Raw genomic sequence first — 55,898 nt, forward strand, 5'->3', positions numbered from 1 at the left:
CAGTTGGCCGCACAACCACAGATATCTAAGGCAAAGTGCGACAGCATACGCATACCTTGACGGGTATGGGTTACTTCAGGGTGGAACTGCACGCCGTAGAAACGTTTTTCCTCACAAGACATGGCCGCGAATGGGCAAGTATCGGTTTTAGCTACGGCCACAAAGCCTTCTGGAATCGCCGACACTTTATCGCCATGGCTCATCCATACATCCAGCAGAGACTTGCCATCGCTGCTAACGGCATCTTCAATACCTTTAAACAGGGCAGATTCGGCAAGCATTTCAATTTGGGCATAACCAAATTCGCCTTCACCCACGCCTTGGATCACTTTACCGCCAAGCTGTTCAGACATGGTTTGCATGCCATAGCAAATACCAAGAACTGGTACGCCAGCATTGAACACATATTCAGGTGCGCGGGGAGAGTTATCCGCAGTCACGCTTTCTGGGCCGCCTGCGAGGATAATCCCGTTCGGGGCAAACTCACGAATTTGGGCTTCTGTCACATCCCATGCCCATAACTCACAGTAAACACCAATTTCACGGATACGACGGGCAATCAGTTGGGTGTACTGAGATCCAAAATCGAGGATCAGTATCTTATGCTCATGAATATCGCTCATGGATAACCTTTATTTCATCTATTGTTTTAACTTAGCTCAAGACGAGAGGTGCAATCTTGAGGGCATACGGATCTTAATACCGGGGCGGCTAACTGCCGCCCCGGTATTACAAACGCTTAAGAACCTGAACGATAGTTCGGCGCTTCTTTAGTGATAGTCACATCGTGCACGTGGGACTCGCCCATGCCCGCTGAAGTTACTTTCACAAACTGGGCTTTTTCATTCAGCTCTTGGATAGTGGCACAGCCTGTTAAGCCCATGCATGAACGTAAACCACCCATATGCTGATGGATGATTTCCTTCAGCTTACCTTTGTAAGGTACACGGCCTTCAATGCCTTCTGGCACAAGCTTGTCGGCAGCATTGTCAGATTGGAAATAACGATCGGAAGAACCTTGAGACATAGCACCGAGTGAGCCCATACCGCGGTATGACTTATAGGCACGGCCTTGATAAAGCTCGGTTTCGCCCGGCGCTTCATCAGTACCTGCGAACATTGAGCCCGCCATAATGCATGATGCACCCGCCGCTAACGCTTTGGCTAAGTCGCCAGAGAAACGTACACCGCCGTCGGCGATAACAGGGATACCTAATCCTTTTACGGCTTCGGCCGCATCTGAAACCGCGGTAATTTGTGGCACGCCCACCCCCGTCACGATACGTGTGGTGCAGATAGAACCTGGGCCAATACCGACTTTAACTGCGTTAACGCCGGCTTCAACTAGGGCCAATGCGCCTTCAGCTGTCGCCACGTTACCACCAATAATTTGTAAATCTGGGTATTTAGCGCGGGTCTCACGGATACGTTGCAACACACCTTCAGAGTGGCCGTGGGAAGAGTCAATCAGCAGCACGTCAACGCCGGCTTTCACCAGCGCATCGACACGCTCTTCGTTACCCGCACCCGCACCCACAGCGGCGCCAACACGTAAACGACCTAACTCATCTTTACAGGCATTAGGCTTACGCTCGGCTTTTTCGAAGTCTTTAACTGTGATTAAGCCTTTCAGCTTGAAGTTATCATCGACAACTAACACTTTTTCGATACGGTTTGAGTGCATTAATTTTTGCACTTCATCTAACTTAGTGCCTTCGGCAACCGTGACTAAACGCGCTTTAGGCGTCATCACTTCTTCTACGGTTTTGCTCCAGTCAGTCACGAAACGTACGTCACGGCCAGTGATAATGCCCACCAATTCATTGGCTTCGTTGACCACAGGGTAACCCGCAAAACCATTCTTAGCGGTCAGCACTTTAAGATCAGCCAGTGTGGTTGAAGGCGTTACCGTCACAGGTTGTTGAACTACGCCTGCCTCGTAAATTTTTACTTTACGAACTTCTTCGGCCTGCTTTTCTATGCTCATGTTTTTATGAATAAAACCTAAGCCACCTTCCTGTGCCATGGCGATCGCAAGGCGCGCTTCGGTCACAGTGTCCATAGCGGCAGACACAAGCGGAATATTCAGTTCAATGGTATTGGTCAGGCGAGTTTTAAGAATGGCGGTGTTTGGGAGTACAGTAGAATGCGCAGGAACAAGTAACACATCGTCAAAAGTTAGCGCTTCTTTAATTAAACGTAGCATAGGCAACATCTCCCCAGTTGAGTAGGATTTTAGAGGTGAAATATTGCGGCGGGATTATACCTTGCATCTAGGGAGCGGTAAATGGAAAATAGTGAAAAAATCCCATTTGCGCGAGAAAACACATGCAAGTCCCTAAAAATAATATTTATACCGTCTCACGCCTCAATGGTGAAGTCAGGCAAATTCTTGAGGGACAACTGGGTAAGATCTGGCTAAATGGGGAAATTTCCAACTTTTCAGCCCCCAGTTCAGGCCATTGGTATTTAACCCTTAAGGATCATTATTCACAAATTCGCTGCGCCATGTTTAAGGGACGCAACCAAAGCGTGAGCTTTAAACCTGTGAATGGCCAGCAGGTGATCGTAAAAGGTGCGATTAGCGTTTACGAGCCGCGGGGCGACTATCAATTATTGATTGAGTCAATGCTCCCCGCAGGAGACGGCTTACTGGCACAACAATTTGAAGCGCTCAAAATGAAGCTCGCCGCGCAGGGATTATTTGCCGCCGACACTAAACGTCAGTTACCGAAAAATATTCAACGCATCGGGGTCATCACCTCCCCCACGGGCGCGGCGATCCGTGATGTCTTGCATGTGCTTGCACGTCGTGACCCATCGATTGAAGTCATAATTTACCCGACACAAGTACAGGGCGAAAATGCGGATGTTAATATCTGCCAAGCAATCAATATCGCCAATCAACGACTTGAGGTAGATGTATTGCTGCTCACCCGCGGCGGTGGCTCATTAGAAGATTTATGGTGTTTTAATAGCGAAGCCCTCGCCCATACCATTTATAACAGCGCACTGCCCATAGTGAGTGCCGTGGGCCATGAAGTCGATACCACAATAAGCGACTATGTCGCCGATGTGCGTGCCCCCACGCCCTCAGCAGGCGCAGAGCTGCTCTCACAGGACAGTGACAATAAAAGCCAACGTTTAGCCACAGTACTTGCCCGCCTTAAACAAAGCGCAAGCCACTATCAACTCAAGCAAGAGAGACGCTTAAGTTTGCTCGAGCACAGACTGCAACGCTTAGACCCTAAACGCACCTTACAGCAATTTGAGCAGCGTTTCGATGAGATGCAATTACGGCTCGAAGCGGCGTTTACCAATAAGCTGCATGGCTTAAGTCGCCGTCAGCAGCAACTGGCAAATCGCCTCGAGCAACAATCACCAAAACATAAACTCGCACTTGAGGTCAATCGTTTGAGCTATTTAGCAACGCGTTTGCAGGACGCAATGCAAGATACCCTCAATCAAAGCGAGCAGCGAATTAAATATGCAGCCCATCAACTGGAAACAGTCAGTCCATTAGCCACCTTAAGTCGCGGCTACAGCATCACAACAGATGCAAATCATCAAGTTATAGAGAATGCAGCCCTGCTAAACGTTGGTGATAGTATGCATACCCGCCTATTGCACGGACAAGTCGTTTCTACCGTCACCGAGGTTATTTCAGGGGAATAATGCGGAACTTATACCAATCGTATTAAATATCTGTTCATTCAGCGGGAGTTAAACGCGCTTTAGACAAGGCGAAGGCTTGAAGGCATAGTGGTGCTCTGTCGAAAGCCTTAAACGCAGTATAAAGCACGTTCAACCCCGCCCTTCGGGANCGTGTTACATTGACTAAAAAGGGGATAACCATTTCTTCGTCAATGCGCCTTGGATTGAGATGCCTGTGAGGCTCTGAACTGATTAGATATTTAATGTGATTGGTATTAATACCCAGTCAGGCGCCCCCAATAATTCCACTCAATTGAACAAACAAAAAAGGAACCCTAGGGTTCCTTTTCTATTGATTCACTTAAATAAATGACTCAGTTTTTCGCTTGAGTCTTATTTTGCCTTGCGGTCTTTAATATGACTCAAGGCGCGTTTACGGCGACGCTCTTGGCTCATGGTCAGCTTTTCCACTTTGTTTTCAAACGGGTTATCACCCTCTTGGAAACGCAGTTGGATTGGCGTACCGACCACTTTTAATGAACGGCGGAAGTAGTTCATCATGTAGCGCTTGTACGAATCCGGCAACTTGCTCACTTGGTTACCGTGAATAACCACGATTGGCGGGTTATAACCACCGGCGTGGGCGTATTTCAGTTTCACGCGGCGACCGTTCACCAATGGTGGCTGATGGTCATCCTGCGACATTTGCATAATGCGGGTCAGCATTGAGGTGCTCACGCGGCGAGTCGCACTGTCGTAAGCTTCTTCAATCGACTCAAACAGATGGCCAACACCCGTGCCATGCAGCGCCGAAATAAAGTGAATACGGGCAAAGTCGATAAAGCCTAAACGACGGTCGAGCTCACTCTTAACACGGTCTTTAATGCCTTGGTCGATGCCATCCCACTTGTTAACGGCAATCACTAACGCGCGGCCTGCGTTTAGGGCAAACCCTAATAGGCCAAGATCTTGCTCGGCAACGCCTTCACGGGCGTCGATGATAAGTAACACCACGTTAGCATCTTCAACCGCTTTGAGGGTTTTAATCACCGAGAACTTTTCAATCACTTCATGGACTTTACTGCGGCGACGTACACCAGCAGTATCGATAATCACGTATTCGCGACCATCGCGTTCCATCGGAATGTAAATACTGTCACGAGTGGTGCCTGGTTCGTCATAAACCACCACACGCTCTTCACCTAAGATACGGTTGGTTAGAGTCGATTTACCCACGTTAGGTTTACCGATGATGGCGAGTTTGATCGGTAAGTCCTGTAGACGCTTTTGCTCAGCCTCAGCTTCTTCTTCAGTGTACTGACGCTCGTCAACTTCTTCCTCTTCGCCTTGGCGCTCAATGCCCATGGCTTCAGCGTAAGGAGTTAAGGCGTACTCAATCATATTGGTCACACCGCGGCCTTGGGCGGCAGCCATTTGATAGACTTCACCTAAACCCAAAGACCAAAATTCGGCGCAGGCCGAGTCGGCATCAATACCGTCAATCTTGTTAGCCACCACAAAGGTGGTTTTTTGGCGGCTACGTAAATGCTGAGCGATAGACAAATCCGCAGCGGTTAACCCAGCACGCGCATCGGTCATAAATAAGACAACATCGGCTTCTTCGATAGCGGCAAGGGACTGCTCGGCCATCTTAGTTTCGATCCCCTCTTCAGTGCCGTCGATACCGCCGGTATCCACCACGATAAACTCATAGCCGGATAAGAATGCTCGACCATATTTACGGTCACGTGTTAGGCCAGGAAAGTCAGCAACCAGCGCATCACGCGTACGCGTAAGGCGGTTAAATAAGGTGGATTTACCGACATTCGGCCGACCAACAAGGGCCACTACAGGGATCATGATTTTGCCTCTAAAAAACTTTTCAATAAAAAGCCCCCGGAACACACTTCCAGGGGCTCGGCAAGGATAACACTTTTAACTAAGGAAGTGTTACAACAGCTAACTTTCCGCTGCGACCTTGCACGTAGATTTTGTCATCCACCACTAATGGCTGGCTGAATAACCCAGAGCTGTCTACTTGTATACGACCAACAATACTGCCTGTGCTGCGATCAATAAAGTGCAGGTAACCTTCAAAATCGCCGACAACTAAATAATCTTTATACACCGCAGGTGATGTGAGCATACGATTTGCCAGCTCAGAGTTACTCCATAATTCTAGGCCATTACGTCTATCAACCGAGTAGATACGGCTGTGATCGTCAACCAAGAACAAACTTAAACCCGCCGTAGCTAACTCATTGAAGCTTGAGTACTTACGAGTCCAAATAATCCGTCCGGTGCGCAGTTCCATCGACACCAAGTTACCGTTGTAGCTCACCGCATATAAGTTATCGCCGAGGATCAACGGTGTCATATCCACATCGGCCATACGGGTAAACTCATTGCCACCTGTAGGATTATATATGGCTTGCTCCCACGCAGCTTGACCGTTGTTTTTGACGACAACAGCCACTTTGCCATCGGCGGTACCAATAAAGAAACCACCCGCTTCATAAGCTGCTGAACCCGTTCCCCGGAGCGTCAGGTTAGGCAACTGCATGTTATAAACCCACAGTTTTGCGCCAGTATCAACGTTATAGGCTTCAAATGAACCTGAACTGGTGCTCACCACCACGACGTCGTCAGCCACGGTTGGCTTAGATAACAATTCGCCACCAGCAATCACATGCCATAATACTTGGCCGTCTTCTGCATTCAGCGCAGCCAAAAGGCCACTCTCACCGCCGATAAAGAGTTTATTGCGTGCCGCTGTTACACCAGCGGCCAAACGTGCACCTTTGTTTTTGGCTAAAGCGTTATCACGGAACTCTTCACTAAAATCTTTTTTCCAAACCTGTTCACCCGTTGCTTCATCAAAAGCAACAACTTCACCATAACGGTCGGCCGCAAAAATTTTACCGTAACGAACTGCAGGGGTAAGGCGAGAGTAATAATCACCAACACCATCACCTACAGAGGCGCTCCAACTTACTTCAGGAAATACTGTCGCCTGAATCGCAGTTAACTCACTTACCGGTTCTTCTTCCACATCACTAGAAGAACAGGCGGATAACATGGCTAGGCTTAACCCAGCGGCTAGCAGGTTCTTGCACCAAGACTTCATCAAGGGATCCCTTATGCTTGATTTAAGTTATCAAGTTTGATTTTAAGTGCAGGGCTGGTCACAACACCGCCGTTATCCATTGCTGCCTGATAAGCAGTTTTCGCTTTATCGGCTTGGCCTTGACGAACAAAGAAGTCACCTTTCAGTTCTTCACGTTGTGCTAAAAAAGCCTTATCAGTCACTTGATCTAGCGTGGTTAACGCAGTGTCAACTTGACCTTGTTCAGCCTGAATACGCGCTAAACGCAATGTTGCAATAGTGTCTAATCCGGCACCTGGCTTAGCAGCAATCACTTTCTTCAGAGCTTCTTCGGCCTTAGGAAAATCTTTTGCTTCCACCGCTGTTTTCGCAACGATCAGGTCTAGCAGTGATTGATAGCCCTTTTGGTCGTAATTTTTCGAAAACTCAGCCACGCCAGCAATCATAGCCGCTTCATCGCTTGATTTGGTGGTTAAGGTTTGGAACGCCTGTGATGCTTCTTCGGCCTTCACGATTTTCATGTCGGAATAAGAGTTCCAACCGTACAGGCCGCCTAAACCAACGACCGCCCCGATAACAATCGAGGTTCCATAGTCTTTCCAGAACTGTTTGATAGCATCAACTTGTTGTTCTTCTGTGCTATAAATTTCCACGCGCACGTCCCCTTATTTGCTAAGTTCAGCTAAAAATGCGTTTAATGCATTTCGAGCGACCCGTTGTTGTTCGTTGTCATTGCGTAAGTATTTTACGGTAACCACACCTTCGGCGAGTTCTTCTTCGCCAATCAGTAAGGCTACTTGAGCGCCGCTTTTATCGGCACGCTTCATTTGTTTCTTCAGATTGCCACCACCACAGTGACTCATGACTCGCAGAGTGGGCAATGCTGAGCGTAACTCCTGCGCCACTTTAATGGCTTCAACCAAACAGCTATCCCCCATCGCCGCGACATACACATCAACAGCCGCTGGGATATCTTGGGTCAGCTCTAAGGTTTCAAGCAGTAAAACGATGCGCTCTAATCCCATCGCAAAACCGACGGCTGGCGTATCTTTACCGCCCAATTGAGCAACTAAACCATCGTAGCGACCGCCCGCAAGTACTGTGCCTTGAGAGCCTAAGCTATTGGTAACCCATTCAAAAACCGTGCGATTGTAGTAATCCAGACCACGGACTAAGCGCGGGTTAACTCGGTATTGGATGCCAACCGCGTCGAGGAGTTCACGCAATTGTGCAAAATGTTGTGAGGATTCTTCGCCTAAGTAATCCATCAGCGCAGGCGCATCACCTAAAATGCTTTGCACTTGGGGATCTTTTGAGTCCAATACGCGCAGCGGATTGCTGTACATACGGCGCTGGCTATCTTCGTCTAGTTTGTCCTTATGTTGCTCTAAAAAGGCTATCAAGGCTTCACGGTAGGCGGCGCGCTCGGCAGGATCGCCTAAAGTGTTCAGCTCAAGCGTCACATGCTCGCTAATGCCGAGTTTTTCCCATAGACGGGCAGATAACATCAACACTTCGGCGTCGATATCAGCGCTACCAATACCGTAGACTTCAACACCAAATTGATGGAATTGGCGGTAACGACCTTTTTGTGGACGTTCATGACGAAACATGGGGCCCATGTACCACAAACGTTGTTCTTGGTTATAGAGCAGACCATGCTCGTTACCCGCACGCACGGTTGATGCCGTACCTTCGGGGCGCAATGTCAGACTATCGCCATTACGGTCTTCGAAGGTATACATTTCTTTTTCAACAATATCAGTCACTTCACCGATAGAGCGTTTAAAAAGATCGGTATTTTCCACTATTGGAGTGCGGATCTCACTGTAACCATAAGCAGCAACGCTTGAACGTAGTACCGCTTCCACTTTTTGCCATAGAGGACTTTGAGTTGGCAGAATGTCATTCATTCCGCGAATCGCTTGGATCTGTTTTGCCACTGTATCGACTCGTCCGATTTCGCTAAATTAATAAAAAATGTCAGGCATTATAGGCTGTTCAACACTAAACGTAAAATGACCCCGTCAGTTTCGAGGTCTAGCTCAAGCCTTGAATGTTTTTATAACGCTTAACCTATGAGGTTATTCGGCTGCGGTTGTTACTCAGTCGTGTCTTTCACTTGGATGCGGTTAGCCATTTGGCTCGCCTTGGCGCGAATTTTAGCTTCGAGGGAATCGACTAGGTTGTCATTGTCGAAACGCTCTTTTTGACGCTCGCCTTCATCGTAGTAACCACTCTTACGATGTCCACCCGTTAAGCCAATGTGCGACACTAAGGCTTCACCTGGGCCATTGACCACACAGCCGATGATCGACACATCCATCGCGGTCGTCACATCTTCGAGGCGGCGTTCTAACTCGTTTACTGTGCTGATCACATCGAACTCTTGACGTGAGCAAGAAGGACACGCAATAAAGTTAATGCCACGGCTACGGATACGCAGTGACTTTAGAATATCAAAGCCGACTTTGATTTCTTCGACCGGATCGGCCGCCAAGGAAATACGCAGCGTATCACCAATGCCCTCGGCAAGCAGCATACCTAAACCGACGGCAGATTTGACCGCCCCCGCACGCGCACCACCCGCTTCAGTAATACCTAAATGCAATGGCTGACGAATTTGCTTGGCTAATAAACGATAGGATTCCACCGCTAAGAACACATCGGAGGCTTTTACGCTGACCTTAAATTGGTCGAAGTTCAAACGGTCGAGAATGTCCACATGGCGCATAGCCGATTCGAGCAAGGCTTCTGGCGTGGGCTCTTTGTATTTGTCCATCAGATCTTTCTCTAATGAACCGCCATTAACACCGATACGAATTGGAATGTTTTTATCACGAGCGCATTCAACAACACTGCGGATACGTTCTTCGTTGCCAATGTTTCCAGGGTTAATCCGCAAACAATCCACACCGTACTCAGCCACTTTTAAGGCGATACGGTAATCGAAGTGGATATCGGCAACCAAGGGCACTGACACCGATTGCTTAATCACTTTAAAAGCCTCGGCCGCGTCCATGGTCGGCACAGAGACACGCACAATGTCGGCACCCACTTTTTCTAAGGCGCGAATTTGGGCAATGGTCGCCTCAACATCAGTCGTTTTAGTGTTGGTCATTGACTGCACTGCAATCGGTGCACCATCACCAATGGGTACATTGCCCACATAAATGCGGGTTGAAGGACGTCTCTTAATGGGTGTTTCGTTATACATACTCAATACGCTCTTTTCGGTACTCTGCGTTAAGCGTGAGACTTAAGCCTGTGGGATAGTCAAACGCGCAACACGACCCTTAGGAAATTCAGCAAGACTGATGGCTTTACCATCAACCGTAAAACTAGACACAACAGTCGGCGCGCCTAAGATCACTTTAAACGGAGGCACACCACTGGCTTGAATAGTTGCGCCAGCACCTCGGACCCCATCAACAATCGCTTTGCCCTTGGCATCGACGATGTTGATCCAGCAATCACCCGTGAGTTGAATATTGATATTGGATTGTCCAGCAACCACAGGCATGGTTTGTTCACTCGAAGCCACTGGCGTAGCACTGTTCACCGGCGCGCTGGCTGTTGGTACATTTTGAGCCGCTGCGTTTGTTGCAGAAGAATTTTGTGTAGAAAGCGTGTTTTGCGCAGTCACCCCTGTCGTTTGCACCGCACCTGATGCACTTTGGGGATTATTAGGCTCACTCGCATTGACTGTCGAATTGGCAGACACCTGCCCTGCTTCCATTGCCGCCATATCACTGATATTCGGGTCAATAGTGCTAGCATCAGTATCTTTTACTGGACCATCGGTCGCCATTGAACCGTTGACCGCGATCTCACTCAAACGTGCACTCGCATCCGTTTCGGTGAGTAAAACATCACCCGGCAAGGTTTGATTCGCCGCGGCTAACTCTTCAGCGGTTGGTTTTGAAATATCGACATGAGTCACTAGCGTCGTTCGTTGCATCCACCAAAGCACAAACAGACCGAGCAACACGATGACAATAAAAAAGCTCAGCCACTTTAATTTAGTGTCACGAGCTTGATAAGTGGTCTTACGGGAAAAACTTTGCATCGCAGGCTGTGTTACATAGGGCACCTGCCTTGCGAGACAGGCTTCGATGAGCGTGTTGTCGACCCCAAGCATACGCGCATAATTTTTAACGTATCCGCGTACGTAGGTTGATGAGGCAATATTTGAAAAATCATCGGCTTCGAGATTTTCAACAATACCAGGCCGCAAATGCAGCTTCACAGCTGTCTCCGCAATGCTCAAGCCCATCTGCTCACGAGCTGTTTTGAGTACGCTTCCGAGCGTTACATTAGGCGTCGACTCAGCTTCTTCTGTTGTCACTGGTTCTACTGACGCGTTCATTTCGTTATCTTTCATTGATGCAAATTAACTCTATATTGCTTGGCTTGAGGCGATGCTGGGAATTTGGCAAGCAATAAAATGCCAAATCGTTTCATGGCAGCATCATCATTCAACGCCTGCTCAATTTTTATTCCGAGCGTTAAACTCTCTGGAGTCTGGGCCGCAACTTGGTGGTAACGCGCTAACTGGTTACGCGCATCAACATAATCACCTTTATCTATCCCAAGCTCAACCAGCTCCAGTAAAGACACCGAGCGTCTCGGGTCATACTTTAACGCCATCTGAAAATACTGTCGTGCCTTTTCTGCTCGTCCCGCGTCTCTGCTGCAAAGACCTAAGTTTTCATAACTGGATGCGGTACGCGTATATTTGGGCATTTCTATTGCAGCCAAAAACATTTTTTCAGCTTTTTCGTATTGCTTTTGTTGGCACAAAAACACCCCAAAGTTATTCATGGAATCGCCAGAGGCGTCCTTAGTATTGATAGCGTCCTGATACGCCTGTTCGGTACGTACTAAATCGCCTACGGTTTGATAGTAATAAGCCATTGCCACATGCACATCTTCGAGCTCTGGCGCATATTCGATTGCTTTATCAAGATTATACTTGGCTTGTTCCGAGTTACCTCGATTAAGGTAGGTTAAACCGAGCTGCATACGCTCCCGCGCAGCGGCAACTTTATCCAGTTTTCGCTCCGACACCGGAATATCAGTCCCTGAATAGGTACGCTCAGTTACGCATCCTGTCACTAATAATGACAGGGCTATTGCTAATGAAAACCCTGACAATCCATGCTTCATGGGCAAGCCTATAAATCTGTGCAAACAAAGAGTTAATTCATTGTGACCGAAATCTGATTTTCTTGCATGCGTTTTTTTGCTAAACGCTTGGTTCGATCGCGAATATCCCCAGCCAGCTGTCCACAGGCGGCATCAATATCGTCACCACGGGTCTTACGCACAATCACGGTTAAGCCATATTCCATTAACACTTTCGAAAAACGGTCGATGCGCGAGTTTGACGAACGGCCATAGGGTGAACCTGGGTATGGGTTAAACGGAATAAGGTTTACCTTACAGGGGGTATCCTTCATTAATTGTGCTAATTCATGGGCTTGTTCGGTACTGTCGTTGATGTGATCGAGCATCACATATTCCACGGTGACACGGCCACGGTTAGCGTTAGATTTGGCGATGTAACGGCGGATCCCCGCAAGGAACTCCTGCAGTGGATACTTTTTATTCACCGGAACCAGAATATCGCGCAGCTCATCGTTTGGCGCGTGGATACTGACGGCTAATGCGACATCGAGGGCATCACCTAATTTGTCTAATGCTGGAACAACGCCTGAAGTCGATAGCGTTACGCGACGTTTTGACAGACTAAAGCCAAAATCGTCTAGCATGATGTCCATTGCAGGGATCACGTTAGCAAGGTTAAGTAGAGGCTCACCCATCCCCATCATCACCACGTTGGTAATGGGGCGCTCGCCAGTATCTTTCGCGAATCCTAAGAAATGCGAAACACGCCAAATTTGGCCAACAATTTCAGAGACAGTTAGGTTGCGGTTAAAGCCTTGCTGCGCCGTAGAGCAGAAAGTACATTCGAGGGCACAGCCCACTTGGGACGACACACACAAGGTAGCGCGGTCATCTTCAGGAATATAAACAGTTTCGACCTCTTGGCCTTCACCGACATGGATGGCGAACTTAATGGTGCCATCGGCGGATTTTTGATAGCTGGAAATCTCGGGCGCCACAATCTCACAGCGCGCCGCCAGTTTTTGGCGTAACACTTTGTTGATGTTAGTCATCTCTTCGAAGTCACTGACACCGAAATGATAGATCCACTTCATCAGCTGATCGGCACGGAAAGGCTTCTCACCCAGATCGGCAAATAATGCCCGCATCGCTTTACGATCAAGGTCTAATAAATTGATCTTTTTTTCACTCATAGGACTAACCTCAACACCAAAACCTGCAACAGGGCGGCGAATTATACAGACGCAGAAAAATTTTAGCCAGCAACTCCATTCTCCTATGCTAGAATCGCCGAGGGTCAATGTTGGCCTAAATTATGGAGTTGTAATACCACCAATATGTTAACCCTCATCATTATAGTGCTTGTCGCTGTTGCAGTTTCTTTTCTGTGCAGTGTATTCGAAGCAGTGTTGCTCTCGGTTACCCCTAGTTATATCGCTACGCTCGAACAAACTGACAGTGCTGCGGCGACAAGGTTGCGTAAACTGAAAGAGAACATCGAAGCGCCATTGGTGTCTATTTTGACCCTCAATACTGTTGCCCATACCGTAGGTGCCGCCGTTGCTGGTGCGCAAGCCGCTAAGGTCTTTGGGGATGATATGCTCGGCGTTTTCTCCGGAGTGTTAACCTTTATTATTCTGTTCTTCTCAGAGATTATTCCTAAATCTGTCGGAGCCAACCACTGGCGCCGTTTAGCCCCAAGCGTATCGATTGCCATTACGTGGATGAAGCGTGCTACCCAGCCATTAATTTGGATGTCGCAGCAAGTGACTCGCCTGCTAGGTAAAGGTGAAGAAGGCCAATATATTCGCCAAGAAATGAGCGCGATGGCAAAAATCGGTCAAGAATCCGGTGAGTTAGACGAACAAGAATCCAAGATTTTGACCCAAATGCTTAAGGTGCGTGATGTGCCCGTTACCGCGATTATGACGCCGCGCACCGTGATGTTCTCTTTGCCTATTTCACTGACGCAAAATGAGTTTGTGCAAGAATATCGTGACAAACCTTTTACGCGTATTCCGGTATACGATCAGGACCACGACGATATTATCGGCTATATCACCCGCACCGATGTGCTGCTGGCTGAGCGTTATACTCCTGACGCGCCAATTGGCGAACTCAAGCGTAGCCTGTTTGTCGTACCCGAAACGGCCAAAATCCTGCCGTTATTTGAGCGGATGATTAAGCGCAACACCCAAATTGCCATGGTGGTTGACGAATACGGCAGTAGCCAAGGTATTGTGACCCAAGAAGATATTATCGAGTCGCTACTGGGATTAGAGATTGTCGATGTGAATGACCCTGCGACCGACATGCAGCAATTGGCGCGTAAACTCTGGACCAAACGCATGAAGCAAAAAGGCATTCGCCTCTCCGATGATGGCGACTTCGAAGCCGCAGCCGACGATGATGAAGCACGCTCGGGTTAATCTTGATTTAGTCATTGTTAAAGTAAAGGGAGCTTAGCTCCCTTTCTTGTTTTTGATGAGAAGGTTATAATCTCCCGCCGTAAAAGAGGTAAGTTATGACACAGAGATACACTCTCTCACTCGCGCACATCAACGATACCCATTCGAATTTTGAGCCTAGCCGCGTACATTTTTCCCTTAATCTTGGGCTTAAGTCCTTAGATATTACTAGCCACAGTGGTGGTTACGCTCGTTTGGGATATCAAATTAGCCAGGCGCGCGATCAAGCCACCCGAAGCAATACACCGTTTTTATTTTTGCATGGGGGCGATAGTTTCCAAGGCACACTGTATTTCAGCCATTTTAAGGGTAAAGCCAACGCCCATCTGCTGAATTTACTTGCCCCCGATGCCATGGTGATTGGTAATCACGATATTGACGAAGGTAATGCGCGGCTCGCCGAATTTGCCAAGCAAGTCGATTTCCCGCTGCTAGCGGGGAATATGGACTTGAGCCAAGAGGATATCCGCAAGCCGGGTAACCTGCGTACTGTGGCGAATATTCTGGCCTATGATGAAAAAACACAGCTTTCCAGCTACCTCGAAAAGCCCTTCTATGACAAAAAGCTCGCCGTCATCGGCATTACTCTGGATCAGATGAAGGACATTGCCAGACCCGATCCCGATACCCACTTTGTGGATGCGATTGCGACCACGACGCGAACCGTCTCGCATCTGCATGCCAAAGGCATTAAGCACATTATTGTGCTGAGTCATTTAGGTTTAGATCAGGATAAACGGCTCGCAGAACAAGTCGATGGTATCAGCCTTATCGTTGGCGGCCATACCCATACTCTACAGGGCGACTTTAGCGCCTTGGGGTTAAGCAATATTCCCTATGGCGAAACCATCAATGGCACGCCAATTGTCCATGCAGGGAAATACGCCGAAACCTTAGGTTTGGCCGAAGTTGAGTTTGATGAAGCTGGCCGCGCGATAAGTTTAAGCGGTGGCAACTACTTTATGCTCGATAAGCAGTTTATGTTGAGTTCGAGTGAGCAAGTGGATGACACCGACTATCAAGCCGTGCGCCAACGCTTTGATGAACATCCCTATATATTGTGGGATGAAGCCGATGAAGATATTCATGGCGTGATCCACGATATCTATCGCCCTGCGATTGCCGAGATGGAAAACAAAGTCTTAGCTCTAGTGCCTAAGAATCTGGTACACACCAGACTACCTTCTAAGGCGCTGCCCCATGGCAGTGAAATCGCGCCTTGGGTAAGTCGCAGTATGTTCCAAGAGGCTAAACTTGAAGACCCTCGCATCCACTTTGCCCTGCATAACGCGGGTGGTGTCAGGCAATCGGTCGCCCAAGGCAGACTGACCCTCGCCGATGTGTTGGGCCAATTGCTGCCCTTCGAACTGCCATTAGTCAAATACGAAATCCAAGGCCAATTTCTATATCAGGCGCTGGAGTCGGCGATTAACGCCGCTACCAATAACAGTGTACGCGGCACAGGCGCTGGCAGCTTCCCCTATACCTATGGATTGCGTTATTACTACGATGGCAGACGCCCCTTAGGGGAACGTTTATTCAAGCTAGAAATGATGCAGCAGGATGGATTATCACTCTGGTATCCAGTGCAGCCAGATGCGCTCTATGTGGGGGTATCAACCTCCTATACCGCCGCGGGGAAAGAAGGTTATCACCCACTGTTACAGGCACGCTGGCAAGAGCCGATTGAGACGCTCACCCTACCCCAGGCTTTTATTCGCTTCCTCAATCGGGCACCAAACCCCAATTTAGCGGACTTGCTCTCACCCCATGTGCATTACACCAGCCATGTAAAGCGTTCGGTGTAAGCGCCCGGTGTCAGGGATGTGTATCAGCGCGCTGCCGCAAAGCTATGTCCTCTTAATTCATCACAGTACTTAGGGCGTGTTGACGTTCCAGGGTTATTTTTGCAGCAGTTTGGCTGGCGTTTATGCAAGGTAAAGTCCGTGCAGTGTAGTTATTCTACATAAACGGACGATAACGCAGCAGAAACGCCAGCCAAATGCTGCCCGAAGGGGTCGTCTAGCAAGCTCGTTCTCTTTGTCACTCGTCATTTGAGTAGAATAACTACACATCATTCCTCGTTTCGCGAGCACGAGCTTGCCAGAACGAACAAAATTTAATCTCGAAACGTCAACACGCCCTAGCAATGGTTAAGTACTGTGATTCACTTAATCCTGTACCCAAACGCACTATCGACATCCCACTAAAACAACCAGTCGCAATGGGGCAAACGCTCGGCAAACCACGCCTGCGCCTTGCCTTGGTTGCCCTTGCGCCACGCCAGAAATACCGGCTGCGCCGGTCTTGGGATCTCAACCTTGCACGCGACTAATGCGCCTGAAGCGAGTTCTTCGCGAATCAAATGCTTGGGAAGATAACCTACACCTAGCCCAAGTTGCTGCGCTTTAATCTTGGTCTGCATGTTCGGCACGCGGATGACTTGTCGACTATCAAATAACCCACTGGAGCGCTGCGCGAGCGCCGTTGAGCTGTCGGCCACCACCACGGAGGGAAATTGCAACAAGGCTTCGGTCGGGATTGGATAGTCAAACTGCGCTAAGGGGTGGTGAGGCGCAAGGGCAAAGATGAATTCAAGCATACCGATCTCAACTAAGTGATATTGCCCCTTAGGTAACTCCCCCGTGACCCCAATGGCAATATCGGCGCGGCCCGAATACAGAGCATCCCAACCGCCACCCAATGACTCCTCAGTGATATTGATGGTCACCTGTTTACCTAACTCGGTAAATTCAGCAATTAGTTTAAGCAGTGGTAAATCGGGCACTACAGTGTCTATGGCTAAGGTTAACGCCGACTCCCAGCCCGTTTCGAGTTGCCGAACCGCCTCTTCAAGCCTTGCAGTGGCGGCTAAGATCTCCCGCCCTTGGCGTAATACCAGTTGGCCAACTAAGGTCAGCTCGGCGCGCTGCCCCTTACGTTCAAATAATTTTACCCCTAAATCGCTCTCTAATTTCTGCACTGTATAGGTCAGCGCCGATGGCACTCGGAATAAGGATTCAGCCGCAGCCGAAAAACTGCCTTTCTTATCAATAGCATCTAGCACTATCAATCCATCGAGACTCATCACTGGCAACATAAGTGCTCCATATTCAAATTTTTTGAAATATACTTTGAAAATGTTCCGATTTTCTTCCTTAAAGGTCAAGTCTAGACTGTAAACCAATGGAGAGATTGACGCTAAATCTCGACCGACTACCCCATTAACGACACAGTTAAAAAATTTGAATTAAGGAACATCCCATGAAAGCACTTATCACAAAATTACTGACCTCTACCCCAAGTTTCGCCCCATTGGCCCTACGTATTCCTATCGGGATCATCCTCATGGCCCACGGCTCACAAAAACTCTTCGGCTGGTTTGGCGGCTACGGTTTAGAAGGCACAGGACAATGGATGGCCTCCATCGGCCTAACACCAGGTTACTTAATGGCGCTGATGGCAGGTTCAAGCGAATTCTTTGGTGGCTTGCTGATCATTATCGGTTTACTGACTCGGCCAACGGCACTGGTATTGTCCTTTACTATGGTGGCCGCGATTTTCTCGGTTCACATTGGTAACGGTCTGTTCCTTAGCAATAACGGTTATGAATTTGGTTTAGCCCTGTTAGCCGCTACGGTATCTCTGGCCGTGTCAGGTGCAGGTAAACTGAGTGCCGACAACCTGTTAGCCGCACGCTTAAAATAAGGAGTTAACGATGATCCGTATACGTAAAGCGCAGGACCGTGGGCAGGCAGACTTAGGCTGGTTAAAGAGTCAACATACCTTCTCGTTCGCAAGTTACTACGATCCGCGGCATATGGGTGTGTCTTCCCTACGAGTCATTAATGATGACAGAGTCGCGCCGAGTGCGGGGTTTGAAACTCATGGCCATAAAGACATGGAAATCATCAGTTATGTGATTTCAGGCACCATAGCCCATAAGGACAGCTTCGGTAATGTTAAGACCTTACCAGCGGGTGAGTTTCAGTTAATGTCTGCTGGTAAAGGGATTTATCACAGCGAGTTTAATGCATCAAACACAGAGTCTCTGCACTTTTTGCAGATCTGGATCCAACCAGACACCTTAGGCATTGATGCGGGTTATCAGCAAAAAGCCTTCGAGCAAACCTCGGCGCTCACAGCCGTGGTCACGCCAACGGGTGAAAATGGCACCTTAAAAGTGCAGCAGGATGCGACCTTATATCGCCTAATGCTGGCACCGCAAGAGCAAGTGCATATGCCGCAGCTTAAGCCGGAGCGTCAGCTCTATGTGCAACTGGTGGAAGGTACGCTTAAGGTCAATGAACAAGTGCTCACCCCTGGGGATGGCGCGCATATCACCGCCGAAGAAGTGGTTAGATTTAGCGCCACTGACAGCCCAGTCACAGCATTGGTGTTTGACTTAGCCTGATGATGCTTACTGACCAATAAAAAACCGCCAAGGAAACGAGGCGGTTTTTTATTACTCTGTGTATGGTGTATGGCTAAAACAGAATTGTCTCTTCAAGCGCAAACCTATGATAAGGACATGATCAAACTAAAGTTCACTAACACCTGCGCCCTGTCGTTTTGTTTGTCTTCAGCGGTGAGATAGCGGCGTAGTTCATTACGGCGAATGCAATTAAAGCCCTGTTTCTCAAAGAAAGGCCGCGCCTGATAGGAGGCTTCAACTGTGAGTCTTTTAAGATTTAGCCTTTTCGCCTCTTCGAGTAGTGCCAAGTATAAATGTGTCGCTACACCAGCACGACCATATTCAGGATGAACAAACAGACAATCAACTTCGCCGACTAAGCAATCAAGCTCTTTATCGGGGCACAACCTTAAACTGATAAAACCAACCAGCTTATCGTCTTCAAGTGCAACCCACGTGGTTGTATCTTCTAACTTGGCCAGCCAGTAGGCATCGCTGCGTGCCTCACCTTGATTTTGCGCCCACGCTAAACGTTCTGTCAGCGAGTAATATTCCTGTGCGCCCTCCATAACACTGGCGTTAAATACCGCCGCCACCTGCGCCACATCCGCAGGAGAAAATAAGCGTATCTGCATTGGAGTCCACTCCTATGGGTTAATCATGACCAATGGGCACACAGGCTGTGCATTCCCATTCAGTTACAGTTTTTTAGTCATATAAAAACTCGGCAACACTTGGCCCAGTTTTTGTTGATAGCTGCGTTGCTGTTGGACGAATCCGAGTTTAATAAACAGCCCACGGGAAAGATAAGACGCATCGGCACTTAATTGGCTGTAACCTTGCTTCCTCGCCCATTGCTCTAACTGTCTGATAGCCAGTTCACCGAGTCCACAGCGCTGCCAATTAGGATGAATATACAAACTATCGATATATCCCCTATGGCGAAAATCCGTTTCAACATTGATAAAACCTGCACAAATCTTAGTTAAGCTCAGCGCATCTGTCACCAAAATAATCCAAGCTTGGGAACGACTTAAACGTAAATGCCAATGTTTACTGGAACGGGGCGAGGGTGACCAGGCATTTAACTGCGCAGTAGTATAACGCTCATGCTGTATTTGATGAACACAGTGATGAAAAAGCTGACTGACCGCACTTGCATAGCAACGCTGATAAGCGACGACTTCAATTTTCTCGTTAGTTTGGTTAGACGTTGGCACGGTATGCTCAAATATCATTGCGAGTATTTGCCGTATTTTGCAGTTATTTATTGAGAAGTGATAGCGTTGACGTTTATTTAAGCCGAACACCGCTGAAAACAAAACCGCCTCGAACAAGGCGAGGCGGTTTAGGAACTAATCGCAACATGAATGTTGCTAAGACATCGATTATTTCTTCTCGATTTGACCAACAAACAACAGCTTGTCGAAGGTGCGGTTTAAGGTTTTGCTGGTGAACTGGTTCATCCACATTTGCTCAACCACAGCTACTTTGTCACCTTTCTTGACTTCAGCTTCTGGGCCAGCTGCCCAAAACGTGTTGTCAGCTTCTTTAATTTGAACATAGGTGTAGCCGCCACCATTCATAGTATCAACCACAGTACCTTCATGAACTACGCCCTGTGCCCAAGCACTTGACATACCTAACGCTAATGTTGCTACAGCAGCTAATTTTACCAATTTTGCCATCATGCCTTTTGTTCCTTGTGTTTTACTAATATGCAGCATTAAAACATGCCATAGGTAATAAATCGCCAATCTCTATCACGAAATACAACACTTATCGCAAAAGTAGGATTTTTATCGCTTAGTAGGGAACTCATTTCAATAGCGGTTTTAACATGCCCTCAAGGCCATTGAGTTTTACCTCATAAATCAGCGCTAACTGCTCCCCTAATTTTCCCTTTGGAAAACCTTGTTGATGAAACCACACAAGATAGGGTTCAGGCAATTCGAGTAAGCGGCGGCCAGCATATTTGCCAAAGGGCATGACCTGATTTACGGCATCGATAAGCTGTTGTTGATCCATGACAGTATTAGCTTGAACTCAGACAGAAAACTAGATTGAGGATGCTACCCTAATACCCGATGAATGCCTATGGCTAATACAAGCTGAGAACGACTAAGTGGGGATAAACTCAGAGCAAACCACAGGCTTACCCTGAGTTGATACGGCATCAAGCGTAGATTTTACGCAGATTCGGTCCAAGATTCGCACAATGTGAATACTCAAAACCGTACTCAATACAGAGTCGTTCTTCTTCTCCGTGGGCGTTAATGCTCACACAAGTTCCTTGACTCGCATGCTCATCAACAAAAGTCATGACTCGCTCTAACATTATTTTTGCCAGCCCCACATGCCGATACTCAGGTAAAACAATAAAATCCTCAATCGCCAGATGGTTAGCCTTATCACCATATACGCAGGCTGTTGCCACTATCGCGCAGGTATTTTTTGACTGTTCACTCGTTAAGCGAATAGATACCCAATATAAAGGCTGTAACGGATGCCCATCAGCCATCTCAACGCCGATAGAAGGATACCCAGCCGCATCGCGTAGATTCAGCAACTCATGAAATAAAGGAGCAGTTTCAACCAGCTCAAATTCAATAGGCATTGACATTTTAATATCCATTTGGGCATCCCTTCACGAATGGTAGAAAAATCAAGGTGATTAGACGGCATTAATGGGAAAGACTAACTCAACAAGGTGGCAATTTGATGACACTCAAGCTTTATGCAAGACAACTTTCGTTTGAAAAGTAGTAGTGAGAGGCCAATATTTTAATAATATTTTTGCATAAAAAATTAAAATAAACGTTCAAAGTAAACTATACCAAGCCTTAATTTCAATATCATTGTCGCAATGGAGAGCAAACATTCATAATCAATTGATGTTAAAAATTCACTAAAAACCTTAATAATCAGATAACTAAAATTCAAAATCGCCTAAGTAATCCCGCTAGCAGAAAGAGTCAAATTAACGGCATATTACATGGTAGCGTCAAATATTAATCACGCGACATTTTATAAAAAAACGTCAAAAATCAGATAATTGACCAACGTTAACACAGGGTTTACATTCGTTTATGACAACAAGGTGCGGTAAAAAAACCATAAGCAACATATTACCGCCCAAGTGATAGCCTAAGCATTGAGGAACTCGTCATGATAGTGTTAGTCGGCGGCGAAAAAGGCGGCAGCGGTAAGAGTTGCCTCGCACAAAATATCGCAGTATTTCTCACCACCGAATGTGGTGCCTCTGTCATCATGGTGGATTGCGATCCACAGCGAACCACATCGGATTGGATCCAAGCCAGAAACAATAATCCGAAACTGGCAAGCATCAACTGCGTACAACTTTATGGCAAGATCCGTAACGATCTTCTGAGCTTAGAACAACACTATGACTTTGTACTCGTTGACTGTGGTGGGCAGGATAATCTTGCATTAAGGGCAACCATGTCAGTTGCATCGCATATATTAATGCCGCTCAGACCCAAACGCCGAGATTTAAAAACCGTGAGTCATATGGATGATATCGTCGCGACTTGTAAGATGATTAACCCTAAATTACACGCGTCTTTCGTTATCACGCAATGCCCCAACCTTCCCAATCAAGCGAATCGTATTTTAGAGGCTAAAGAGGTCTGTAAAACCTACGATATCAATGTATTAGATGCAATTACCTATAGTCGTAATATCTATGATGACAGTGAAGAGTCTGGATTGTCGGTGATGGAGATAGAACCAAAGGGTAAAGCCGCAGCTGAAATCCGTGCTATCGCCTGTGAAATGTTTCAAGTGGACTGCGCAGCCTCGTTAACGGCCTTACTCAAACCAAGCACACCAATAGCCGCGCATCGTGCCGCTATCAATCAACCTCAGCCGAATCATCTGAGAGGACAATATGGGACTCAGCGACCTCAAGAAAAACGCTATGCCATCTAGGGGAGGCGTCCAGCCCCTCTCCCTCGATGAGTTTATTGATGCCGCAACCCTTTATGCTATGGGAGAAAGTCATATTCCAAGCACGGGCAACTCAGTGGCGGCGATGGAGCGAGTGAAAGAATCACCACTTGAAGTCACCTTGGAAACTTCCAATGTGGTGACTTTGCATCGACCACAAACGGCATCAAGACCCCTTGATGCCACGATTGACGACGAACGGCCACATTACCGCAAAGCCACATTTTCACTGAGTGAGGCGGCAATAGCCCATTTAGCAACGCTCTCAGAGGAAAGTGATATTTCTAAATCTAAATTGATCCGTTTTTTAATTGAACAACATTATGCTTTGCCAACCGCATTGAGGCAGATGCGCGAACAGCAAATAAAACAAGCTTAATTGCGCACCATCTCCCACCCTTTACCGATGATCTGAATTAATTAGGTCATCGGACTTTTTTTGTCTAAAAAACCGATAAAAAAATTGAGTCAATTTTTTTTACAAATCTATCCTTAATGTACAGCTGAGCTGATTAATGCTATTGATTAGCATCAATAGCCCGAGTATTTAAGGAGTTATTCTTGTTAACACGTTTGTCAATCCTATTATTCGGACTGGGATTAACGCTAGCACCTCCCGCCTTAGCGGAGTTTTCTTTGGATCAAATTCCCCCCTTGCCGAATAAAACGCCAATCACTTTAGTTGCCGAAAAAGGCTTTTGGACTGACTATCTCACCCAGCAAATGCTACCCAAATTCACCGAAAAAACTGGTGTTAAAGTCAATGTGATTAGCACCGAACTTGAAAGCATGTTCGAACTTCAGACCCACGCATTATTAATGGGGGAAGGAAAATACGATCTGCTCACTATGGAGGCTGGCTGGGCAAAAGAATGGGCGGCAAACGGCTATACAGTCCCCCTGTTGGAATTAGCAAAACTCTATGATCCCGACGGTGAAAAAGCGATGGAAAGCTACCTCGAACCCTACTATCCATCATTACTGAATATTTTATCCTACCACGGAGAATTGCACGCAATTCCCTATAATAACTACGTAATGGGAAGTCATTACCGCGCCGATTTATTTGAAAATAAAACCGAACAGTCTCACTTTCAACAACGGTTTGGCTACCCACTCAAACCCGCGACCAACTTTCAAGAATTAGAAGATCAAGCCGTCTTCTTTACGCGAAAAGCGGGTGAACTCCTTGCAGACAAACCATTGACCCATAACTTTTATGGCCTAGCGTTGATGTCGGGTAATAAACCCCATATTAACGATGAGTTTTCCAGCATTATTTGGAGTTTAGGCGGCGTTTGGATGTGGCCTATTTATGATCAACAAAAAAAACTGACTCACTTTGAAGTTCCGAGTGTCAATCAACAGGCAATTACCGCTGGAATAATCTATCGCAAACTAATGCCCTATGCCTATCCTGCTGATGATAAGTTTGCCTTTAATGAAGCCGCGAATGCTATGGCGACGGGACAGGTAGCCATATGGCCCTTTGCCTATAACAACCTTTGGCCAGCCTCTTTTAAAGTTGAAGCCAATATACCTGGTGCTCGACTTGGGGTATCTCAAGTCCCCGGAGGAACTCCTTACAATGGTGCCTATGCCTTTGCGGTGAGCTACGACAGTAAAAATCCACAAGCCGCCTATTGGTTACTCAAATATATGGGCACTTTTGAAGCCCAATATGCCTATGCACTTGGCGGCGGAAATCCATGCCGAATGGATGTCGTTACGGCTCCCGAATTTAAACAAGCTTCAAAAAGGTCTGTTGCTGGTGCATTTGAGGCAAGCCATATTGCTAACTTGTTCTGGTCGACTAAAGTATTGGAAGTAGGACACTTTACCACTACAGCAATGGGGCAGATTTATCCAGAATTAAGCCATGCTTGTTATGCCGCAAGCCAGCATGAAGCCAATAGTACAGATATTTTTATTGAGTTAAGCACCAAAATTAAACATTTGCAGAACACCTACGGGGAAGTCCCTGCAATCGACAAGAAAAACAAATGAACTCAAAACGACTGACCAGTCTTAAACAGAAAATTACGCTAGCCTTCTATATTATTCTCGGCATGGCGTTACTCAATGGCATTATCGCTATCCTATTGTCACAACAATTGAGAACTGAAATTGAGCAACTGGTAAATAGTGATGTCGTGAAAGTCACCACTGCGCTGCAACTAGCGAAAAACAGTGAAAGGTTGCAAATTATCACCACAGAATTAAACCACTATGATACTGAGCAACAACGACTGTCCCTACTTTCAGAGTTAACTAATCAATGGGAGCATTTGTTAAAAGATACAAAGGTATTACTAAGTCTTGAAACCACTCCCGAGATGTATCAAGCCCTAAACACAACGATTGATACTCAGCTTTATTATCAACAACAACTCCCATTGCTCAATACGCTTACGGACAGTGCTTTACAGGCAAAGTTACAGGCACAAAATATTCAAACAAATTTGGCCGGTATGTCATCAGCATTTTCTGATGAAATGCAGACTCAACTGAATCAGACCCATGAACGTTTCGCTCTATTAGTTGACCATAAAGATCTCAGTGGAATTACCGACAATCAGATAGAACATCAAGCTATTTCGGAATACCTGCACCAAGGTGAGCACCTGTTTGTGTTATTAGATGAAGTAAAAAATACCCCAAATATAGCGACGTTAAATCACCTTCAACGGGAAGCGATGCGACGACTTATTCAAATGGAAAATATCGTCGCGTCTATGCATTCGAGTAATACAATTTATCTCAACTGGTTATCGCAAATAAAACAAAACATGGTTGGCAATGACAACTTATTTGAGCTATCCCGTAATGCCTTAAAAAGTACTCAAATAGCCAATGCTCATTTTGGCTATCAAGCCAGTGCAGCGAGGCAAATAGCAACCTTCACCCAAGAGTTAGTCAACCATGTTGAAGATGAAATTCAGATCGCAGGCACCGATCTCAAGAGTGATAGTACCTCGTTTGTCATCCTCATCTTTTGTGGAGGTATTCTTTATTGCTTTTTTATCTGGCTCACCAGTTGGCACTTTATTGCTAAAGGTATTATTAAACCCGTGATTGAGACTCGTGATGCAATGAATGCCATCGCCAATGAAAAACTCGATACCCAAATGCCGATTACCGATAACCTTGAACTGCAACAAATGGTGAGTTCACTTGAAACCCTAAAAACTTACGCAGCTCAAGTTAAAGCGATGGCGGAAACCGATGGACTCACTGGATGCTATAATCGCCGCTATTTAGATAGCCAAATACTAAAAGAATTGAGTTACGCCAACGATCATAATATGCCATTGAGTATTGTGATGTTCGATTTAGATCACTTTAAGGAATTTAATGATCAATATGGCCATGTTGTCGGTGATCAATGCTTAAAACAGATCGTCGAGGCCACCAAAGCAATTCTACAACGTCCCACAGATATTCTAGCTCGCTATGGTGGTGAAGAATTTATGTTACTCTTGCCCTCAAGCCATATTGAAGATGCTTACAAAATTGCCGAACATCTGCGCGAAACCATTATAGACTTGCATATTCCCCATCAAGGCTCATCAAACATGGGGATTGTCACCATTAGCTTAGGAATTGCCTGCTGGCAACCTCCGCAATTACTCGATGCAAACAAGCTGATAAGCCATGTTGATGAGGCGCTCTATCGTGCCAAACTAGCAGGGCGAAATCGCACAGAAGTCTTCATTGGCGCTCACTAACACCACTCATCCCGCATTAAGCCGCTCACTGAAAGCGTTTTATTTTTAACCAAAGGATTGAGTTCAGTACGCTCAATCCCCATTAGCTAATATAACTGACACCAATACCACACTGAGGGACTATGCTCGCCAGTTTAACGATTCTAATATTTGGCCTCAGTGCGATTGCTTGGTTGGCCTCCAGTCGTTGGCGCAAAAACCTCCGTCGTAAACAAGTGATGGCAAGCCCCTTTCCAAAGACTTGGCGAGCAATACTAAAAAGAAGACTTCCATTTTTTCATGCATTACCTGCAGATCTTCAATTGCAACTTAAACGTCATATTCAGGTATTTTTAGATGAAAAGCATTTTGTTGGCTGCGATGGTTTACTCATAACCGATGAAATTCGAGTCACTATTGCTGCCCAAGCATGCCTACTGCTACTTAATCGCAAGACCGATTTCTACCCTAAACTAAGACAAATTTTGGTCTACCCCGATGCATTTATAGTCGACAGCCAACGACAAGATCCATCAGGCTTAATCAGGGAGCAACGTAACGTACTCGCTGGAGAATCATGGGAGCAGGGACAAGTAATACTTTCATGGAAAAATACGCTTGAGGGCGCTGCCAATCCACACGATGGCAACAATGTTGTCATCCATGAGTTTGCCCATCAATTAGATCAAGAGGATGGCCACGCCAATGGCGCCCCAATTTTAGCTCGTGGCCAAGATTATCTGTCTTGGTCAAGCGTATTTAATCAAGCATTTAATGAACTAGTTGAAGATACTGCCATCGGTAAACCAGCCCTATTTAATGGCTACGGGGCTACCAACCCAGCAGAATTTTTTGCCGTAGCGACCGAAGTTTTTTTTGAAAAACCAGCAGAACTCAACCAAGAACATCCAGCACTTTATCGAGAGTTAAGTCATTTCTATCAAGTTGATCCGCTCAATTGGCACTGATGTGATTACAAAGTAATAAACACAAGGAATATCCTATGACAATAATAGCTAAATACAAACATCTTTCAGCCACTTCGCATAATGCCACTCGGCAAAATTCAAGTCGATTCTGTACCACTATGTTCATTCTTGTTGTGGTCGCGTTACTCTTCAGCTCGAATAACCATGCTAATGATAATAATGCCATCACACCAGCAACAAGCGGCATATCAGCCGATGAACAAGCCGCAGCTCAAGTACTTGATCAATTGAATCAATATTCCAGTAGTGCCGATTGGGATAAATATTTTTCACTGTATCGTCAGGATGGGATTTTTATCGGAACGGATGCGAATGAACGTTGGGGAATGGCAGAATTTGAACACTATTCCCGTCCCACAAAAGGCTGGCGCTACGATTTAACTTCGCGCCATTTAGTGCAGCATGGTGATGTAATTCTGTTCGACGAACTGCTCAATAGTCCGAGTTATGGCGTGAGTCGTGGTACAGGAACATTAATCAAAACCAATGGAGAATGGAAAATAGCTCAATATCATTTAAGTTTTCCCATCCCCAATGGTATAGCGAAAAAAATCACTGCTGAAATTAAAAAAGCACAGTAAATCGTTATTTTAAGGACACGGTAAAACACACATTTGCCAGCTGTGAGAAGTGGATGAAAGCTTGAAAATCCACTTCTGTAAAACACCTCTCAGATGGTCCTCTGTCTGCATAATAAAAGCCGATCACTTTATTATCCACCAACAAGGGCGCCACTAAAAAACCCGACTCTGGCAATTGCACTTTTAACTCACGACATTGTTCTTGCCATTTTTTGGCACTCGGATTATCAACCCAAAGTGACTCCTTATGCTCCATCGCCATTGGAAATAACCCCTTCTTATCCCCAAGTTCGATAATAAATAATCGTTTCATTTCCTCTGCATCTCTGCCAAGCATAATTCTTGGCTGTAGCTGTTTACGGCTAGGAGACAACAGCAACACACCACAGCGATCAACTCCAACCCCCTCTAAAATACCCTCAAGTACGGTTTGCATGATTTGATTAAAATCGGCTTTATTGATTGCAAAAGCGGTAAGCTCACGCAGTTTAGCTAATTGGATATTTAAATTGGCGGCAAAAATCGGTAGTTCTACTTCTGGCAAACGAGACTCAAGCTTATCGAGCCTCTTGGGATCAGGTAGATAGTCAATCAACACTTTAGCGCCATAGGCTTCAGCTAATTTATGGGTCGCCTTGGTACAACGCTGCATTCTTAAGGTAAATTCACTCTCATCCAGCCCGGTAAAGTTGGCCGCTTGAGTTATAAATTTCTCAAGATCGATCTGATCTGGTATCGCCACAGAGAGCGTTTCGCAAAGTTTATCCGCTAAAAATATGCAGCGTATTTCAGGACGAGCGTCATCGGGATTATTTACCGCTTGGATCAATAATTCCCCCAATCCCCAATGGCGAGCAATACTCTGGGTTAGTTGTGAAAAAGAGGTACCTAATGATTCACGAATAAGAGTTCGCTCTTCTGCTGGAGTTTCACATTTCGTTAATTGGCTATCGAGGGTTTCGGTAAATTCTCCCCCTATACTCCAAAACGCACTCTCACCAATATGAAAAAGCAAACAAGCTATAAAGGCCTCCTCTTGAATATCATCATCATAATGACTGAGCATCATCCGAGTTAACATCGCAGCTTGAAATGCCTTAGCCATTAATTTGATTAATCTTTGATATACTGAAGGCGAGAGGTTTTTACTTTCTAACAAGCTAGATAATAATTGTGCAGTGATACAAATATTACGAACTGCATCAAAACCAAGCACAATAGCGGCTCGGCTTACAGTAGAAATTTGCGTACTGCCCTTATGGTAAATAGCGCTATTTGCGACCCGTAAAATACGTGATGTGAGGGCGTTATCATGCATCACGCTACGCCCTAATAAGGCAAGTGAAGAAACGTCATCCTTGGCAAGCTTTTCTAACGTTTGGACGGTGGAACAAAGCGCTGGCATTTCCAACTCACTTATCCGTTTTGTCCAGTAATCAACCCCTTTATTAGTATTATTAGGTTTCAACCTAGCTTTCCCTTGATGGTTTAATGTTATTGTTTTTAGTATAGATAGGCTTAAAAAATTCGCCTTGCATCTGGTTCACAATTCAACGATTGATTTTTAAATCCGCAATAGGCTGAACTGAAAACAAAGAAAAGCCCAAGGTTTAACTTGGACTTTAATCAATTACGCCTGCAGATGTAATTTAAAAACCCGCAGTACTTTATCAATATCCTGGCGCGAGACATCTTTATGGGTAACAAAACGTATGGTACGCCCAGGACTAATCAAAATGCCCTCATTACGACAGCGTTGCGCTAAGGACTGTTCATCGATATGAGAAGCTAAGGTTGCAAACACCATATTGGTTTGAACGGATGGCAAGTCAATTTCAAACTCGTCTAATAGGCTTAACTGTTGGGCCAGATATGTAGCGTTTTGATGATCATCTGCCAATCTTTCAACTTGCGCAGTTAGAGCTAACTCCCCCGCAGCTGCTAGAATCCCAGCTTGACGCATACCGCCACCAAGCATTTTTCGCCAACGCGTCGCTTTTTTAATGAGGCGTTCATCGCCTAAGAGTAACGATCCGACTGGCGCGCATAATCCCTTTGATAAACAGATCGAAACAGAATCAAAGTGTACGGCGATATCAGCAATAGCGATCCCTTGTGCCACTGCGGCATTAGCCACTCTTGCACCATCTAAATGAATTTTTAAACCGCGCTGAAAAGCCAGTGCCTGCGCATTGGCAAGATAAGTTTGGGGCAACACTTTCCCCCCGATAGTATTTTCCAAACTCAGCAAGCGCGTTCGGGCAAAATGAATATCATCAGGCTTGATTGCCGCTTCAATTTCGCTAAGAGCAATAGTCCCATCTAATTGATTTGTTAGCGGTTGTGGTTGAATACTACCTAACACCGCCGCACCACCACCTTCAAATTTATAGTTATGAGCTTGCTGACCGCATAGATATTCATCCCCGCGCTCACAATGCGACATCAAAGCCAGTAGATTGGCTTGGGTGCCAGATGCCGTAAAAAGTGCTCCCTCAAAACCAAACATCTCGGCGGCCATGTCCTGTAAACGGTTAACGCTCGGATCATCACCATAAACATCATCACCCACTTCAGCCCTCGCCATGGCTAAACGCATTGCCTCAGTAGGCTGGGTTACAGTATCACTGCGTAAATCTATCATTTTGTCCTCAACTTCTTCTGCCTATCCCCTATGCGCATATCAAACACGCCTCGCGACTCTAGCCTTAAAGAAAAAAATTGTATAGCTTGCTGATATAGCTGCCGATAAAACATACAACCTAATGCAAAATTTAATCTGATATAATTGATTTATATCGAATAAATGGCAAAACTTGGCGTTATAACGTTTAAAAGCTACAATAGCCAACTAGGATGCTCCTGCTAAAGCAATGCCAATCTCCTAGTGATTTTGACTGCTAGATATTAAACATAAGGTGATTTGTGGTGAATATATCCGTAATGCAATGGATTAAACTAGCCTCTTTAGCATTGAGTTTAACCCTAATGCTACCAGCTTATGCGTGGCAGGATACAGATCAAGATGGCGTGCCCGATATTAAAGATGCCTGCCCCAACACAACCGCTAACACTAGGGTGATGGCAAATGGCTGTGTTTATGAAGTCGAAGCCACGGCCACTAATATTCAATGTAATCTCAATGACCCCAGCACCTATTCAGCTCCTGATTGTCATCATATTGAGACAGCCATTGTGTATTTTGAGTTTGCGATAGCAGAGGTAGATTTATCGCAGTGGAAAGCATTAGCCTTAGTCAAAGCATTTTTAGAGTCAAATACTGATGTTCATTTAATCTTGGTTGGGCACACAGATATTGTCGGCACACCTGAGTTTAATTATCAGTTATCACTTCAACGTGCGCAAAATGTGAAACAAATTTTGGTTGAAGACTATGGATTCAACCCAAATCGCTTTACCGTTGTCGGTAAAGGTATATCTGAACCAGTAGCAGATAATCGTTCCAGCGAAGGTCGCAGATTAAATCGACGAGTACAATTTTTCGTCAATAATAAGTAGTTTTGTTAGCGTATTTTTAGGGAGTAATTTAATGGAAAACCTTGAAGGCTTATTAAAGCAGGCTCCAGATCTGATCATGACCTATGGAGTGAAGATCTTATTTGCCCTTGTTATCTTTTTTGTCGGTAAATATTTTTCCGGCGTTGCGCAAAAGGTAGTGCGAAAGCTACTCAACAGCCGCAAAGTTGATCCAACGGTGGTCTCTTTTGTAGCCAACTTATCGTGGGCTGTTGTGTTTGTCTTCACCATTATCGCCACCTTAGGCCAAATTGGTGTGCAAACCGCATCTTTAGTCGCGGTTATCGGTGCCGCCGGTTTAGCGATTGGTTTAGCGCTGCAAGGATCATTATCTAACTTTGCTTCAGGCGTGTTAATGGTGTTATTCCGCCCATGTCGCGTGGGTGACTATATTGAAGCTGCTGGTATTGCAGGCACTGTTGATGAAATCACCATTTTCTCAACTAAATTACGTACACCAGATAATAAGGTTATCGTTGCGCCCAACTCTTCAATCATGAATGGCACGATCACCAACTACTCTGCCTTAGAAAATCGTCGTATCGATTTAGTCATTGGCGTGTCTTATTCTGCGGATATTGCCCAGACTAAAAAAGTTTTAACCGAGATTTTAGATAACAACCAATATGTGCTGAAAGAACCGGGTTACACCGTGGGTCTGTCTGAACTGGCAAATTCTTCAATCAACTTTGTAGTTCGTCCTTGGGTAAAAACGGCGGATTACTGGACAGCTCGTTTCGAGATTTTAGAACAAATCAAAAATGCGCTTGATGCAGCCAATATTGAAATTCCATTTCCACAAATGGATATTCATGTAAAACAACTGCCCGAGAGCAAATAATCAGCAGTGATATTAGAAGGCCGGTGAAAACCGGCCTTTTTTATGGTGATAAGTCGGATTTTGGCGTACCTTAACCGAATATGCACACATATCTGAGTAAGAGAGAGAATATGCCAAAGTATGTTTCATTTCTGGCCGCTGGCTGTGTTTTTAGTGTAATGCTGCTCAGCCCTATGGCGATTGCCAGCAATAAAACCCAAGTAATGATGGGTGAAAAGACTGTCACCCTAGAAGGAAAATTACCTCAACTTGAGCAAATGGCCCCAAGATTTAAAGTCGTTGATGATAAATTCAATCCAATCAACTTAACCGACTTTAAGGGAAAAACCATCCTGATTAGTGCAGTGCCTAGCTTGGATACGGGTGTTTGTGCGCTACAAACTAAACGCTTTAATAGCGAGGTCAGCCACTTTTCTGATGATGTCGTCATGCTAACCATCAGCACGGATTTACCTTTCGCGCAAAAACGTTTTTGTAAAGTTGAGAATGTCGAAAATATTAAAGTGTTATCAGATTCTGTTTGGCGTGATTTTGGCGAGAAGTATGGTCTGTTAATTGAAGATTATGGCTTACTTGCACGGGCGATTTTCATCGTCGATGCCGAAGGTAAACTCAAGTACCAAGAATTAGTACCCAACATTGCCCAGCATCCAAACTATGATGCCGCGCTAGAGGCGCTAAAAACCATTCAAGCACAGTAATAAGCATAAAAATAGGGCATTTAATGCCCTATTTTTATTAGTGCGTATGTTGGTCGCCGTTGGCTTGATAGTCGAAGGTAGGCATAGACCAATGATAGCGTAATGCTAACATCCGCCAGCTAAATCCAAAACTTAAGCAAATTAATAGATTAATCCACTCAGCCAATTGATAGGCGTTTAGCGTGATATATAACCCCGCCGTAAAGAGTGAGATTACTGCATAGAGCTCTTTCTTAAAAATCAAAGGCACTTGATTACAAAGAATATCGCGAATAACACCACCAAAAACACCGGTAACCAATCCCATAACGACCGCAATAGTTGGACTAAAACCAAGCATCAGGGTCTTTTGCGCGCCAACAATTGAGAACACAGCTAAGCCTAAGGCATCGATTGCCAAAAACAGCTTAGACAAATAACGCATAACTGGCGCAATCGCGACAGTTAACAAAGATGCAAATGCAATCGCAATTAGATAGTGGACATTCTCGACCCAAATCAAAGGGTAATTTCCAAGTAACATATCTCGTAAGGTGCCGCCACCAATAGCGGTAGCACAACCGATAATGACTACGCCGAATAAATCCATCTGCTTACGGCCAGCGGCTAATGCCCCAGTCATGGCCTCAGCCAAAATCCCAATCAGCCATAATAATCCGATAAATTGCGCTTCTTGCATTTAAACTACTTATTACCCATACATAAAAAACGGATTTTGCCTGATAATCCACGGGCTGGATAATGAGATTATTTAAATTTTGTCATTAGAATATTTAATCTATTGATACCATTTATGCATTAGTCATTTCTAACTTTCAATATCACGCTACGCCACACTCCTTAAATAACAATAAATTAACTAACAGACAGTTGCCAGCCGCATTCAATTAAGCTTATTTTTTGATAAGTTTTAATAAAGCATAATCAATTAAACTTTGAAATTTTGTAGAAAACTCAACATCACGTCATTCAAGCCTAAATTTTGGCCAAAAAAAAGCGGCCTAATAGCCGCTTTTTTAGACTAAAAGTAAATTATTTGTTTTCAGGTTTCGGAGGATAATTCGCCATGACACTTCCAACGGCATCATTGATGAGCTGGACTCTTTCAGAAGGAGTATTTTTATCACGAATGGTGTCAGCCACCGAACCACGCCATATTAACTTAGCGGTTTTATTATCAACTAAATCAATGATCAACGTACCAACTTCGTATTCTCTCACCGTGGTTTGAGTTTGCATGTTGCCACCCCATCCCCAACCAGGACCATAATAAGGGTTATAGCCAAAGTTGGTATTGAAAGTATCTACATTAATCTTTTTGTCGATTTTAGTCAGATAGTTAACTAGGACATCAGCGTCTTTTGCATCGACTAACGTCATGCCCTTAGCAGAAAGTTGTGCATTAACTGCATCACGCACTCGCTGATCCATCAGACCATCGAGATGATAACCTGAAGCATCAGTCTTTTGTGCTACCCAAGCATAGGTTTTGTATTGAGAGAAATTGGCACTGGGATCATAGTCCCAACCAGACTTAAGAGAACTACAAGCACTCAAGGCCAGCACTGCTAACCCTACGATAAAATTTTTCATGGTGATTTCCTTGGATTTCGTAAAGAACACAAATGAGCCGATAAATAAATTTAGCTTACAGAGCAATGGCCGATTCTACAACTCAATATAATGAAAAGCAGAGCGTTATTCAGCTTGACTTCAGCAATCGCTTTAAATGATAATGATTATCACTTAAAGCGATTAAGGGATAAATAACATGTACTGGTTCATTAGCGCATTGATTGTTGCATCAGCAATTTTCTGGCTAGCGCCACAAAAAGCCTCAATCGACACCAATAACAATAAACTCACGCCTCATCTCCCGATGATGTTATTGTTTTTGCCTTTGATTGTAATGAGTTGGCTGATATTCGAAGCTGTATCAAATGGTGCAGACTACACCACAATTGCCGCATTTGGTTTTGTTGCCACAGCCTGTTTAATTGCACTTCCCAAATTACATCGTTTTATTATGCCCTGCGCCCTACTCACCGCATTGGCATTAATCGCTATGGTTTTGCAACATCTATAAATTCCATTTGAAAACATGCTACTTCCCTGCAAAGAGCTAGCATTTACCTTCGGCCACTTTCAGTCTCTGTCTGTGGCCTTTTTTTACCTCTACTTTTTACCTCCACGAAGCATAATGAATTTGATAGACTTAAGCAGTTTACATTCAGATAAAAGATGACTTATGAGAGTAGATCCCAACGTTTCCTTAGTATACAGCACTGATAAAGGTCGCATTACTGCCGAACCAGAAGCAAAAGCACTCCCCGCATCCGATGGCATTGTGCGTATCCACAGAGACAGCAAAGGCCGTAAAGGTAAAGGTGTCTCGGTCATTTCAGGCCTAGGGCTTGACGATGCTGGCTTAAAAGCACTAGCACAAACACTTAAAAAACAATGTGGTTGTGGTGGGACGGTTAAAGATTTCACGATCGAAGTGCAAACCGATAACCGTGAACTACTCAAACAGTTGCTTGAAAAACAAAACTATAAAGTCAAATTAGCCGGCGGTTGATACGCCACGATCCTAAGTAGCTGGATTTTATCTATCGATCAATGCATGTGGGCTGAACGGAGCATTTAATGGAGAGTTTGCAGAACCATTTTTTAATCGCCATGCCATCACTCGATGACACTTTTTTTGAGCGCACCGTCATCTATTTATGTGAGCACGATGAAAAAGGCGCCATGGGACTAGTGATTAATAAACCGCTGGGCATTGAAGTTAACTCCTTGCTCGAGCAGATGGATCTCCCAACAGAGCAAGTGTCTGCCGATTTTGCAATGGGATCGCAAGTCTTAATGGGCGGGCCAGTTTCCCAAGATAGAGGTTTTGTACTACATACTTCCCAACCCTATTGGGCCAATAGTACGGAATTAGGCTCGGGACTGATGCTTACCACATCTCGAGACGTATTAACCGCTATAGGCAGTAAGCGCTCACCAGATAAGTTTCTCGTAGCATTAGGTTATGCTGGCTGGAGTAAAAATCAGTTAGAGCAAGAGCTTGCCGATAACTCTTGGCTTACGATCCCCGCTGATCACACCTTACTCTTTGAAGTAAACCACGAAGATAGATGGCAACAAGCTAGCCGTTCACTGGGATTTGAGGCTTGGCAACTTTCAACACAGGCAGGCCACGCTTAATCTCACTTTATTTAACGAGTTAATATCAGATGAATACTAAAACCGTGTTAGGTTTTGATTTTGGGACAAAAAGCATCGGCGTTGCCGTAGGGCAACAAATTACCTCCAGCGCAACACCACTTTTATCTCTTAAGGCCGTTGATGGCATTCCAAATTGGGATGAAATAGCCAAACTCATCCAAGAATGGCAACCCGATTTAGTCGTCGTGGGTTTACCGCTCAACATGGATGGCACAGAACAAGAAATGACCCACAGAGCAAGAAAATTTGCCAACCGACTAAACGCTAAGTTTGGGGTCAAAATTGTCACTCAGGATGAAAGACTCACTACCACAGATGCAAAAGCTAGGCTATTTGAACTCGGCGGCTTCAAAGCCCTCACCAAAGGTCAAGTTGATGCTGTGTCAGCCGTATTGATTGTCGAAAGCTATTTTGAAAATCATTTCGGCGAATAATAAGCAATAAAACAAAAGGATAGCCTGAGCTATCCTTTTTTATCTCAACTGTTATAAAGCTTACAGATAGGGTTTAACCAAGCTCGCCATCATGCTGATATGGTCATCATTATCATTTAGCGCTGGAATATAACGGAACTTCTCCCCCCCAGCATGAGTAAAGATATGGCCATTTTCGCCCACGATCTCTTCTAACGTCTCTAAACAATCGGCACTAAATGCTGGACACACAATCGCAACATCACGCACACCTTGACTCGGCAGAGCCGCCATCGTCGCATCCGTATAAGGCTGTAACCACTTAGCTTTACCAAAACGTGACTGGAATGTAATCGCAAATTCATCTTTGGCCAAACCCAATTGCTCAGCCACAAGACGAGTGGTCTTCATGCAAAAACAATAATAGGGGTCACCCAGATGAAGATTACGCTCAGGCATACCATGGTAAGACAGCACTAACTTTTGTGGCTTGCCATGTTTGTCAAAATCGGCACGAATCGAATTGACTAATGCAGCAATAAACTCAGGGTTATCGTGATAAGTATGAATAAAATGCAGCGAGGGCAAATAGCGCCATTGACAAAGTTCCTTGGCAATAGCGTCAAAAGCGGAACCCGTTGTCGGCGCAGCATATTGGGGATATAAGGGTAAAACAACTATCTTATCAATCCCTTGCTTATGCATATCCTTTAACGTGTTTGCCACTGAAGGGTTTCCATAGCGCATAGCTAAGTGAACCGACACTGGATAACCATCGGCGGTTAATTTATCGGACAATTTAGCCGTTTGCCGCAAACTGATATCCATCAGTGGCGACCCAGCTTCTGTCCACACCTTTTGATAAAGTGCCGCGGACTTTGCTGGGCGAACGCGCAGCACTATGCCATGTAAAATCAGCATCCAGAGGAGTTTTGGAATTTCTACCACCCGAGGGTCGGATAAAAACTCTGCAAGGTAACGCCTTACGGCCGATGCCGTTGGCGCATCTGGCGTGCCAAGGTTAAGTAACAACACACCCACTTTGCCACGCGTTGCGTGGCCCATCTCTTTTGATAATCCTGAAAACCTAGCCAAAGTAGCCTCTTAAAATTTGTAAATGAATAAATTGGGCATTAAAGCACGGATTCTATTGCCTGCTTAAGCTCGGCACTATCGGGTTTAACCTTAGAATTAAATTGCTGCACAGTATTGCCATCGCCACTCACTACATATTTGTAGAAATTCCACTTGGGTGAGCCAGCTTTATCGCCTAAGTATTTGAATACACTGTTAGCATCACTACCTCGGACGGGAGACGTCGCGAGCATGGTGAAGGTGACACCATAGTTGATGTAGCACACCTTAGCCGTGTCTTTTTCATCATTCTCCTCTTGGAAAAAATCATCCGAAGGGAAACCAATTACCACTAACCCTTTATCTTTATATTGTTGATAGAGTGCTTCTAAGGCTTTAAATTGCGGCGTATAACCACAATTACTGGCGGTATTGACCAGCAGCACAGGCTTACCCTGAGTGAGCTCACATAAGTTAACGCTCTGTTCTGAGTGCAATTTACGCACTTCAACATCAAGGTAGCTTGGGCATGTTGCCGCCAAAGCGCTGGTGCTCATCGAGCTAGTCAAGATAAATAGCGGGAGTTTCATCATAATGTCCTTCTTATTCAATGATCCAAGATAGGCGAACTTATTCTTATTACGTCACTTGCTACGGTAAAGATCATATTGAATAAAAAAATAAAAGCTACAAGGAGTTATCGATTGCTTTAGCTGATAAAAAAGCAGCTCAATCGAGCTGCTTTAACACACGACAAAATAGGATTAATCCATATCCAAGGTCACGCCTTCCATAAAGCTCGAACTGGCGGGTTCTTTATTTTGCAATTTAATCATTAACCGCAAGTCGTTGGGTGAGTCAGCATGGTGAAGCGCGTCGGCATAACTGATCTCCCCATCGACATAGAGCTGTAACAGTGCTTGGTCAAAGGTCTGCATGCCCTGCTCATTCGATTTGGCCATGGTTTCTTTGAGCAAATGCAGCTCGTTTTTAGCAATCAAACTCGCGACACGTGGCGTATTGATCAAGACTTCAATCGCCGCCCGGCGCCCTGTGCCATCAACTTTAGCCACCAGCTGCTGCGCCACAATACCGCGCAGGTTGAGTGACAAATCGAATAATAGCTGTTGATGTTTACTCTCTGGCACTAAGTGCATAATCCGGTCTAATGCTTGGTTAGCATTGTTAGCATGCAGTGTCGCCATACACAGATGGCCCGTTTCAGCAAAGGAGAGCGCAAACTCCATGGTTTCTTGGGTTCGAATTTCACCGATAAGGATCACATCAGGCGCCTGACGCAACGAGCTTTTCAGCGCCGCATCAAAGGACTCTGTATCTATGCCCACTTCACGTTGAGTAATGATACTTTTGCGATGATCGTGAACAAATTCCACAGGGTCTTCAATCGTCAAGATATGCCCGCGGGCATGGGCATTGCGGTAACCGACTAATGCAGCTAAGGAAGTCGATTTACCGGTCCCTGTCCCCCCCACCATGATGATAAGTCCACGCTTACTCATCACCAGATCTTTTAAAATCGGTGGCAGTTTTAAATCATCCACTTCAGGGATTTTGGTCTCAATCCGGCGCATAACACAACCCGGAGACTCACGCTGCCAGAATGCGCTGACGCGAAAACGACCCAACTCCTTAACCGCAAAAGCAAAGTTACACTCGCGAGTCGTGTGAAATTCCTTCTTTTGCGCCTCCGTCATCACGGACTCGACAAAATCCAAAGACTGCGCGGGCGTGAAGGCACTCTCGGCTAACGGGCGTAACTCACCATCGATTTTGGCGCTCGGCGGAAACCCTGCGGTAATAAACAAGTCCGAGGCTTTACGCTCCACCATGACTTTTAAAAACGGACGGACATCCATCATAAATCCTTAAAACGTCGCTTGTTTGTTTGAGCTCTTCGCCATGGCATCCTCACGGGTGATGAGGCCACGGTTCACTAAGTTTTGCAGACACTGTTCGAGTGTTTGCATGCCATGGGCCATCCCAGTTTGAATGGCTGAGTACATCTGCGCCACTTTATCTTCACGGATAAGGTTACGGATGGCGGGCGTTCCCATCATAATTTCGTGGGCAGCCACACGGCCACCACCGATTTTCTTAATCAGAGTTTGCGAAATAACCGCCTGTAATGATTCAGACAACATGGTACGCACCATGTCCTTTTCACCGGCAGGGAAAACATCAACCACACGATCGATGGTCTTAGCTGCCGAGGTGGTGTGCAAGGTACCAAAAACTAAGTGACCCGTTTCGGCCGCCGTCATCGCCAGGCGAATGGTTTCAAGGTCACGCATCTCACCGACGAGGATAACGTCAGGGTCTTCACGCAGTGCACTACGTAGCGCCGCGTTAAAGCTGTGGGTATGACGATGCACTTCCCGTTGGTTAATCAAACATTGCTTGTTTGGATGAACAAATTCGATTGGGTCTTCAATGGTTAAGATATGATCATGGCGGTTTTCATTGATGTAATCGACCATGGCCGCAAGTGTGGTACTCTTACCCGAACCTGTAGGCCCAGTGACTAACACTAACCCTCGGGGAAAACTGGCAATTTTTTTAAAAATTTCAGGCGCACCTAACTGCTCAAGTGACAAGATATCACTGGGAATGGTACGAAATACCGCCGCAGCGCCGCGAGATTGGTTAAAGGCGTTCACACGGAAACGCGCTAAATTAGGGACTTCGAACGAAAAGTCGATTTCTAAATGTTCTTCAAAGTCCTTGCGTTGTTTATCATTCATAATGTCGTACACAAGGCTGTGTACACCCTGATGATCAAGCGCGGGCAGATTGATTTTTCTCACTTCACCGTCGACACGGATCATGGGAGATATCCCTGCAGAGAGGTGTAGATCCGAGGCTTTGTGTTTTACACTAAAAGCTAATAACTCAGTGATTTCCATAGTTTGGGATATCCTTGCAACTAGATAATTACATCATGACAACAATAGCAGACAGACTCGCCCACGCCCAGAGCAGGATCGCGCAAGCGGCGCAAAAATGCGCACGCTTACCTCACACTATTCGCTTACTTGCCGTCAGTAAAACTAAACCTATCGCAGATATTATAGCCGCCTATAATGCAGGCCAGCGTTGCTTTGGTGAGAACTATGTTCAAGAAGGTGCGACAAAAATTGAAGCGCTAAAAGATACTCATCCCGATATTGAATGGCATTTTATTGGGCCTCTACAATCCAATAAGACCGCATTAGTTGCCCAGCACTTCGATTGGATGCACACCCTTAGCCGAGAAAAAATTGCCCAGCGGCTCAATGAACAGCGCCCCGCTCACCTTGCGCCACTTAATGTGTGTATTCAAATCAACATCAGTGATGAAGACACAAAATCTGGTATCGATGCCGAGCAAATGCTACCGCTAGCCAATATCATCAGCCAACTGCCGCAGTTAAGGCTCAGAGGCTTAATGGCTATTCCCACTGCAACCGATAACATTACCCAGCAAACCCGGGAACTTACCGAGCTAAAGCAGTTATTCGAGACACTGAAACAGCATTATCCCGATGTCGATACACTATCAATGGGCATGAGTAATGATTTGGACATCGCTATCGAGTGCGGCTCAACCATGGTGCGAATTGGCAGCGCCATCTTTGGAGAGCGGGATTATTCCTCAAAAGAAACGATCAATTGAGTCGATAAGTATCAAACCCATTGCCATTAAAGAGGTCATTGCCAACTGTCGCTATCACAGATTGAAAACTAAGGTATAGCGACTGACTCGGTATTTGGCCTTGTTTTTACAGGCTAAAGCCCAAATACTGTAAAGAAACATTAAATAGAAATTTTTATCCGGTCTAATTTTGTCATCGCTGAACCATAGGATTCAGCCCTAGGCCAGACATTATGGGGTACACATGAGTCAACAAAAAATCTGCTTTATCGGCGCGGGCAATATGACCCGTAGTATTATCAGCGGCTTAATTCGTAGCGGTTATCCAGCATCACAGGTTCAGGCGACCAACCCAAGCCAAGGTAAACTCGACGCCCTCGCTCACGACTTTGGTGTGCCTGTATCCCAAGATAATGTCAGCGCCGCCCAAGATGCCGATGTCATCGTATTATCCGTTAAGCCGCAGTTGATGGAACCAGTCTGCCAAGCACTGCAAAACATTGATATGTCAAACAAGCTGATCATTACTATTGCCGCGGGGATTAAAGCTGAACGCTACAGCCAGTATTTAGCACAACCCATCACGCTGGTTCGCACTATGCCAAACACCCCAATGCAAATCGGCGTCGGCATGACGGGACTCTACGCACCGCAACCCCTATCGGATGCACAAAAAGCCATTACTGAACGATTGATGTCCAGCGGCGGTGAAATAGTGTGGGTAAATGAAGAATCTGAAATTAATCAAGTCATTGCCCTTGCTGGTAGCTCACCAGCATATTTCTTCCTGCTGATGGAATCGATGATTGATGCGGGTAAACAAATGGGCATGGATGAAGCCAAAGCCAGAAGCTTAGTGCAGCAAGCCGCCCTTGGTGCTGCTATGATGGCTAAACAAAATCCTGAGCTCACGCTGGGTAATTTACGGGAAAATGTCACCTCTAAAGGTGGGACAACGGCGCAAGCCATCGCCACATTCGAAGCGGCAGATCTCCGTGGCGTCGTAAAAAATGCCATGGAAAACTGCATTAATCGCGCAGAAGAAATGGCAAAAACATTTTAATTAAACCACTTTCCCGACGGCTCAAACAAAGATAACGGGCGTTTTTAATTGGACTCATATAGGCAGAAATCTCGATGAATGCATTAACCTTCTTGATCAGCACACTCTTCGATTTGTATTTGATGGTAGTGATTTTACGGCTCTGGCTCCCCTTGGCACGGGCCGATTTTTATAACCCTTTTAGTCAATTTATCGTGAAAGCAACTCACCCACTCATCGCCCCAATGCGCCGAGTGATCCCATCAATAGGAAGATTTGATACAGCCTCGTTTGTGTTGGCATTATTGGTTGTCATCGTAAAAGTCTTGCTATTGAGCCTTATCGCCGGTGGCGCTATTGATATTGTGCTGTTCTTTGTATTTGCGCTTGTCACTGTCATCAAACAGACGGGCATTTTGCTGTTTTGGATGTTGATCATCCGGGCGATTTTGAGCTGGTTCAATCAAGGCTATAATCCGATCGTGATGATTATGGGGCAATTAACCGAGCCCATTTTGGCCCCAGTGCGCCGCATCATTCCGCCAATTGGTGGCTTAGATCTGTCGGTAATGTTAGTGATTATCGGCATGAACTTTATCAACATGCTGTTGGCGCAATACGTACCTTTTTGGGCCGTGATTTAATGAGCGCAGTCATTATGCAGCAAGGCGACTTGCTGCTTAATTTGTATATTCAACCTAAAGCGAGTCGCGATCAGATAGTTGGGCTTCATGGTGATGAGTTAAAAGTCGCCATTACCGCCCCGCCTATTGATGGCAAGGCCAATGCCCATTTAAGCAAATATTTAGCCAAGGCCTTTAAAGTCCCTAAAAGCGATGTTCACATCCTTAAGGGCGAATTGGGGCGCCATAAACAGGTACGGATTAGCGCTCCTAAAAACGTCCCGACAGAAATCGCGACACTGCTCGAATAAACACAGCGTTTGAAGTCTAGGTTCAGATACATATAATCAAGCAATCTCTCATATTAAGTTAAGGTACAACATTATGTTACGTAACCTCCTAATCATGCTCGCATTAACAGCTAGCCTTTGTGGTGTCGCTAATGCCGAGCAAAAAGAAACCGTCGGTAATTTTGATATTCATTATATCGCGTTAGGAAGTACCTTTCTGACCCCCAGTATTGCTAAAACCTATGGCATTGAGCGTAGTAGCTACAAAGGTATTATCAACATCGCGGTATTAGATACGAGTGAAGAAGGCTCACCCGCCGTGCCCGTTGAAATCACCGGTGTTGCCAATAACTTACTCGATGCGCGTATCGATTTAAAATTTAGAGAAATCCGTGAAGGTAAGGCCATTTACTATATTGCTGAAGTCCCATACCGCGACGATCAAGAGATTAATTTCAACATCGCCATCAAGTATAGGAACCAGCTGAATACTAACCTACAGTTTAAACAAAAGTTCTACGTCGAATAATCTCAGCCTCACAGGCAGGACGATACCAATTATCGTCCTGCCTTTTTCTGTCCTTTACCGCTCAGCTTGGGTATCATTGCCGCCGTAAACATCGCTCAATGAAATAGGTACCCCATGCAACAAATCGTCCTCGCCAGTGGCAATAAAGGTAAACTTGCCGAATTCGATCAAATGCTCGCCGCCTACGGCGTAAAAGTGCTGCCACAAAGCCAATTTAACGTTAGCGAAGTGGCCGAAACGGGCACCACCTTTGTCGAAAACGCCATTATCAAAGCCAGACATGCGGCACAAATTACTGGACTTGCCGCCATTGCCGATGACTCGGGATTAGAAGTCGATTTACTCCAAGGTGCACCGGGCATCTACTCTGCGCGCTATGCGGGGGAGAATGCCAAGGATCAAGACAATGTGTTAAAACTCTTAGACACATTAAAGGATAATCCTGCGCCGCGTACGGCCAGATTCCAATGCGTTTTAGTCTATATGCGCCATGCGAAAGACCCAACGCCCATCATTTGCCAAGCCGCGTGGGAAGGCCAAATCGATTTCGTACAACGGGGTGACAACGGCCATGGTTACGATCCGATTTTTATTCCAGAACACCATGATTGCAGCGCAGCCCAAATGAGCAGTGACGAGAAAAATGCCTTGAGTCACCGTGGTAAAGCGTTAGTGCAACTGATTGCTGCCATGCAGGAAAAAGGCGTATTTACCGACGGGAACGCCCAATAATGTCAGTAACCGTGCCACCTGAGTTAACCCTGCCGCCATTGAGCTTATACATCCATATCCCTTGGTGTGTACAAAAATGTCCTTACTGTGACTTTAACTCCCATGGGCAAAATGGCGAATTACCCCAGCAGGCCTATGTGGATGCGCTGCTAGCGGACTTACGCCAAGACTTGCACTTAGTACAGGGCCGTAAGCTACACACTATTTTTATTGGTGGTGGAACACCGTCTCTATTTGATGCCAATCAAATCAAACGGATATTGGATGGCGCCAACTCGCTAATTCCCTTTAGTGACGATATTGAAATCACCATGGAGGCCAACCCTGGTACCCTAGAGCACGATGACTTTAGTGCCTACCGCGCCGCTGGGGTCACTCGGTTATCGATTGGGGTACAAAGCTTTTCTAAGGATAAGCTTAATCTGCTGGGGCGAATTCACGATCAAAACGAAGCCCAAACCGCCGCCCAAAAAGCCAGCCAAGCGGGTTATTTAAGTTTTAATTTGGATTTGATGCATGGACTTCCGAATCAAAGTTTCACCGAAGCCATGGCAGATATCGATACCGCAGCCGCACTCAATCCTCCGCATTTGTCTTGGTATCAATTGACGATTGAGCCCAATACCCTGTTTCACTCCAAGCCACCGCAACTGCCCGACGATGAAGATCTCTGGCAGATCTACGAACAAGGGCAACAAAAGTTAGCGGCACTCGGTTATGAGCAGTATGAAATCTCGGCCTATGCCAAACCTGGCTATCAGTGCCGGCATAACCTTAACTATTGGCAGTTCGGCGATTATTTAGGTATAGGCTGCGGTGCCCATGGCAAAGTGACCTTACCTGAAGAAAATCGCATCATTCGTACGGTCAAAATTAAACACCCTAAAGGTTATTTAGCGGCCAGCAACTATACCTTCGAACAAACTGAAGTCGCTCAAGAAGATCGCGCCCTCGAATACTTGATGAATCGTCTGCGCCTAATGACGCCAATCCCTAAACAAGAGTTTGAAGACAGAACCGGTTTACACCGAGACACCTTAAAGGATGGGATGGAAAAGGCCAAACAACGGGGTTTACTCACCGAATCGGCTGAACATTGGCAATTAACCAGTAAAGGTCATATGTTTGTGAACGATTTACTAACGCAATTTTGTTAATTCACTGATTAAATTTCCCGTATAAATAATGTGTTAGCCTAGTTTCTTCGATGAAGGATCTTTTATGGCTAACACATTTTCTAACATTTATATTCATACATTTTTCCCCTGCTTCTTTAGAATTGCCTGAACATTGTTAAGGAAGCCTGATCATGCCAATAAAAACGAACATCAGCTTAGTCGCATTTACCCTCTCCGCCCTGCTTGCACTGCCCTCCTATGCAGTGCCCAGCTTAAATGACTCACATAATGTAACCAGTAAAAGTATTGCCGCCCAAAGCGAGTCAGAAAAAGCCAACGCCTTGTTTGAAACCATCTTCATGGAAAACATCATGGCAAGCCCAATTGCGCAAACCTATATGGGCATTAAGCAGGACTATGATAAGTGGGACGACATTGGCGATGAGGCGGATGCCCGTGAATTGGCGCGCACTAAGAAACAACTGGCCGAATTGAATCAACTGGATGCGAGTAAGCTTGACCCACAAACTCGCCTAAGCCTGACGTTACTCACTCAAAACCTGAATAACGATATCAAAGACTATCAGTGGCGTTACCATAACTACCCAGTAAATCAGATGCATGGTGGCCACTCGATGATCGCCTCCTTCCTGATTAATCAACACCAGATCACCGATGTCAGCGATGCTAAGGCCTATATCAGCCGCTTAAATGGCGTGCCCAAACGCTTAAGCCAACTGCAACAGGCGCTAGAGATTCGTGCAGATAAAGGTATTATTGCGCCTAAATTTGTGTTCGGTTACGTGATTTCTGACAGCCAAAACATTATTAAAGGCGCCCCCTTCAATAAAGGCGAAGACAGTGCCCTGTTGGCAGATTTTCGCAAAAAAGTGAATACACTCAGCATCTCCGAAGCAGAAAAAGCCCAACTGATTGCCGATGCAGAAAAAGCACTAGTCTCGCAAGTTGAGCCTGCATACAAGACGCTTATCGCCTATATCAAAACATTAGAAGCCAAGGCCGATACCCGTGATGGAGTTTGGAAACTCCCCGACGGCGAGGCGTTTTATAACAATGCCCTTGCACGCACGACCACTACCCACATGACGGCGGATGAAATCCATCAGCTCGGTCTTGCCGAAGTGGAACGCATCCATAATGAAATGCGCGCCATTATGAAAAAGGTGAATTTTAACGGCACCTTGCAAGAATTCTTCACCTTTATGCGCGATGATCCACAGTTCTATTATCCAAATACCGCCGAAGGCAAGGCGGCATACTTGGCCGATGCGACTCAGCTTATTGATAATATGCGCTCACGCTTGGATGAAGTCTTTAAGGTCAAGCCAAAGGCAGCCATGATAGTCAAACAGGTTGAAGCCTTTAGGGAGAAATCTGCGGGTAAAGCCTTTTATGAACAACCGGCGCCCGATGGCTCTCGCCCTGGCAGCTACTACGCAAATCTCTACGATATGAAGGCCATGCCCAAATACCAAATGGAAGCACTGGCTTACCACGAAGGGATCCCTGGGCACCATATGCAAATCGCCATTTCGCAGGAGCTGAAGGATATTCCTAAGTTCCGTAAGTTCGGTGGCTATACCGCCTATATCGAAGGTTGGGGGCTCTACAGTGAGTATTTCCCGAAAGAAATGGGCTTATATGCCGATCCATACTCCGATTTTGGTCGACTGGCGATGGAGTTATGGCGAGCTTGCCGTTTAGTGGTCGATACCGGGATCCACGCCAAGCAATGGACCCGCGAACAAGGGATTGCTTATTACGTCGATAATACCCCTAACGCAAAATCCGATGCGAAGAAAATGGTGGAGCGTCATATCGTTATGCCATCGCAAGCCACAGCCTATAAAGTTGGGATGATTAAGTTACTCGAACTGAGACACAAGGCGGAAAAACAGCTGGGTGATAAGTTTGATATCCGGGATTTCCATACTTTAGTCTTGGCAAATGGCGCGCTGCCTTTGGATGTGCTGGAAGAGCAAGTCGATCAATGGATTGCCAGTGTTAACAAAACCTAAGCTTCAAACCTTGGGAGGCTCACGCTAGTCTCCCTTGAACACCGTTGCGAATGAAGTGATTAAATCGCAGCCAATAAAAAAGCCACTATCAAGTGGCTTTTTTATTGGATTTATCACCAGCTTGGTCATAAAACCCTATCTCACTGTGGATCACTATATTTGATGAATTAAGCTCAATACTTAACACTCGGTGTGACTTTAGGGTACAGAGAGACAAAACTCATTTCCCACGATTAAACCATCAGAAAAAAAATTACCTCAGCCTAATAAGCTGAGGTAAACCAAAAACTAGGATGATGGTTTAAAAGCCAACATTGTTTTAGTTCGCAAACTTCTGCTGGCGGTGATTCGAAACCGCAATATTGCAGACCTGTACACTCATATCGAAAGGGGTCATTTCCAATAAAAGCATAGGACTCAGGTCATTCCGAATCATCTGGCAATCATTGTATTCATTTAAGAACAGACTTCAATACAAGCTTCAAAAACTTGTTTTAGACAATGCTAAAAAACCAAACTAAAATGCAAGGCCAAAAAACATATAAACCACTGATTTTACTCAACTTAAAATATCGACAAACGCTTCCAAAACGCATTAGACGCATTTTAAGAACAATGTTTCCAAAATTACTGACGCTCACTGAAAAGTTCAGCATAAGGGATATCCCAATAAGGCGGATTACCAATATGGTCTTTAATAAACTCAATGAAAGCACTCACCTTAGGCGCTAAATGCTTACGACGTGGATACACCGCCTGTAGCGGTAAATGATGAGTCAATTGCCAATCTCTCAATAGTGGCACCAAGGTACCTTTAGCGATTTCATCTTCCATCAAGTAACTAGCAAGATATACAACCCCTAAGCCACTGATCGCAGCTGATTTTAAAGCAGGAGCGTTATCCACTCTAAAGTTACCAGAGACACCTATCTCACAGTAATCATCGCCCTTTTTAAACTGCCACATGCTGTGCTCATGCCACTCACCTTGATACACCAAGCAGTTATGGTCGACTAATTGCTCTGGACGCGAAGGTTCGCCATGCTTAGCAATATAATCGGGTGAGGCAACAAGCAAGAACTGACACTTCATCAGAGGGCGTGCCACCATACCAAGGGGAAGCTGCTCAGACATCGTTAACAGTAAGTCTAAACCTTCACTGACCACATCCACCTTATGATCAAGCAAACTGACTTGCAGTTCGAGCTCAGGGTGTTTTGCCATAAAGGATGGCAGTGCGGGAATGATATGCATAGCGCCAAAGGACTGAGAAATACCCACCTTTAACACGCCGCGGGTCGCATCGTTTAAATTATGCACGCTAGCAATCGCCTGCTCAGCATCGCGGAGTAACTCTTCACCTTGCAGATATAACAAATGCCCAGCTTCAGTCAAACTTAAGCTGCGAGTAGTACGCTGGATCAGTTGAACACCGAGTCTATGCTCGAGATCGGCTACCTGCGTACTAACCTTAGATTTAGAGATCCCAAGCCTTCTTGCGGCCGCACTGAAACTTCCGGCTCTGGCCACATGAGTAAAAATCGCAATAGGTTCTAACAGTTCTAACATGGAAAGTCGCCTTAAGCAGTTTCGACAGTGATTTAAACTTTCGGAATAACGCAGGAATGCAGCATTCCATAACGCCTTAATATCTCACAGCAAATGGGTTCGTTGTAGAGATTTAAACCGAAAAAGTCAGCTAAAGTAGAGTGTTTTATCTGACTGAGTTGCCAGCTTTTCATTATATTTTAAGAGTATACCAAACATTAGTCTGAAGAATGTAACATTCCACACTAAATAGCCGCAAGCATTGGGATTAATATCAAGGTGCTTGGTAACAATTCCCCAATAAAAAGCCCCAAACACAAAGGTGCTGAGGCATTGATCATTTATACTGCTTTATTCATTTTGCCAGCTAGGCAAACGTTCTAGCATAAAAACCTGTTTATTCCCTTAGATATCTTCTGCGATATCTACTCACGCAATTCGTGGTGAGTGTTTTGCGTCAACACGTAAGGTGCTAACTCAGGCACTTCTTTACGCAGTTGATTTTCAAGCACTAGCAGGTTTTCAAAACGGTCACATAAACGGTCGGCTTTCGCTTCAATCCCCTTGGATTGGGATTCAATTTGCTGCTCAATATCATCGCCTAATTTATCCATTTTTTGTGAAAATGCCTCCATCTTAGCATCGAAGGACTCACCATCGCCGGCAAGAATTTGGCCACCGATGTTCATCATCAGGGTACCAATGGAGTTTTGCACGATTTGCTCCATTTCCTGTTGAAACTCATCGTTAAAAGTGTTTTGCATCGACTCTTCGGTCGCGCCAAGGTAAAAACTATCGCCCTGCTTGTAGGCTACGGCATCGACACGCTTCTGCACGCCCGCCATCATCTCATCAAACTTAGCGCCAGCGGCATCGCCCATCAGTGGCGTTAACGCCATACTCACAGCTTGAGAGGCTAGTGCAACCGCTTCATTGACTAATTCAATCACCTCAGGTACCTGAGTTGACACCTCATCGGCATATTGGCTAACTAGCTTCTTCTGCTTATCAGTTAAAGTTACCTGCTTGCCTTCAACGTATAACTTGTCAACCTCGATACGATACTTCTCGGCGCCCTTCTCGCTCATCACTAATTTTTTAGGCTCGACTCTCACATCATAATTAAGGGAAACCTCACAGCGCTCATCAATTTGCGGCTCGGTTTTCGCTTGTGCTGATTGCAAGCCAGAAGCACCTAAAATAACGCCCGATAATGCCACTCCAGTTAATAGCGTATTTATTTTCATTGTGGTTCATCCTTTAATCTGAGTAATTCGACTAAGCTAACATGCTAAAAGACAAATAGCAGAAGATGTGCCAACTTTGTAACAATATGATTAGTATGGAGTTATATAAATTAGCACCGATAGATGATTAGTGATTTTCACCAATATTTAGCCTAAGGGTGCTAATAAAAGAGGTAAATCAGAAGATTGAACGTCCGAGACGCTGGCTGAGATGCTCAAGCATCGCCGTCCCCGCGAGGGAGTTACCTTGGTTATCTAATTCGGGTGACCAAACGCAGACCGAGAGCTCCCCAGGGATCACCGCAATAATGCCGCCACCGACACCACTTTTACCAGGCATTCCGACACGATAGGCAAACTCACCAGCGCCATCGTACAAGCCCGAGGTTGCTAACAGGGCATTTAACTGCCGAGTCTGCACTTGCGAAATAAGCTCAGTGCCATCTATGGTTTTACCGCGATTAGCTAAATACAGCATCGCCCGCGATAGATCGGCGCAGTTCATTTTTAAGGCGCAGTAATGAAAATAAGTGCGCAGCACTGTATCGACATCACCTTGAAAATTGCCGAAGGATTTCATCAGATAGGCGATGGCTGCATTGCGAGCACTGTGCTGATATTCAGAATCCGCCACTTGCTTATCGAAACAAACTTTATCGTTTTGACTCAGCGCCCTGACCAATTCCAACATCCGATGCTTAGGTGCCCCTAAACGGCTCTGTAATAAGTCAGCGATGACTAATGCGCCAGCATTAATAAAGGGATTGCGAGGTTTACCCCGCTCGAGTTCGACTTGGACTAATGAATTGAAGGAGTGTCCCGAGGGTTCTTTGCCGACGCGGCTCCAAATTTCTGTTTCTTCATATAAAGTTAGCGCTAAGGTTAAGCTGAAAACTTTAGAAATACTTTGAATTGAAAATGGCTCAAGGTAATCGCCTGCGCCTATGGTTTCACCGTCAATAGTGGTCACGGCTATGCCCAATTTGCCAGCATCAACATTGGCGAGCGCAGGGATATAATTAGCAACCTTTCCTTGGCCGAGCAAGGGTCGAACTTTGTCGACCACTTCCTCTAATAACGCCTGTTCTGGCATTAACTCCACCAGATATCGTACAGTTCGCTAACTTCGAGTTGAGTCACTTTTTGACCCGCCCAGAATGCCTTAACAGCAGCGATATCTTCCTCGGTGCACTTGCCGATAGTTTGGGTCGCAATAATACCTTCCCATTCGATATGACCACCGCCATGGAAGCCTAGCTTACGGGCTTCAATCACCTCATCAATAAACTTATCGACAGTTGCATCAATTTCAGCTTCAGAGACAGATGCATCGAACGTCCAAGTGATGTCAAAACCTAACTCTTGGAATTCATCGACGCGCATTTTCTTACGTAAACGACGGCTACGATTCGTTGCCATAGTGATTTTCCCCGTTGTGTTAAAAAACCAATAAAAAGATAACGATATTAAGCGATACGCTCGAACATCAGATCCCATACGCCATGGCCAAGGCGATGACCGCGGGCTTCAAATTTCGTGAGTGGACGATGATCCGGACGCGGTACAACAGTACCATCGGTAGATTGATTCTTGTAACCGCTCGCCACATTCATCACTTCCAGCATATGTTCGCTGTAGTTTTCCCAGTCGGTTGCCATGTGGAATACACCGCCGATCTTCAGCTTACGGCGGATCAATTCGGCAAATTCAGCTTGTACGATACGGCGTTTGTGGTGGCGCTTTTTATGCCAAGGATCGGGGAAGAACAACTGCACACGCGTCAGGCTGCCATCGGCAATCGCATGTTCTAATACTTCCATCGCATCATGGTGATACACACGAAGATTGGTCACGCCCGCGGCAGCGGCATCACTTAAGCATGAGCCAACACCAGGCTTATGGACTTCAATACCGATAAAGTTCAGCTCTGGTGCTTCTTGCGCCATTTGCACTAAAGATGCGCCCATACCGAAACCAATCTCCAGTACAGTGTCAGCTTCGCGGCCAAAAACTTCGGCTAAATCCAATGGTGTTGGGCTGTAATCTAAGCCCATTGTTGGCCACTGAGTCTCAATGGCTTGCGCTTGACCTTTAGTCAAACGCCCTTCTCTTAGGACAAAGCTTCTGATCTTACGCAGATACTTGCCTTCTTCATTAAATTCAGCGGTAGTGACTTCGCTCATTTTTGCCTCGTCTCGTAGACAACACCCTCTAAAAAGAAGGGCATTATCCAAAGTTCAACTTACAGTGCAAGCACTAATGGAGGCGAAGTATAACAAGATTCTTCGCCGGAGCGAATCTAGCACTGTTTTTCCTGTGAGAGTGACTTGTTTGCCGCCCTATCTCCCGCTACACTGCGCCGATGAAATCTACAGCCTCCTTTGCAACACGTATCGTTAATTGGTACGACACCCATGGTCGTAAAACCCTCCCTTGGCAGCAAGATAAAACCCCATATAGTGTATGGGTTTCAGAGATTATGCTGCAACAAACTCAGGTGGCGACTGTTATTCCCTATTACCAGCGTTTTATGACGCGTTTCCCCGATGTATTAGCCCTCGCTAACGCGCCGGATGATGAAGTATTGCACCATTGGACTGGCCTTGGTTATTACGCTAGGGCTCGCAATCTGCATAAAGCCGCTAAGATGATCCGCGATGAATATCAAGGACAATTCCCGACGGATTTTGAGAAAGTGCTAGCACTGCCAGGTATTGGCCGCTCGACAGCAGGTGCTGTGCTATCCCTATCACTTGGGCAGCAGCATCCGATCCTCGATGGCAATGTTAAGCGCGTCCTAGCAAGACATGGCGCGATTGCGGGCTGGCCTGGACAAAAACCAGTGGAGGAGCAACTCTGGCAATTAACTGAACAGTTAACGCCAGAGCAGGATATTCAAAAATATAACCAAGCCATGATGGATATTGGTGCCAGTATTTGTACTCGCAGCAAACCAAATTGCGCCGCTTGCCCTGTTGCTGTCGATTGCAAGGCCCAACTTATGGGTAGGCAAACCGATTTCCCGGGTAAAAAACCGAAGAAAACTATCCCAGAGAAATCTGCTTGGATGTTGGTTTTGCTCAAAGATAGTCAAGTCTTCTTGGCTAAGCGCCCTCCTGCAGGCATTTGGGGCGGACTCTGGTGCTTCCCCGAGTTTAATACTCAAGCCGCACTCAATGCAGAGCTTGAGGCCCAAGGTTATAAAGCCGCTCAACTCGAACCATTAATTGGTTTTAGGCATACCTTTAGCCACTTTCATTTAGATATTCAGCCCATGCTACTGAATTTAGATAGTCACGCGAATGGCTACGACAAGCAAACCGCGGGTAAACAGATCGTGGGCGCAGTCATGGAACAAAATCAGTCTCTCTGGTATAACATAAATCAACCTTCCAAAGTGGGGCTCGCCGCCGCAACCGAGCGTGTGCTAGCCAATTTGGAGTCACTCATAACCGCTACAGTCAGTAAGCAGTAAGGAATAATCATGGCGCGTACAGTCAATTGCGTATATTTAAATAAAGAAGCCGACGGCCTAGACTTTCAACTGTATCCAGGTGATTTAGGTAAACGCATTTTTGATAACATCAGTAAAGAAGCTTGGGGCCTATGGCAGAAAAAACAGACCATGCTGATTAACGAAAAGAAACTCAACATGATGAATGTTGATGATCGTAAGTTTTTAGAAGAGCAAATGACATCCTTCCTGTTCGAAGGTAAAGACGTTGAAATTGAAGGCTTTGTGCCTGAAAAAGATCAAGAATAAGCCTAAGCGCCTATCCATAAATAGCAAAAAAGCGCCTAAGGGCGCTTTTTTGTTACAGGAGAAATGGCGTGCTTACTTACGCACACCTTCTACCACTAAATCTAATTCAACATTGGCAGATGCCGGACCTAAGTCCATCTTGATGCCATAATCTTTCATCGCAAACGTGGTAGTACCGGTAAAGCCGGCACGATATCCGCCCCAAGGATCTTGACCTTCACCCACAGCATGCGCTTGAATAGCCAACGGTTTAGTCACACCGTTTAGCGTGAAGTTACCCTTGATAACCATATCGCCATTACCTTTATCTTCAACCGAAGTCGAAACGAAAGTCGCTTCGGCAAATTTAGCAGCATTTAAAAAGTCAGCGCTACGGATGTGTTTATCACGCTCAGCATGGTTTGAATCCACACTTAAGGTGTTCACTTTTACATTCACTTTGGCTGCAGCTGGATTTTTAGCGTCGTAGCTGAAATCACCGCTGAAATCATTAAAACGGCCAACGACATAGCTATAACCTAAGTGACTCACTTTAAAGGTAATAGAGGCATGGGCACCTTCACGATCAATCACATAATCGGCAGCAGATGCAGCCATAGGTGCCAGTAAAGACCCGCCAATCAAAGCCGCTAATAGTTGTTTTTTCATTATATTATCCTCGGTTAAATTTAATCATCTTGAGTAATGTTGAATCTTTATCGATAAAATGGTGCTTTAGAGCACCTAAGGCATGCAGTACAACCAAAGCAATCAAGCTATAGGCGGCATATTGATGAATATCCCCCGCTATATCAGCCTGATTTTCAATCAGCGGCGTCAGACCAGGTAACTCAAACCAGTCAAACACCATAATTCCTCGCCCCTCTGCCGTTGAAATCAAAATGCCTGCGGCCATAATCAGCAGTAATAAGAGGTAAATCGCGCCATGGGCAATCTGGGCAGTAACCTTTTCCCATGGCTGATGATTTTGCTCTGGTGCAGGCTTTGGATTAATCAAACGCCAAACTAAACGAAATAACGTTACCGCCAGCAGCAAAATCCCGACGCTTTTATGCCAATGTGGCGCCGTTTTGTACCATGGGCTGTAGTAGGTCAACTCAACCATCCAAACCCCCATGGCAAATAATCCAATCACGGCTACAGCGCTCAACCAATGGCTTGCAATAGCAATAAGTCCATAACTTAACTTAGTATTTCTAAACATACTGCCACTCCGAACCTTTATACTTCTGCCACATAATTAAATAATAGTCATTATCATAGAACGAAAATTAAAAACTAAAATCAGTAAAAATAGCTCATATCTTTCTAAAATTTAGAATGTTTGCCATTTTAACGTTTTGAAGCTGATAGCAAGGTTAGTAAAGGCAATATATTCGAGTGGAAATACAACTTAGTGATATTAAACTGAACCGATTTTGATAGGTTTATAGATAAAAAACAGCCAAAGTGCACATTAAACAGTCGAACACATCATTTATCAGGAAAAAGCACTTGCAG

At 45.6% G+C, this 55,898-nt stretch carries 59 protein-coding genes (1 of these 59 only partly in view); 28 read left to right on the forward strand and 31 right to left on the reverse strand.

Annotation, left to right across the window (positions count from 1 at the left end; genetic code table 11):
• Together guaA and guaB are read right to left on the reverse strand one after the other, a co-directional pair.
• Nucleotides 1–623, reverse strand: the beginning of a protein-coding gene (guaA, locus tag IEY09_RS05015) for a glutamine-hydrolyzing GMP synthase (protein ID WP_188870137.1). It extends 955 nt beyond the left edge of the window; the window shows 623 of its 1,578 coding nt (coding positions 1–623); its start codon is at nt 621–623; its stop codon lies beyond the left edge, outside the window.
• Nucleotides 624–739: 116 nt separating this feature from the next.
• The gene (gene guaB, locus IEY09_RS05020) at nt 740–2,206 is read right to left on the reverse strand and encodes an IMP dehydrogenase (protein ID WP_037420671.1); all 1,467 of its coding nucleotides are present in this window, start codon (nt 2,204–2,206) and stop codon (nt 740–742) included.
• Between the two features lie 122 nt (nt 2,207–2,328).
• Here guaB and xseA point away from each other — a divergent pair, with 122 nt between their 5' ends.
• A complete protein-coding gene (xseA, locus tag IEY09_RS05025) occupies nt 2,329–3,675 on the forward strand; it encodes an exodeoxyribonuclease VII large subunit (protein ID WP_188870139.1) in 1,347 nt (448 codons plus the stop codon).
• Between the two features lie 372 nt (nt 3,676–4,047).
• Here xseA and der read toward each other — a convergent pair whose 3' ends face one another.
• From der to rlmN, 8 genes are all read right to left on the reverse strand, one after another.
• Nucleotides 4,048–5,514, reverse strand: coding sequence for a ribosome biogenesis GTPase Der (gene der / locus IEY09_RS05030; RefSeq protein ID WP_037420678.1), 1,467 nt, complete (start codon nt 5,512–5,514; stop codon nt 4,048–4,050).
• A 79-nt stretch (nt 5,515–5,593) separates the two neighbouring features.
• Complete coding sequence (gene bamB, locus IEY09_RS05035; protein ID WP_188870141.1) at nt 5,594–6,781, reverse strand: outer membrane protein assembly factor BamB; 1,188 nt, start codon at nt 6,779–6,781, stop codon at nt 5,594–5,596.
• 11 nt (nt 6,782–6,792) lie between these two features.
• Nucleotides 6,793–7,413, reverse strand: coding sequence for a tetratricopeptide repeat protein (locus IEY09_RS05040; RefSeq protein ID WP_055648333.1), 621 nt, complete (start codon nt 7,411–7,413; stop codon nt 6,793–6,795).
• A gap of 12 nt (nt 7,414–7,425) precedes the next feature.
• The gene (hisS, locus tag IEY09_RS05045) at nt 7,426–8,703 is read right to left on the reverse strand and encodes a histidine--tRNA ligase (protein WP_055648334.1); all 1,278 of its coding nucleotides are present in this window, start codon (nt 8,701–8,703) and stop codon (nt 7,426–7,428) included.
• Nucleotides 8,704–8,861: 158 nt separating this feature from the next.
• The gene (ispG, locus tag IEY09_RS05050) at nt 8,862–9,977 is read right to left on the reverse strand and encodes a flavodoxin-dependent (E)-4-hydroxy-3-methylbut-2-enyl-diphosphate synthase (RefSeq protein ID WP_037420691.1); all 1,116 of its coding nucleotides are present in this window, start codon (nt 9,975–9,977) and stop codon (nt 8,862–8,864) included.
• Nucleotides 9,978–10,019: 42 nt separating this feature from the next.
• Complete coding sequence (locus IEY09_RS05055) at nt 10,020–11,144, reverse strand: RodZ domain-containing protein (protein WP_172589083.1); 1,125 nt, start codon at nt 11,142–11,144, stop codon at nt 10,020–10,022.
• The gene (gene pilW, locus IEY09_RS05060) at nt 11,141–11,929 is read right to left on the reverse strand and encodes a type IV pilus biogenesis/stability protein PilW (RefSeq protein WP_037420698.1); all 789 of its coding nucleotides are present in this window, start codon (nt 11,927–11,929) and stop codon (nt 11,141–11,143) included. Before pilW ends, IEY09_RS05055 begins: the two co-directional genes overlap by 4 nt.
• A gap of 32 nt (nt 11,930–11,961) precedes the next feature.
• Entirely contained in the window at nt 11,962–13,083 is a 1,122-nt protein-coding gene (gene rlmN, locus IEY09_RS05065) for a dual-specificity RNA methyltransferase RlmN (protein WP_011622013.1), read from the reverse strand.
• A 144-nt stretch (nt 13,084–13,227) separates the two neighbouring features.
• Here rlmN and IEY09_RS05070 point away from each other — a divergent pair, with 144 nt between their 5' ends.
• Together IEY09_RS05070 and IEY09_RS05075 are read left to right on the forward strand one after the other, a co-directional pair.
• A complete protein-coding gene (locus tag IEY09_RS05070; protein WP_037424927.1) occupies nt 13,228–14,319 on the forward strand; it encodes a CNNM domain-containing protein in 1,092 nt (363 codons plus the stop codon).
• Nucleotides 14,320–14,414: 95 nt separating this feature from the next.
• On the forward strand, nt 14,415–16,166 hold the full coding sequence (locus IEY09_RS05075; protein WP_188870143.1) for a bifunctional metallophosphatase/5'-nucleotidase: 1,752 nt from the start codon (nt 14,415–14,417) through the stop codon (nt 16,164–16,166).
• 398 nt (nt 16,167–16,564) lie between these two features.
• Here the strand turns inward: IEY09_RS05075 and IEY09_RS05080 are convergent, their stop codons facing one another.
• The gene (locus tag IEY09_RS05080) at nt 16,565–17,458 is read right to left on the reverse strand and encodes a LysR family transcriptional regulator (RefSeq protein ID WP_188870146.1); all 894 of its coding nucleotides are present in this window, start codon (nt 17,456–17,458) and stop codon (nt 16,565–16,567) included.
• 164 nt (nt 17,459–17,622) lie between these two features.
• Here IEY09_RS05080 and IEY09_RS05085 point away from each other — a divergent pair, with 164 nt between their 5' ends.
• Together IEY09_RS05085 and IEY09_RS05090 are read left to right on the forward strand one after the other, a co-directional pair.
• Entirely contained in the window at nt 17,623–18,066 is a 444-nt protein-coding gene (locus IEY09_RS05085; protein WP_188870148.1) for a DoxX family protein, read from the forward strand.
• A 10-nt stretch (nt 18,067–18,076) separates the two neighbouring features.
• The gene (locus IEY09_RS05090) at nt 18,077–18,772 is read left to right on the forward strand and encodes a pirin family protein (protein ID WP_188870150.1); all 696 of its coding nucleotides are present in this window, start codon (nt 18,077–18,079) and stop codon (nt 18,770–18,772) included.
• A gap of 104 nt (nt 18,773–18,876) precedes the next feature.
• On the opposite strand, the gene IEY09_RS05095 is transcribed toward IEY09_RS05090, so the two are convergent.
• The 5 genes from IEY09_RS05095 to IEY09_RS05115 form a co-directional block, all read right to left on the reverse strand.
• Nucleotides 18,877–19,407, reverse strand: a complete 531-nt coding sequence (locus IEY09_RS05095) for a GNAT family N-acetyltransferase (protein WP_037429406.1) — start codon at nt 19,405–19,407, stop codon at nt 18,877–18,879.
• A 63-nt stretch (nt 19,408–19,470) separates the two neighbouring features.
• Nucleotides 19,471–20,010, reverse strand: a complete 540-nt coding sequence (locus IEY09_RS05100; RefSeq protein WP_055648339.1) for a GNAT family N-acetyltransferase — start codon at nt 20,008–20,010, stop codon at nt 19,471–19,473.
• Between the two features lie 150 nt (nt 20,011–20,160).
• Nucleotides 20,161–20,463, reverse strand: coding sequence for a hypothetical protein (locus tag IEY09_RS05105; protein ID WP_011622005.1), 303 nt, complete (start codon nt 20,461–20,463; stop codon nt 20,161–20,163).
• 127 nt (nt 20,464–20,590) lie between these two features.
• Nucleotides 20,591–20,800: a DUF3820 family protein gene (locus IEY09_RS05110; protein WP_011622004.1), complete on the reverse strand. Its 210-nt coding sequence runs from the start codon at nt 20,798–20,800 to the stop codon at nt 20,591–20,593.
• Between the two features lie 148 nt (nt 20,801–20,948).
• Entirely contained in the window at nt 20,949–21,407 is a 459-nt protein-coding gene (locus IEY09_RS05115) for a GNAT family N-acetyltransferase (protein ID WP_144375247.1), read from the reverse strand.
• A gap of 533 nt (nt 21,408–21,940) precedes the next feature.
• Here IEY09_RS05115 and IEY09_RS05120 point away from each other — a divergent pair.
• The 6 genes from IEY09_RS05120 (at nt 21,941) to IEY09_RS05145 (ending at nt 28,018) form a co-directional block, all read left to right on the forward strand.
• Nucleotides 21,941–22,723: an AAA family ATPase gene (locus tag IEY09_RS05120; RefSeq protein WP_037420721.1), complete on the forward strand. Its 783-nt coding sequence runs from the start codon at nt 21,941–21,943 to the stop codon at nt 22,721–22,723.
• The gene (locus IEY09_RS05125) at nt 22,683–23,120 is read left to right on the forward strand and encodes a CopG family transcriptional regulator (RefSeq protein WP_172589088.1); all 438 of its coding nucleotides are present in this window, start codon (nt 22,683–22,685) and stop codon (nt 23,118–23,120) included. The genes IEY09_RS05120 and IEY09_RS05125 overlap by 41 nt, the downstream gene beginning before the upstream one ends.
• A 182-nt stretch (nt 23,121–23,302) precedes the next feature.
• The gene (locus tag IEY09_RS05130) at nt 23,303–24,748 is read left to right on the forward strand and encodes an ABC transporter substrate-binding protein (RefSeq protein ID WP_088586910.1); all 1,446 of its coding nucleotides are present in this window, start codon (nt 23,303–23,305) and stop codon (nt 24,746–24,748) included.
• Complete coding sequence (locus IEY09_RS05135) at nt 24,745–26,469, forward strand: GGDEF domain-containing protein (protein WP_144344744.1); 1,725 nt, start codon at nt 24,745–24,747, stop codon at nt 26,467–26,469. The genes IEY09_RS05130 and IEY09_RS05135 overlap by 4 nt, the downstream gene beginning before the upstream one ends.
• 122 nt (nt 26,470–26,591) lie before the next feature.
• Nucleotides 26,592–27,416, forward strand: a complete 825-nt coding sequence (locus tag IEY09_RS05140; RefSeq protein ID WP_099456803.1) for a M90 family metallopeptidase — start codon at nt 26,592–26,594, stop codon at nt 27,414–27,416.
• Between the two features lie 35 nt (nt 27,417–27,451).
• Nucleotides 27,452–28,018, forward strand: a complete 567-nt coding sequence (locus IEY09_RS05145; protein ID WP_188870152.1) for a nuclear transport factor 2 family protein — start codon at nt 27,452–27,454, stop codon at nt 28,016–28,018.
• Between the two features lie 4 nt (nt 28,019–28,022).
• Here IEY09_RS05145 and IEY09_RS05150 read toward each other — a convergent pair whose 3' ends face one another.
• Together IEY09_RS05150 and ltaE are read right to left on the reverse strand one after the other, a co-directional pair.
• On the reverse strand, nt 28,023–29,486 hold the full coding sequence (locus IEY09_RS05150; protein WP_037420732.1) for an HDOD domain-containing protein: 1,464 nt from the start codon (nt 29,484–29,486) through the stop codon (nt 28,023–28,025).
• 162 nt (nt 29,487–29,648) lie between these two features.
• Nucleotides 29,649–30,662 carry a low-specificity L-threonine aldolase gene (gene ltaE, locus IEY09_RS05155; RefSeq protein WP_188870154.1) on the reverse strand — a complete coding sequence of 338 codons (1,014 nt, stop codon included), beginning with the start codon at nt 30,660–30,662 and terminating at the stop codon, nt 29,649–29,651.
• 299 nt (nt 30,663–30,961) lie between these two features.
• On the opposite strand from ltaE, the gene IEY09_RS05160 reads away from it, so the two are divergent.
• The 3 genes from IEY09_RS05160 to tpx all read left to right on the forward strand — a co-directional run bounded on the left by IEY09_RS05160 (nt 30,962) and on the right by tpx (nt 33,097).
• Nucleotides 30,962–31,537, forward strand: coding sequence for an OmpA family protein (locus tag IEY09_RS05160; RefSeq protein WP_188870295.1), 576 nt, complete (start codon nt 30,962–30,964; stop codon nt 31,535–31,537).
• A gap of 31 nt (nt 31,538–31,568) precedes the next feature.
• Nucleotides 31,569–32,396 (forward strand): mechanosensitive ion channel family protein, encoded by an 828-nt coding sequence (locus IEY09_RS05165; RefSeq protein ID WP_037420742.1) that lies wholly within the window; start codon nt 31,569–31,571, stop codon nt 32,394–32,396.
• A 110-nt stretch (nt 32,397–32,506) separates the two neighbouring features.
• Nucleotides 32,507–33,097, forward strand: coding sequence for a thiol peroxidase (tpx, locus tag IEY09_RS05170; RefSeq protein WP_144344748.1), 591 nt, complete (start codon nt 32,507–32,509; stop codon nt 33,095–33,097).
• Nucleotides 33,098–33,134: 37 nt separating this feature from the next.
• Here the strand turns inward: tpx and IEY09_RS05175 are convergent, their stop codons facing one another.
• On the reverse strand, nt 33,135–33,776 hold the full coding sequence (locus tag IEY09_RS05175) for a trimeric intracellular cation channel family protein (protein WP_037420748.1): 642 nt from the start codon (nt 33,774–33,776) through the stop codon (nt 33,135–33,137).
• 353 nt (nt 33,777–34,129) lie between these two features.
• Nucleotides 34,130–34,690 (reverse strand): DUF4136 domain-containing protein, encoded by a 561-nt coding sequence (locus IEY09_RS05180; RefSeq protein ID WP_037420751.1) that lies wholly within the window; start codon nt 34,688–34,690, stop codon nt 34,130–34,132.
• 178 nt (nt 34,691–34,868) lie between these two features.
• Between IEY09_RS05180 and IEY09_RS05185 the strand changes: the two genes are divergently transcribed.
• From IEY09_RS05185 to ruvX, 4 genes are all read left to right on the forward strand, one after another.
• Nucleotides 34,869–35,183: a hypothetical protein gene (locus IEY09_RS05185; protein WP_037420754.1), complete on the forward strand. Its 315-nt coding sequence runs from the start codon at nt 34,869–34,871 to the stop codon at nt 35,181–35,183.
• Between the two features lie 162 nt (nt 35,184–35,345).
• Nucleotides 35,346–35,675 (forward strand): stress response translation initiation inhibitor YciH, encoded by a 330-nt coding sequence (gene yciH / locus IEY09_RS05190; RefSeq protein ID WP_047533731.1) that lies wholly within the window; start codon nt 35,346–35,348, stop codon nt 35,673–35,675.
• 68 nt (nt 35,676–35,743) lie between these two features.
• Nucleotides 35,744–36,307: a YqgE/AlgH family protein gene (locus tag IEY09_RS05195; protein ID WP_069453279.1), complete on the forward strand. Its 564-nt coding sequence runs from the start codon at nt 35,744–35,746 to the stop codon at nt 36,305–36,307.
• Between the two features lie 29 nt (nt 36,308–36,336).
• A complete protein-coding gene (ruvX, locus tag IEY09_RS05200) occupies nt 36,337–36,762 on the forward strand; it encodes a Holliday junction resolvase RuvX (RefSeq protein WP_055647823.1) in 426 nt (141 codons plus the stop codon).
• A gap of 60 nt (nt 36,763–36,822) precedes the next feature.
• Here the strand turns inward: ruvX and hemH are convergent, their stop codons facing one another.
• The 4 genes from hemH to IEY09_RS05220 form a co-directional block, all read right to left on the reverse strand.
• Complete coding sequence (hemH, locus tag IEY09_RS05205; RefSeq protein ID WP_086024055.1) at nt 36,823–37,806, reverse strand: ferrochelatase; 984 nt, start codon at nt 37,804–37,806, stop codon at nt 36,823–36,825.
• Nucleotides 37,807–37,874: 68 nt separating this feature from the next.
• The gene (locus tag IEY09_RS05210) at nt 37,875–38,408 is read right to left on the reverse strand and encodes a glutathione peroxidase (protein WP_037429431.1); all 534 of its coding nucleotides are present in this window, start codon (nt 38,406–38,408) and stop codon (nt 37,875–37,877) included.
• A 171-nt stretch (nt 38,409–38,579) separates the two neighbouring features.
• On the reverse strand, nt 38,580–39,692 hold the full coding sequence (locus IEY09_RS05215) for a PilT/PilU family type 4a pilus ATPase (protein ID WP_188870156.1): 1,113 nt from the start codon (nt 39,690–39,692) through the stop codon (nt 38,580–38,582).
• A 9-nt stretch (nt 39,693–39,701) separates the two neighbouring features.
• Entirely contained in the window at nt 39,702–40,739 is a 1,038-nt protein-coding gene (locus IEY09_RS05220) for a type IV pilus twitching motility protein PilT (RefSeq protein ID WP_037420775.1), read from the reverse strand.
• A gap of 35 nt (nt 40,740–40,774) precedes the next feature.
• Here IEY09_RS05220 and IEY09_RS05225 point away from each other — a divergent pair, with 35 nt between their 5' ends.
• From IEY09_RS05225 to IEY09_RS05260, 8 genes are all read left to right on the forward strand, one after another.
• Complete coding sequence (locus IEY09_RS05225) at nt 40,775–41,488, forward strand: YggS family pyridoxal phosphate-dependent enzyme (RefSeq protein ID WP_140907514.1); 714 nt, start codon at nt 40,775–40,777, stop codon at nt 41,486–41,488.
• Between the two features lie 223 nt (nt 41,489–41,711).
• On the forward strand, nt 41,712–42,530 hold the full coding sequence (gene proC / locus IEY09_RS05230) for a pyrroline-5-carboxylate reductase (RefSeq protein WP_055647821.1): 819 nt from the start codon (nt 41,712–41,714) through the stop codon (nt 42,528–42,530).
• A gap of 74 nt (nt 42,531–42,604) precedes the next feature.
• Complete coding sequence (locus tag IEY09_RS05235; protein ID WP_037420784.1) at nt 42,605–43,153, forward strand: YggT family protein; 549 nt, start codon at nt 42,605–42,607, stop codon at nt 43,151–43,153.
• Nucleotides 43,153–43,443 (forward strand): DUF167 family protein YggU, encoded by a 291-nt coding sequence (yggU, locus tag IEY09_RS05240; RefSeq protein ID WP_037420787.1) that lies wholly within the window; start codon nt 43,153–43,155, stop codon nt 43,441–43,443. The genes IEY09_RS05235 and yggU overlap by 1 nt, the downstream gene beginning before the upstream one ends.
• 73 nt (nt 43,444–43,516) lie before the next feature.
• Nucleotides 43,517–43,951: a DUF4426 domain-containing protein gene (locus IEY09_RS05245; RefSeq protein WP_037420790.1), complete on the forward strand. Its 435-nt coding sequence runs from the start codon at nt 43,517–43,519 to the stop codon at nt 43,949–43,951.
• Nucleotides 43,952–44,065: 114 nt separating this feature from the next.
• Nucleotides 44,066–44,683, forward strand: coding sequence for an RdgB/HAM1 family non-canonical purine NTP pyrophosphatase (rdgB, locus tag IEY09_RS05250; protein ID WP_037420793.1), 618 nt, complete (start codon nt 44,066–44,068; stop codon nt 44,681–44,683).
• Nucleotides 44,683–45,840 (forward strand): radical SAM family heme chaperone HemW, encoded by a 1,158-nt coding sequence (gene hemW / locus IEY09_RS05255; RefSeq protein ID WP_037429445.1) that lies wholly within the window; start codon nt 44,683–44,685, stop codon nt 45,838–45,840. The genes rdgB and hemW overlap by 1 nt, the downstream gene beginning before the upstream one ends.
• Nucleotides 45,841–45,992: 152 nt before the next feature.
• Entirely contained in the window at nt 45,993–47,840 is a 1,848-nt protein-coding gene (locus tag IEY09_RS05260; RefSeq protein ID WP_188870158.1) for a DUF885 domain-containing protein, read from the forward strand.
• Nucleotides 47,841–48,467: 627 nt separating this feature from the next.
• Here the strand turns inward: IEY09_RS05260 and IEY09_RS05265 are convergent.
• The 5 genes from IEY09_RS05265 to trmB form a co-directional block, all read right to left on the reverse strand.
• Nucleotides 48,468–49,409 (reverse strand): LysR family transcriptional regulator, encoded by a 942-nt coding sequence (locus IEY09_RS05265; protein WP_011625622.1) that lies wholly within the window; start codon nt 49,407–49,409, stop codon nt 48,468–48,470.
• 404 nt (nt 49,410–49,813) lie between these two features.
• Nucleotides 49,814–50,635, reverse strand: coding sequence for a YggN family protein (locus IEY09_RS05270; RefSeq protein WP_188870160.1), 822 nt, complete (start codon nt 50,633–50,635; stop codon nt 49,814–49,816).
• A gap of 178 nt (nt 50,636–50,813) precedes the next feature.
• A complete protein-coding gene (gene glsB / locus IEY09_RS05275; RefSeq protein WP_047533762.1) occupies nt 50,814–51,728 on the reverse strand; it encodes a glutaminase B in 915 nt (304 codons plus the stop codon).
• Nucleotides 51,728–52,054: a YggL family protein gene (locus IEY09_RS05280; protein ID WP_037420808.1), complete on the reverse strand. Its 327-nt coding sequence runs from the start codon at nt 52,052–52,054 to the stop codon at nt 51,728–51,730. Before IEY09_RS05280 ends, glsB begins: the two co-directional genes overlap by 1 nt.
• Nucleotides 52,055–52,101: 47 nt before the next feature.
• Entirely contained in the window at nt 52,102–52,818 is a 717-nt protein-coding gene (gene trmB / locus IEY09_RS05285; protein ID WP_188870162.1) for a tRNA (guanosine(46)-N7)-methyltransferase TrmB, read from the reverse strand.
• Nucleotides 52,819–52,997: 179 nt separating this feature from the next.
• Between trmB and mutY the strand changes: the two genes are divergently transcribed.
• On the forward strand, nt 52,998–54,110 hold the full coding sequence (gene mutY / locus IEY09_RS05290; RefSeq protein WP_188870164.1) for an A/G-specific adenine glycosylase: 1,113 nt from the start codon (nt 52,998–53,000) through the stop codon (nt 54,108–54,110).
• Between the two features lie 9 nt (nt 54,111–54,119).
• Entirely contained in the window at nt 54,120–54,398 is a 279-nt protein-coding gene (locus IEY09_RS05295; protein WP_037420816.1) for an oxidative damage protection protein, read from the forward strand.
• A gap of 72 nt (nt 54,399–54,470) precedes the next feature.
• On the opposite strand, the gene IEY09_RS05300 is transcribed toward IEY09_RS05295, so the two are convergent.
• Together IEY09_RS05300 and IEY09_RS05305 are read right to left on the reverse strand one after the other, a co-directional pair.
• A complete protein-coding gene (locus IEY09_RS05300) occupies nt 54,471–55,046 on the reverse strand; it encodes a YceI family protein (RefSeq protein ID WP_055647815.1) in 576 nt (191 codons plus the stop codon).
• A 4-nt stretch (nt 55,047–55,050) separates the two neighbouring features.
• Entirely contained in the window at nt 55,051–55,602 is a 552-nt protein-coding gene (locus IEY09_RS05305; RefSeq protein WP_047533772.1) for a cytochrome b, read from the reverse strand.
• Nucleotides 55,603–55,898: the final 296 nt, after the last annotated feature.

Origin of the sequence: Shewanella xiamenensis (assembly GCF_014647135.1) — a bacterium.
GTDB classification, from domain to species: domain Bacteria; phylum Pseudomonadota; class Gammaproteobacteria; order Enterobacterales; family Shewanellaceae; genus Shewanella; species Shewanella xiamenensis.

What these genes read in the sequence shown, in the direction of transcription:
- IEY09_RS05135 (WP_144344744.1), top strand. Translation starts at nt 24,745, where the DNA reads ATGAACTCAAAACGACTGACCAGTCTTAAACAGAAAATTACGCTAGCC.
- IEY09_RS05195 (WP_069453279.1), top strand. Translation starts at nt 35,744, where the DNA reads ATGGAGAGTTTGCAGAACCATTTTTTAATCGCCATGCCATCACTCGAT.
- ruvX (WP_055647823.1), top strand. Translation starts at nt 36,337, where the DNA reads ATGAATACTAAAACCGTGTTAGGTTTTGATTTTGGGACAAAAAGCATC.
- IEY09_RS05265 (WP_011625622.1), bottom strand. Translation starts at nt 49,409, where the DNA reads ATGTTAGAACTGTTAGAACCTATTGCGATTTTTACTCATGTGGCCAGA.
- IEY09_RS05300 (WP_055647815.1), bottom strand. Translation starts at nt 55,046, where the DNA reads ATGAAAAAACAACTATTAGCGGCTTTGATTGGCGGGTCTTTACTGGCA.
- glsB (WP_047533762.1), bottom strand. Translation starts at nt 51,728, where the DNA reads ATGCCAGAACAGGCGTTATTAGAGGAAGTGGTCGACAAAGTTCGACCC.
- IEY09_RS05095 (WP_037429406.1), bottom strand. Translation starts at nt 19,407, where the DNA reads ATGCAGATACGCTTATTTTCTCCTGCGGATGTGGCGCAGGTGGCGGCG.
- IEY09_RS05100 (WP_055648339.1), bottom strand. Translation starts at nt 20,010, where the DNA reads ATGATATTTGAGCATACCGTGCCAACGTCTAACCAAACTAACGAGAAA.
- tpx (WP_144344748.1), top strand. Translation starts at nt 32,507, where the DNA reads ATGCCAAAGTATGTTTCATTTCTGGCCGCTGGCTGTGTTTTTAGTGTA.
- IEY09_RS05165 (WP_037420742.1), top strand. Translation starts at nt 31,569, where the DNA reads ATGGAAAACCTTGAAGGCTTATTAAAGCAGGCTCCAGATCTGATCATG.
- IEY09_RS05105 (WP_011622005.1), bottom strand. Translation starts at nt 20,463, where the DNA reads ATGATGGCAAAATTGGTAAAATTAGCTGCTGTAGCAACATTAGCGTTA.
- IEY09_RS05215 (WP_188870156.1), bottom strand. Translation starts at nt 39,692, where the DNA reads ATGGATGTCCGTCCGTTTTTAAAAGTCATGGTGGAGCGTAAAGCCTCG.
- IEY09_RS05295 (WP_037420816.1), top strand. Translation starts at nt 54,120, where the DNA reads ATGGCGCGTACAGTCAATTGCGTATATTTAAATAAAGAAGCCGACGGC.
- IEY09_RS05180 (WP_037420751.1), bottom strand. Translation starts at nt 34,690, where the DNA reads ATGAAAAATTTTATCGTAGGGTTAGCAGTGCTGGCCTTGAGTGCTTGT.
- IEY09_RS05185 (WP_037420754.1), top strand. Translation starts at nt 34,869, where the DNA reads ATGTACTGGTTCATTAGCGCATTGATTGTTGCATCAGCAATTTTCTGG.
- IEY09_RS05055 (WP_172589083.1), bottom strand. Translation starts at nt 11,144, where the DNA reads ATGAAAGATAACGAAATGAACGCGTCAGTAGAACCAGTGACAACAGAA.
- hemW (WP_037429445.1), top strand. Translation starts at nt 44,683, where the DNA reads ATGTCAGTAACCGTGCCACCTGAGTTAACCCTGCCGCCATTGAGCTTA.
- trmB (WP_188870162.1), bottom strand. Translation starts at nt 52,818, where the DNA reads ATGAGCGAAGTCACTACCGCTGAATTTAATGAAGAAGGCAAGTATCTG.
- IEY09_RS05120 (WP_037420721.1), top strand. Translation starts at nt 21,941, where the DNA reads ATGATAGTGTTAGTCGGCGGCGAAAAAGGCGGCAGCGGTAAGAGTTGC.
- yggU (WP_037420787.1), top strand. Translation starts at nt 43,153, where the DNA reads ATGAGCGCAGTCATTATGCAGCAAGGCGACTTGCTGCTTAATTTGTAT.
- hemH (WP_086024055.1), bottom strand. Translation starts at nt 37,806, where the DNA reads ATGGGCCACGCAACGCGTGGCAAAGTGGGTGTGTTGTTACTTAACCTT.
- IEY09_RS05210 (WP_037429431.1), bottom strand. Translation starts at nt 38,408, where the DNA reads ATGATGAAACTCCCGCTATTTATCTTGACTAGCTCGATGAGCACCAGC.
- IEY09_RS05110 (WP_011622004.1), bottom strand. Translation starts at nt 20,800, where the DNA reads ATGGATCAACAACAGCTTATCGATGCCGTAAATCAGGTCATGCCCTTT.
- xseA (WP_188870139.1), top strand. Translation starts at nt 2,329, where the DNA reads ATGCAAGTCCCTAAAAATAATATTTATACCGTCTCACGCCTCAATGGT.
- IEY09_RS05115 (WP_144375247.1), bottom strand. Translation starts at nt 21,407, where the DNA reads ATGGATATTAAAATGTCAATGCCTATTGAATTTGAGCTGGTTGAAACT.
- IEY09_RS05280 (WP_037420808.1), bottom strand. Translation starts at nt 52,054, where the DNA reads ATGGCAACGAATCGTAGCCGTCGTTTACGTAAGAAAATGCGCGTCGAT.
- guaB (WP_037420671.1), bottom strand. Translation starts at nt 2,206, where the DNA reads ATGCTACGTTTAATTAAAGAAGCGCTAACTTTTGACGATGTGTTACTT.
- IEY09_RS05145 (WP_188870152.1), top strand. Translation starts at nt 27,452, where the DNA reads ATGACAATAATAGCTAAATACAAACATCTTTCAGCCACTTCGCATAAT.
- IEY09_RS05235 (WP_037420784.1), top strand. Translation starts at nt 42,605, where the DNA reads ATGAATGCATTAACCTTCTTGATCAGCACACTCTTCGATTTGTATTTG.
- bamB (WP_188870141.1), bottom strand. Translation starts at nt 6,781, where the DNA reads ATGAAGTCTTGGTGCAAGAACCTGCTAGCCGCTGGGTTAAGCCTAGCC.
- IEY09_RS05140 (WP_099456803.1), top strand. Translation starts at nt 26,592, where the DNA reads ATGCTCGCCAGTTTAACGATTCTAATATTTGGCCTCAGTGCGATTGCT.
- ispG (WP_037420691.1), bottom strand. Translation starts at nt 9,977, where the DNA reads ATGTATAACGAAACACCCATTAAGAGACGTCCTTCAACCCGCATTTAT.
- IEY09_RS05090 (WP_188870150.1), top strand. Translation starts at nt 18,077, where the DNA reads ATGATCCGTATACGTAAAGCGCAGGACCGTGGGCAGGCAGACTTAGGC.
- mutY (WP_188870164.1), top strand. Translation starts at nt 52,998, where the DNA reads ATGAAATCTACAGCCTCCTTTGCAACACGTATCGTTAATTGGTACGAC.
- IEY09_RS05305 (WP_047533772.1), bottom strand. Translation starts at nt 55,602, where the DNA reads ATGTTTAGAAATACTAAGTTAAGTTATGGACTTATTGCTATTGCAAGC.
- IEY09_RS05270 (WP_188870160.1), bottom strand. Translation starts at nt 50,635, where the DNA reads ATGAAAATAAATACGCTATTAACTGGAGTGGCATTATCGGGCGTTATT.
- rlmN (WP_011622013.1), bottom strand. Translation starts at nt 13,083, where the DNA reads ATGAGTGAAAAAAAGATCAATTTATTAGACCTTGATCGTAAAGCGATG.
- IEY09_RS05260 (WP_188870158.1), top strand. Translation starts at nt 45,993, where the DNA reads ATGCCAATAAAAACGAACATCAGCTTAGTCGCATTTACCCTCTCCGCC.
- yciH (WP_047533731.1), top strand. Translation starts at nt 35,346, where the DNA reads ATGAGAGTAGATCCCAACGTTTCCTTAGTATACAGCACTGATAAAGGT.
- IEY09_RS05070 (WP_037424927.1), top strand. Translation starts at nt 13,228, where the DNA reads ATGTTAACCCTCATCATTATAGTGCTTGTCGCTGTTGCAGTTTCTTTT.
- IEY09_RS05175 (WP_037420748.1), bottom strand. Translation starts at nt 33,776, where the DNA reads ATGCAAGAAGCGCAATTTATCGGATTATTATGGCTGATTGGGATTTTG.
- rdgB (WP_037420793.1), top strand. Translation starts at nt 44,066, where the DNA reads ATGCAACAAATCGTCCTCGCCAGTGGCAATAAAGGTAAACTTGCCGAA.
- IEY09_RS05160 (WP_188870295.1), top strand. Translation starts at nt 30,962, where the DNA reads ATGCAATGGATTAAACTAGCCTCTTTAGCATTGAGTTTAACCCTAATG.
- IEY09_RS05080 (WP_188870146.1), bottom strand. Translation starts at nt 17,458, where the DNA reads ATGTTGCCAGTGATGAGTCTCGATGGATTGATAGTGCTAGATGCTATT.
- IEY09_RS05085 (WP_188870148.1), top strand. Translation starts at nt 17,623, where the DNA reads ATGAAAGCACTTATCACAAAATTACTGACCTCTACCCCAAGTTTCGCC.
- IEY09_RS05245 (WP_037420790.1), top strand. Translation starts at nt 43,517, where the DNA reads ATGTTACGTAACCTCCTAATCATGCTCGCATTAACAGCTAGCCTTTGT.
- IEY09_RS05225 (WP_140907514.1), top strand. Translation starts at nt 40,775, where the DNA reads ATGACAACAATAGCAGACAGACTCGCCCACGCCCAGAGCAGGATCGCG.
- IEY09_RS05075 (WP_188870143.1), top strand. Translation starts at nt 14,415, where the DNA reads ATGACACAGAGATACACTCTCTCACTCGCGCACATCAACGATACCCAT.
- IEY09_RS05125 (WP_172589088.1), top strand. Translation starts at nt 22,683, where the DNA reads ATGGGACTCAGCGACCTCAAGAAAAACGCTATGCCATCTAGGGGAGGC.
- ltaE (WP_188870154.1), bottom strand. Translation starts at nt 30,662, where the DNA reads ATGATAGATTTACGCAGTGATACTGTAACCCAGCCTACTGAGGCAATG.
- pilW (WP_037420698.1), bottom strand. Translation starts at nt 11,929, where the DNA reads ATGAAGCATGGATTGTCAGGGTTTTCATTAGCAATAGCCCTGTCATTA.
- IEY09_RS05220 (WP_037420775.1), bottom strand. Translation starts at nt 40,739, where the DNA reads ATGGAAATCACTGAGTTATTAGCTTTTAGTGTAAAACACAAAGCCTCG.
- der (WP_037420678.1), bottom strand. Translation starts at nt 5,514, where the DNA reads ATGATCCCTGTAGTGGCCCTTGTTGGTCGGCCGAATGTCGGTAAATCC.
- proC (WP_055647821.1), top strand. Translation starts at nt 41,712, where the DNA reads ATGAGTCAACAAAAAATCTGCTTTATCGGCGCGGGCAATATGACCCGT.